Origin of the sequence: Phenylobacterium sp., from assembly GCF_035475775.1 — a bacterium.
Lineage (GTDB): Bacteria > Pseudomonadota > Alphaproteobacteria > Caulobacterales > Caulobacteraceae > Phenylobacterium.
Genome location: NZ_DATIMC010000090.1, coordinates 1 through 55,303 on the forward strand (window position 1 = coordinate 1; position 55,303 = coordinate 55,303).

General features: G+C 70.6%; 52 protein-coding genes and 1 pseudogene (1 of these 53 cut by a window edge). 31 read left to right on the forward strand and 22 right to left on the reverse strand.

Translation table 11 applies throughout. The annotated features are described in order from the left end of the window. Positions 1-114: 114 nt before the first annotated feature. The gene (locus VLI41_RS11155) at positions 115-1,320 is read right to left on the reverse strand and encodes an acetyl-CoA C-acyltransferase (RefSeq protein WP_325268149.1); all 1,206 of its coding nucleotides are present in this window, start codon (positions 1,318-1,320) and stop codon (positions 115-117) included. A 27-nt stretch (positions 1,321-1,347) separates the two neighbouring features. After that, complete coding sequence (locus VLI41_RS11160) at positions 1,348-3,444, reverse strand: 3-hydroxyacyl-CoA dehydrogenase NAD-binding domain-containing protein (RefSeq protein WP_325268150.1); 2,097 nt, start codon at positions 3,442-3,444, stop codon at positions 1,348-1,350. A 160-nt stretch (positions 3,445-3,604) separates the two neighbouring features. Here VLI41_RS11160 and VLI41_RS11165 point away from each other — a divergent pair, with 160 nt between their 5' ends. From VLI41_RS11165 to VLI41_RS11180, 4 genes are all read left to right on the forward strand, one after another. Further along, positions 3,605-4,399, forward strand: coding sequence for an SDR family oxidoreductase (locus VLI41_RS11165; RefSeq protein WP_325268151.1), 795 nt, complete (start codon positions 3,605-3,607; stop codon positions 4,397-4,399). A gap of 69 nt (positions 4,400-4,468) precedes the next feature. Continuing rightward, entirely contained in the window at positions 4,469-7,339 is a 2,871-nt protein-coding gene (locus VLI41_RS11170) for an intermembrane phospholipid transport protein YdbH family protein (protein WP_325268152.1), read from the forward strand. Positions 7,340-7,373: 34 nt separating this feature from the next. Continuing rightward, positions 7,374-7,568 (forward strand): YnbE family lipoprotein, encoded by a 195-nt coding sequence (locus VLI41_RS11175; protein ID WP_325268153.1) that lies wholly within the window; start codon positions 7,374-7,376, stop codon positions 7,566-7,568. A 9-nt stretch (positions 7,569-7,577) separates the two neighbouring features. Next, positions 7,578-7,934 (forward strand): YdbL family protein, encoded by a 357-nt coding sequence (locus tag VLI41_RS11180; RefSeq protein ID WP_325268154.1) that lies wholly within the window; start codon positions 7,578-7,580, stop codon positions 7,932-7,934. 150 nt (positions 7,935-8,084) lie between these two features. Here the strand turns inward: VLI41_RS11180 and aceB are convergent, their stop codons facing one another. The 3 genes from aceB to VLI41_RS11195 form a co-directional block, all read right to left on the reverse strand. After that, positions 8,085-9,686, reverse strand: coding sequence for a malate synthase A (gene aceB / locus VLI41_RS11185; protein WP_325268155.1), 1,602 nt, complete (start codon positions 9,684-9,686; stop codon positions 8,085-8,087). A gap of 102 nt (positions 9,687-9,788) precedes the next feature. After that, positions 9,789-9,998: a DUF4170 domain-containing protein gene (locus VLI41_RS11190; RefSeq protein ID WP_325268156.1), complete on the reverse strand. Its 210-nt coding sequence runs from the start codon at positions 9,996-9,998 to the stop codon at positions 9,789-9,791. A gap of 52 nt (positions 9,999-10,050) precedes the next feature. Then, positions 10,051-11,643: an isocitrate lyase gene (locus tag VLI41_RS11195; RefSeq protein WP_325268157.1), complete on the reverse strand. Its 1,593-nt coding sequence runs from the start codon at positions 11,641-11,643 to the stop codon at positions 10,051-10,053. A 160-nt stretch (positions 11,644-11,803) separates the two neighbouring features. Here VLI41_RS11195 and VLI41_RS11200 point away from each other — a divergent pair, with 160 nt between their 5' ends. Together VLI41_RS11200 and VLI41_RS11205 are read left to right on the forward strand one after the other, a co-directional pair. Next, the gene (locus tag VLI41_RS11200) at positions 11,804-13,243 is read left to right on the forward strand and encodes a helix-turn-helix domain-containing protein (RefSeq protein ID WP_325268158.1); all 1,440 of its coding nucleotides are present in this window, start codon (positions 11,804-11,806) and stop codon (positions 13,241-13,243) included. Between the two features lie 67 nt (positions 13,244-13,310). Further along, positions 13,311-14,537: a TetR/AcrR family transcriptional regulator gene (locus VLI41_RS11205; RefSeq protein ID WP_325268159.1), complete on the forward strand. Its 1,227-nt coding sequence runs from the start codon at positions 13,311-13,313 to the stop codon at positions 14,535-14,537. Here the strand turns inward: VLI41_RS11205 and VLI41_RS11210 are convergent. Beyond that, a complete protein-coding gene (locus VLI41_RS11210; protein ID WP_325268160.1) occupies positions 14,534-16,015 on the reverse strand; it encodes an MFS transporter in 1,482 nt (493 codons plus the stop codon). The two genes, VLI41_RS11205 and VLI41_RS11210, sit on opposite strands and share 4 nt — an antisense overlap. A gap of 204 nt (positions 16,016-16,219) precedes the next feature. On the opposite strand from VLI41_RS11210, the gene VLI41_RS11215 reads away from it, so the two are divergent. Both VLI41_RS11215 and VLI41_RS11220 read left to right on the forward strand, forming a co-directional pair. Continuing rightward, positions 16,220-17,083, forward strand: coding sequence for an SDR family oxidoreductase (locus VLI41_RS11215; protein ID WP_325268161.1), 864 nt, complete (start codon positions 16,220-16,222; stop codon positions 17,081-17,083). Between the two features lie 29 nt (positions 17,084-17,112). Further along, a complete protein-coding gene (locus VLI41_RS11220) occupies positions 17,113-18,420 on the forward strand; it encodes an LLM class flavin-dependent oxidoreductase (protein WP_325268162.1) in 1,308 nt (435 codons plus the stop codon). A gap of 77 nt (positions 18,421-18,497) precedes the next feature. Here the strand turns inward: VLI41_RS11220 and VLI41_RS11225 are convergent, their stop codons facing one another. Together VLI41_RS11225 and VLI41_RS11230 are read right to left on the reverse strand one after the other, a co-directional pair. Next, positions 18,498-19,052, reverse strand: coding sequence for an ActR/PrrA/RegA family redox response regulator transcription factor (locus VLI41_RS11225; RefSeq protein ID WP_325268163.1), 555 nt, complete (start codon positions 19,050-19,052; stop codon positions 18,498-18,500). An 87-nt stretch (positions 19,053-19,139) separates the two neighbouring features. Next, complete coding sequence (locus VLI41_RS11230; RefSeq protein ID WP_325268164.1) at positions 19,140-20,543, reverse strand: ActS/PrrB/RegB family redox-sensitive histidine kinase; 1,404 nt, start codon at positions 20,541-20,543, stop codon at positions 19,140-19,142. Between the two features lie 70 nt (positions 20,544-20,613). Here VLI41_RS11230 and VLI41_RS11235 point away from each other — a divergent pair, with 70 nt between their 5' ends. The 3 genes from VLI41_RS11235 to VLI41_RS11245 all read left to right on the forward strand — a co-directional run bounded on the left by VLI41_RS11235 (position 20,614) and on the right by VLI41_RS11245 (position 23,323). After that, a complete protein-coding gene (locus VLI41_RS11235) occupies positions 20,614-21,225 on the forward strand; it encodes an SCO family protein (RefSeq protein WP_325268165.1) in 612 nt (203 codons plus the stop codon). Positions 21,226-21,302: 77 nt separating this feature from the next. After that, on the forward strand, positions 21,303-22,568 hold the full coding sequence (locus VLI41_RS11240) for a polyhydroxyalkanoate depolymerase (RefSeq protein ID WP_325268166.1): 1,266 nt from the start codon (positions 21,303-21,305) through the stop codon (positions 22,566-22,568). A 17-nt stretch (positions 22,569-22,585) separates the two neighbouring features. Beyond that, complete coding sequence (locus VLI41_RS11245) at positions 22,586-23,323, forward strand: M48 family metallopeptidase (protein WP_325268167.1); 738 nt, start codon at positions 22,586-22,588, stop codon at positions 23,321-23,323. A 35-nt stretch (positions 23,324-23,358) separates the two neighbouring features. Here the strand turns inward: VLI41_RS11245 and VLI41_RS11250 are convergent, their stop codons facing one another. Then, positions 23,359-25,368: a penicillin-binding protein 1A gene (locus VLI41_RS11250; protein WP_325268168.1), complete on the reverse strand. Its 2,010-nt coding sequence runs from the start codon at positions 25,366-25,368 to the stop codon at positions 23,359-23,361. Positions 25,369-25,551: 183 nt separating this feature from the next. Between VLI41_RS11250 and VLI41_RS11255 the strand changes: the two genes are divergently transcribed. Then, a complete protein-coding gene (locus tag VLI41_RS11255) occupies positions 25,552-26,181 on the forward strand; it encodes a DsbA family protein (protein ID WP_325268169.1) in 630 nt (209 codons plus the stop codon). A gap of 138 nt (positions 26,182-26,319) precedes the next feature. After that, entirely contained in the window at positions 26,320-27,519 is a 1,200-nt protein-coding gene (locus VLI41_RS11260) for a cytochrome P450 (protein WP_325268170.1), read from the forward strand. Positions 27,520-27,569: 50 nt separating this feature from the next. Here the strand turns inward: VLI41_RS11260 and VLI41_RS11265 are convergent, their stop codons facing one another. Next, positions 27,570-28,106, reverse strand: a complete 537-nt coding sequence (locus VLI41_RS11265) for a disulfide bond formation protein B (RefSeq protein ID WP_325268171.1) — start codon at positions 28,104-28,106, stop codon at positions 27,570-27,572. A gap of 220 nt (positions 28,107-28,326) precedes the next feature. Here VLI41_RS11265 and VLI41_RS11270 point away from each other — a divergent pair, with 220 nt between their 5' ends. The 11 genes from VLI41_RS11270 to VLI41_RS11320 all read left to right on the forward strand — a co-directional run bounded on the left by VLI41_RS11270 (position 28,327) and on the right by VLI41_RS11320 (position 37,921). Further along, on the forward strand, positions 28,327-28,668 hold the full coding sequence (locus VLI41_RS11270; protein WP_325268172.1) for a CC_3452 family protein: 342 nt from the start codon (positions 28,327-28,329) through the stop codon (positions 28,666-28,668). Between the two features lie 329 nt (positions 28,669-28,997). Then, positions 28,998-29,552: a F0F1 ATP synthase subunit delta gene (locus VLI41_RS11275; RefSeq protein ID WP_325268173.1), complete on the forward strand. Its 555-nt coding sequence runs from the start codon at positions 28,998-29,000 to the stop codon at positions 29,550-29,552. A 4-nt stretch (positions 29,553-29,556) separates the two neighbouring features. Further along, positions 29,557-31,089 (forward strand): F0F1 ATP synthase subunit alpha, encoded by a 1,533-nt coding sequence (gene atpA / locus VLI41_RS11280; RefSeq protein ID WP_325268174.1) that lies wholly within the window; start codon positions 29,557-29,559, stop codon positions 31,087-31,089. Between the two features lie 32 nt (positions 31,090-31,121). After that, a complete protein-coding gene (locus tag VLI41_RS11285) occupies positions 31,122-31,994 on the forward strand; it encodes a F0F1 ATP synthase subunit gamma (RefSeq protein ID WP_325268175.1) in 873 nt (290 codons plus the stop codon). 13 nt (positions 31,995-32,007) lie between these two features. After that, a complete protein-coding gene (atpD, locus tag VLI41_RS11290) occupies positions 32,008-33,537 on the forward strand; it encodes a F0F1 ATP synthase subunit beta (protein ID WP_325268176.1) in 1,530 nt (509 codons plus the stop codon). Next, entirely contained in the window at positions 33,534-34,115 is a 582-nt protein-coding gene (locus VLI41_RS11295; RefSeq protein ID WP_325268177.1) for a hypothetical protein, read from the forward strand. The genes atpD and VLI41_RS11295 overlap by 4 nt, the downstream gene beginning before the upstream one ends. Position 34,116: 1 nt before the next feature. After that, positions 34,117-34,380: an ATP synthase F1 subunit epsilon gene (locus tag VLI41_RS11300; protein ID WP_325268178.1), complete on the forward strand. Its 264-nt coding sequence runs from the start codon at positions 34,117-34,119 to the stop codon at positions 34,378-34,380. Positions 34,381-34,540: 160 nt separating this feature from the next. Beyond that, positions 34,541-35,218, forward strand: a complete 678-nt coding sequence (locus VLI41_RS11305) for a hypothetical protein (RefSeq protein WP_325268179.1) — start codon at positions 34,541-34,543, stop codon at positions 35,216-35,218. A gap of 109 nt (positions 35,219-35,327) precedes the next feature. Then, a complete protein-coding gene (locus VLI41_RS11310; RefSeq protein WP_325268180.1) occupies positions 35,328-35,576 on the forward strand; it encodes a CBU_0592 family membrane protein in 249 nt (82 codons plus the stop codon). Between the two features lie 76 nt (positions 35,577-35,652). Next, positions 35,653-37,131 (forward strand): tannase/feruloyl esterase family alpha/beta hydrolase, encoded by a 1,479-nt coding sequence (locus tag VLI41_RS11315; RefSeq protein WP_325268181.1) that lies wholly within the window; start codon positions 35,653-35,655, stop codon positions 37,129-37,131. A gap of 31 nt (positions 37,132-37,162) precedes the next feature. Further along, positions 37,163-37,921, forward strand: a complete 759-nt coding sequence (locus VLI41_RS11320) for a sulfite exporter TauE/SafE family protein (protein WP_325268182.1) — start codon at positions 37,163-37,165, stop codon at positions 37,919-37,921. On the opposite strand, the gene VLI41_RS11325 is transcribed toward VLI41_RS11320, so the two are convergent. Beyond that, positions 37,899-38,816 (reverse strand): LysR family transcriptional regulator, encoded by a 918-nt coding sequence (locus VLI41_RS11325; protein WP_325268183.1) that lies wholly within the window; start codon positions 38,814-38,816, stop codon positions 37,899-37,901. The two genes, VLI41_RS11320 and VLI41_RS11325, sit on opposite strands and share 23 nt — an antisense overlap. A gap of 90 nt (positions 38,817-38,906) precedes the next feature. Between VLI41_RS11325 and VLI41_RS11330 the strand changes: the two genes are divergently transcribed. Together VLI41_RS11330 and VLI41_RS11335 are read left to right on the forward strand one after the other, a co-directional pair. Next, positions 38,907-39,164, forward strand: a complete 258-nt coding sequence (locus VLI41_RS11330; RefSeq protein ID WP_325268184.1) for a hypothetical protein — start codon at positions 38,907-38,909, stop codon at positions 39,162-39,164. After that, positions 39,161-39,913, forward strand: coding sequence for a sulfite exporter TauE/SafE family protein (locus VLI41_RS11335; RefSeq protein WP_325268185.1), 753 nt, complete (start codon positions 39,161-39,163; stop codon positions 39,911-39,913). Before VLI41_RS11330 ends, VLI41_RS11335 begins: the two co-directional genes overlap by 4 nt. 178 nt (positions 39,914-40,091) lie before the next feature. Here VLI41_RS11335 and VLI41_RS11340 read toward each other — a convergent pair whose 3' ends face one another. The 4 genes from VLI41_RS11340 to tadA form a co-directional block, all read right to left on the reverse strand. Beyond that, positions 40,092-40,991, reverse strand: coding sequence for an SDR family NAD(P)-dependent oxidoreductase (locus VLI41_RS11340; RefSeq protein WP_325268186.1), 900 nt, complete (start codon positions 40,989-40,991; stop codon positions 40,092-40,094). Between the two features lie 85 nt (positions 40,992-41,076). Next, a complete protein-coding gene (locus VLI41_RS11345) occupies positions 41,077-41,490 on the reverse strand; it encodes a type II toxin-antitoxin system VapC family toxin (RefSeq protein WP_325268187.1) in 414 nt (137 codons plus the stop codon). After that, positions 41,477-42,007, reverse strand: a complete 531-nt coding sequence (locus VLI41_RS11350) for a DUF7662 domain-containing protein (protein ID WP_325268188.1) — start codon at positions 42,005-42,007, stop codon at positions 41,477-41,479. The genes VLI41_RS11345 and VLI41_RS11350 overlap by 14 nt, the downstream gene beginning before the upstream one ends. A 60-nt stretch (positions 42,008-42,067) precedes the next feature. After that, positions 42,068-42,502: a tRNA adenosine(34) deaminase TadA gene (gene tadA / locus VLI41_RS11355; RefSeq protein ID WP_325268189.1), complete on the reverse strand. Its 435-nt coding sequence runs from the start codon at positions 42,500-42,502 to the stop codon at positions 42,068-42,070. A 12-nt stretch (positions 42,503-42,514) separates the two neighbouring features. On the opposite strand from tadA, the gene VLI41_RS11360 reads away from it, so the two are divergent. Next, positions 42,515-43,723, forward strand: a complete 1,209-nt coding sequence (locus VLI41_RS11360; RefSeq protein ID WP_325268190.1) for a pseudouridine synthase — start codon at positions 42,515-42,517, stop codon at positions 43,721-43,723. Here VLI41_RS11360 and VLI41_RS11365 read toward each other — a convergent pair. Beyond that, positions 43,680-44,378: pseudogene (locus VLI41_RS11365) on the reverse strand (enoyl-CoA hydratase/isomerase family protein); the annotation flags it as partial. The gene VLI41_RS11360 and the pseudogene VLI41_RS11365 overlap by 44 nt on opposite strands. A gap of 69 nt (positions 44,379-44,447) precedes the next feature. On the opposite strand from VLI41_RS11365, the gene rsmD reads away from it, so the two are divergent. Beyond that, positions 44,448-45,014 (forward strand): 16S rRNA (guanine(966)-N(2))-methyltransferase RsmD, encoded by a 567-nt coding sequence (gene rsmD, locus VLI41_RS11370; RefSeq protein WP_325268191.1) that lies wholly within the window; start codon positions 44,448-44,450, stop codon positions 45,012-45,014. Between the two features lie 4 nt (positions 45,015-45,018). Here the strand turns inward: rsmD and VLI41_RS11375 are convergent, their stop codons facing one another. Continuing rightward, the gene (locus VLI41_RS11375) at positions 45,019-45,294 is read right to left on the reverse strand and encodes a YjhX family toxin (RefSeq protein WP_325268192.1); all 276 of its coding nucleotides are present in this window, start codon (positions 45,292-45,294) and stop codon (positions 45,019-45,021) included. Positions 45,295-45,692: 398 nt separating this feature from the next. On the opposite strand from VLI41_RS11375, the gene VLI41_RS11380 reads away from it, so the two are divergent. Continuing rightward, positions 45,693-46,508, forward strand: a complete 816-nt coding sequence (locus VLI41_RS11380; protein WP_414692548.1) for a MerR family transcriptional regulator — start codon at positions 45,693-45,695, stop codon at positions 46,506-46,508. On the opposite strand, the gene VLI41_RS11385 is transcribed toward VLI41_RS11380, so the two are convergent. Then, a complete protein-coding gene (locus VLI41_RS11385) occupies positions 46,505-47,206 on the reverse strand; it encodes a helix-turn-helix transcriptional regulator (RefSeq protein ID WP_325268193.1) in 702 nt (233 codons plus the stop codon). The two genes, VLI41_RS11380 and VLI41_RS11385, sit on opposite strands and share 4 nt — an antisense overlap. Positions 47,207-47,316: 110 nt before the next feature. Next, positions 47,317-49,152, reverse strand: coding sequence for a DNA mismatch repair endonuclease MutL (mutL, locus tag VLI41_RS11390; protein WP_325268194.1), 1,836 nt, complete (start codon positions 49,150-49,152; stop codon positions 47,317-47,319). A 112-nt stretch (positions 49,153-49,264) separates the two neighbouring features. Between mutL and VLI41_RS11395 the strand changes: the two genes are divergently transcribed. Continuing rightward, positions 49,265-50,245 (forward strand): TraB/GumN family protein, encoded by a 981-nt coding sequence (locus VLI41_RS11395; RefSeq protein WP_325268195.1) that lies wholly within the window; start codon positions 49,265-49,267, stop codon positions 50,243-50,245. Positions 50,246-50,432: 187 nt separating this feature from the next. Here VLI41_RS11395 and VLI41_RS11400 read toward each other — a convergent pair whose 3' ends face one another. The 3 genes from VLI41_RS11400 to ileS all read right to left on the reverse strand — a co-directional run bounded on the left by VLI41_RS11400 (position 50,433) and on the right by ileS (position 54,467). Continuing rightward, positions 50,433-50,984, reverse strand: a complete 552-nt coding sequence (locus tag VLI41_RS11400) for a DUF3035 domain-containing protein (RefSeq protein WP_325268196.1) — start codon at positions 50,982-50,984, stop codon at positions 50,433-50,435. Between the two features lie 76 nt (positions 50,985-51,060). After that, positions 51,061-51,549, reverse strand: a complete 489-nt coding sequence (gene lspA, locus VLI41_RS11405) for a signal peptidase II (RefSeq protein ID WP_325268197.1) — start codon at positions 51,547-51,549, stop codon at positions 51,061-51,063. Then, positions 51,546-54,467, reverse strand: a complete 2,922-nt coding sequence (gene ileS, locus VLI41_RS11410; protein ID WP_325268198.1) for an isoleucine--tRNA ligase — start codon at positions 54,465-54,467, stop codon at positions 51,546-51,548. The genes lspA and ileS overlap by 4 nt, the downstream gene beginning before the upstream one ends. A gap of 270 nt (positions 54,468-54,737) precedes the next feature. On the opposite strand from ileS, the gene VLI41_RS11415 reads away from it, so the two are divergent. Continuing rightward, the coding region annotated (locus VLI41_RS11415) for an HAD family hydrolase (RefSeq protein WP_325268199.1) crosses the window boundary (this coding region is incomplete at its 3' end): on the forward strand, positions 54,738-55,303 show 566 of its 1,962 nt. 1,396 nt of the annotated region lie beyond the right edge of the window.

Here is a 55,303-nt window from a genome sequence, read left to right on the forward strand (position 1 = left end):
CTCACCTCATGCCTAGAACCACGAGGCATATATACCTAGCAGTTCCAGGTATGACAAGAGTCATGAAAAGGGCCGCCCTCGCGGACGGCCCTGATCGTTCCAGCCGGCGTCGGCCTAGAAGATTTCGAACAGGCCCGCCGCGCCCATGCCGCCCCCGACGCACATGGTGACGACGCCGTACTTCGCGCCGCGGCGCTTGCCCTCGTACATCAGGTGCGCGGTGCAGCGGGCGCCGGTCATGCCATAGGGATGGCCGATGGAGATCGAGCCGCCGGAGACGTTCAGCTTCTCGTTCGGGATGCCGAGCTTGTCGCGGCAGTAGAGCAGCTGGCTGGCGAAGGCCTCGTTGAGCTCCCACAGATCGATGTCGTCCATCTTCAGGCCGTTGCGCTCGAGGAGCTTCGGGATCGCGAACACCGGCCCGATGCCCATCTCCTCCGGCCCGCAGCCGGCCACCGCCATGCCGCGGTAGGCGCCGAGCGGCTGCAGCCCCCGGCGCTCGGCCTCCTTGGCCTCCATCATCAGCACCGCCGCGGCGCCGTCGGAGAGCTGCGAGGCGTTGCCCGCGGTGACGAACTTGCCTTCCTGCACATAGCGGCCGCCCTTGAACACCGGCTGCAGCTTCTTGAGGTCATCGAGCGTGGTCTGCGGCCGGTTGCCCTCGTCGCCCTTGACGGTGATCTGCTTGTCCTGGGTCTCGCCGGTCTCGCGGTTGACCACCACCTTCATCACCGTGCTGACCGGGACGATCTCCCGGTCGAAGCGGCCGTCCGCCTGGGCCTGGGCGGTGCGCTGCTGGGACTGCAGGGCGTACTCGTCCTGGTATTCGCGCGAGACGCCGTAGCGCTCGGCGACGATCTCGGCGGTCTCGATCATCGAGGTCTGCAGCTCGGGGACGTGCTCGCGCAGCCAGGGATCGCCGGCCATGAACCGGTTCATCTTGTCGTTCTGCACCAGGGAGATGGATTCCACGCCGCCGCCGATGGCGATCGGGGCGCCGTCGTGGATGATGTACTTGGCCGCCGTCGCCACCGCCATCAGGCCGGACGAGCACTGCCGGTCCATGGTCATGCCGGCGACGGTGTTCGGCAGGCCGGCCCTCAGCGCCGCCTGGCGGGCGATGTTGTTGCCCGTCGTGCCCTGCTCCAGCGCACAGCCCATGGCGACGTCGTCGATCTCGCCGGGATCGACCCCCGCCTGCTCCACGACGGCCGCGATCGGCGCCGCGGCGAGCGTCGCGCCATAGGTGTTGTTGAAGGCGCCGCGGTAGGCCTTGCCGATGGGCGTCCGCTTGGCGGCGACGATGACGGCTTCACGCATAGGGAAATCCTGTGGCGGGAGGTGGATTCAGGCGGGTTCGGGCTGGCGCTGCGGCTGCTTGAAATCCGCGAATTTCTTGCCCTCGGCGACCAGGCGCTCCAGCAGGGCGGCGGGCTTGAAGTCCTCGCCCATCTTCGCCTGGAACTCCTGCATTTTGGCCAGCACCTTGTCGGGGCCGAGCTGGTCGCCGTAGTACATCGGCCCGCCCCGGTAGACCGGCCAGCCGTAGCCGTTCACCCAGACGACATCGATGTCCGAGGCGCGGATCGCCTTGCCCTCGTCGAGGATCTTCGCGCCCTCGTTGATCATCGGATAGATGCAGCGCTCGAGGATCTCCTCGTCGGAGATCTTCCGCGGATTGCGGCCGGACTTCACGATGAAGTCGTTGATGATCTTCTCGGTGACCGGGCTGGGCTTGGCGTTGCGGTTCTCGTCGTAGTCGTAGTAGCCGGCGCCGGTCTTCTGGCCCCGGCGGTCCATCTCGCAGAGCACGTCGCGGATGGTGGCTCCGTTCGACTTCTCCTTCACCCAGCCGATGTCGAGGCCGGCGAGGTCGCTCATCGCGAACGGGCCCATGGGGAAGCCGAAGTCGTAGAGCACGCGGTCGACGTCCCAGGGCATGGCGCCTTCCAGCACCAGCTTCTGCGCCTCGCGCTGCCGCTGGCCGAGGATGCGGTTGCCGACGAAGCCGGGCGTCACCCCCACCAGCACCGCCACCTTGCCGATCTGCTTGGCGAGCTTCATCGAGGTGGCGATCACGTCCTTGGCGGTCTTGTCGGCGCGGACGATCTCCAGGAGCTTCATGACGTTGGCCGGCGAGAAGAAGTGCAGGCCGATGACGTCCTGCGGCCGCTTGGTCACCGAAGCGATCTCGTCGATGTTCAGGCCCGAGGTGTTGGTGGCCAGGATCGCGCCCGGCTTGCAGATCGCGTCGAGCTTGGTGAACACGTCCTTCTTGATGTCCATCCGCTCGAACACCGCCTCGATCACGAGGTCGCAGTCGGCGAAGGCGTTCATGTCGAGCGAGCCGGTGATCAGGCCCAGGCGCCTCTCGGTCTCCTCCGGCCTGGCGCCGCGGGAGCGCTCGTAGTTCCTGCGCATGGTGGCGAGACCGCGGTCGAGCGCGTCCTGCTTCACCTCCACGATCGTCACCGGAATTCCGACGTTGGCGAAGTTCATGGAGATGCCGCCGCCCATGGTGCCGGCGCCCAGCACGCCCACCTTCCGGATCGGCCGGGTGGGGGTGTCGTCCGGCACGTCGGGGATCTTCTGGGCCTGGCGCTCGGCGAAGAAGTAGTAGCGCTGGGCGGCCGACTGCGGGCCGGTGATCAGCTCGGCGAACAGCTTGCGCTCGGTCCTCAGGCCCTCCTCGAAGGGCTCGTTCACCGCCGCCTCGATGCAGCGGATGTTGTATTCCGGGGCGAGGAAGCCGCGGAACTTCCGCGCGTTCGCCTTGCGGAAGGATTCGAAGATCTCCGGATGGCCCTTGGCCGCGTCCACCTTGGCGTTGTTCTCGCGCACCTTGACCAGGGGCTTGTTCTCGGCGACCGCCTTGCGGGCGAAGGCGACCGCGCCCTGGCGGAGCTGGCCTTCCGGGACGATCTCGTCGACCAGGCCCATCTCCAGGCACTGCCCGGCCGGGACGTGCTGGCCGGAGGTCACCATCTCGAGCGCCTTCTCGACGCCTGCGATGCGGGGCAGGCGCTGGGTGCCGCCGGCGCCCGGAAGCAGGCCCAGGTTCACCTCCGGCAGGCCGCAGCGGGCCGAGGGCACCGCCACGCGGTAGTGGGCGCAGAGCGCGACCTCCAGGCCGCCGCCCAGCGCCGTGCCGTGGATCGCGGCGATCACCGGCTTGGGCGAGTTCTCCATCATGTCCTGGACGTCGAAGAGGCTCGGGCCTTGCGCGGCGCCGCCGAACTCGGTGATGTCGGCGCCGGCGATGAAGGTGCGGCCCTCGCAGATCAGCACGATGGCCTTGGCGTCGGAGGCGATCGCCTCCTTGAAGCCCTCGTGCAGGCCCTCGCGCACCCTGGCCGAGAGCGCGTTCACCGGCGGCGAATTGAGCGTGATGACGGCGACCTCGCCGTCCATCTCGAGCGTGGTCACCGAATTGATCTCGGCCATGGGAGCGTCCTCGAATATGCCAGGGTCGCGGCCGCGCTGGGGAGGCGGCGGCCGGAATTCAAACGCCTGTTATAGGCCTCGCCGGGCGCCCGCGAGTCAATTGTGCAGGCCCGGTCAAGGCGTCTAAGAACGAGGTTCAACAAGGAAGGGGAGGGGCCCGATGTCGGCGCTCGATCTGTTCTCGCTCGCAGGGCGCGTCGCGCTCGTCACCGGCGGCTCGCGCGGCATCGGCAAGATGATCGCCCGCGGCTTCATCGAGGCGGGTGCGGCGCGCGTCTACATCTCCTCGCGCAAGGGGGCCGATTGCGACGCCGCCGCCGAGGAGCTGGGCGAGCGCTGCGTCTCGCTTCCGCAGGACGTCTCGACCGTGGAAGGGTGCCAGGCGCTCGCCGAGCGGCTGCAGGCGCGCGAGCCCAAGCTCGACATCCTGGTCAACAACGCCGGCGCCGCCTGGGGCGCGCCGTTCGACGAGTTCCCGGAGAGCGGCTGGGACAAGGTGATGGACCTGAACCTCAAGTCGCCGTTCTTCCTGACCCAGGCGCTGCATGGCGCGCTGAAGAAGGCCGCCAGCGCGGACCGGCCCGCCAAGGTGATCAACGTCGCCTCGATCGACGGAATCTACCTCAACCCGCTGGAGACCTATTCCTATCACGCCTCCAAGTCGGGCCTCATCTACCTGACCCGCCGGATGGCCGCGACGCTGGTGAAGGACCAGATCCTGGTGACCGCCATCGCGCCCGGCGCCTTCGCCTCGAACATGAACCGGGCCGCCCGCGACCACGCCGACGTGGTCTCGAAGGCTATCCCGCAGGGCCGCATCGGCCGCGACGACGACATGGCCGCCGTCGCCATCTATCTGGCGAGCCGCGCGGGCGACTACGTGGTGGGGGCGACCATCCCGGTCGACGGCGGCGTGGCCCTGGCGAGCCTGCCGGCCGTGGGCGCGGCGGGCTGACGTCCTCGGAACGGCCACGGTTTCGCGACATTCCCTGCGCATGAGGGGCGTTGTGCGACACCGAGGGCCGTGACCGAAGCCGCCGCCGATCCTGTCCGCGCCCGGGCCGGGCGCGTGCTCGCCGCCATCGCGCTCGCGCTCGGCCTGGCCATGCTGATGCTCGCGCTCGGCCTCTACGCGGCGCGCCGGCAGATCGCACGGGACGCGGTGACCGGCTGGCTGCGCTCGAAGGGGATCGCGTCGGAAAGCTCGTTCCAGGAGCTCGGTCCCGGCCGGCTCGTGGGCCGTCTCCGCGTCGGCCCGGCGGACGCGCCCGACCTCACGGTCGAACGGGCCGAGGTCGACTATTCGCTCGCCGGCCTGATCGCCGGCCAAGGCGTGCAGGTGACCTCGATCCGGCTGCTCGGCCCGGTGCTGAAGGCGCGCTTCCGGCGCGGCCGGTTCAGCGCCGGCGCGCTCGATCCCCTGATCGACGAATTCCGCAAGCGTCCGCCCAGGCCGGGCGCGCCGAGCCCCAGGATCGAGATCGAGCACGGCCGGCTGGTGCTCGACACCGACTACGGCCTTCTTCGGGCGAACGCCGATGCGCTGATCGAAAACGCCAGGCTCGTCCGGCTGGCCGTCGTCACCCAGCCGATGCACGTTGCGGCGGCGGGCCTGCAGGCGGACCTCGGCTCGGCGACCCTGGAGGCGCAAGCCCGCGGCGACCGGCTCACGGCCAGCCTTGGCGCGCGGCTCGTCCACGCAAAGCTGAAGCAGGGGGCGGCGCTGCAGGATGGGACCCTGACGCTCGCGCTCGACGCGGCCTATCCGGACCTCAGCCGCGCCGCCATCACGAGCGGGACGGCGCGGGCCGCGCTCGGCGCGGCCACGATCCAGGCGATGGGCGCGAGCGGCAAGAGCCTGCGTCTGCAGGCGCGCTCAGGCTGGCGCTGGACGCGCGCGGCGGCGGCCCCGCTCACGGGAGACCTGAGTCTCAGCGCCACGGCCGGCGATGTGGCCGCCGCCGAGCTCCGGCTGGCCACGCTCGCGGCCGACCTCACCGGCGGCTATTCGACCGGCGCGCAGCCGTCGGTCCGCCTGACCGGCAGCGCCGATGCACGTGGCGGCTGGGGCGGGCTCGGGCCGCCGGCCAAGGGCGACTCCCTACAGATCGTGGCCCTCAAGCGGGCGCTGCGCGCCTTCCGCGCCTCGGTCCAGGGGCTGCAGATGGCGCTCGACCGATCGGGCGCGCAGGCGCGCCTTGCGGGCCCGGCGCGCCTGATCCCCGACGCCGGGGGCGAGCTCCGGCTCATGCCGCGGGGGGCGGGCTATCGGCTGACCGCCGCGGGCGGCGGCCTGCCGGCGCTCGCCGCCGACATCCATGCGGTCAGCGTGAGCCGCGGCGGCGTCGCCGCCACCGGTGCGGTCAAGGCCGCCCTCTCGATCGGCCCGCTGCAGGACGGCGTCTATGACGCGGCGGGCGAGCTCCGGATCGCAGGCGGCGAGGCCAGCTTCCTCGCCAGCCGCTGCGCCGAGCTGACGGCGGCCAGGCTGGACCTCGGGGCCAATTCGGTCGAGAGGCCCTCCGCGGCCTTCTGCCCGACGAACCGGCCGCTGCTGAGCGTCGGCCGCGGCGGCTGGAGCCTGGCCGCACGGGCCGAGCGCGCGGCCGGCGCCGTTCCCTCCCTGAAGGCGCGGCTCAGCGACGGCGCGGGCCTGGTCCGGCTCGCCGACCAGGGCGGCAGGCTCTCGGCTTCGCTCAAGGTTTCCGGCGCCCGGGTGCGGGACGCCGCGAAGGCCGAACGCTTCCGCCCCCTGGCGATCTCCGGCGCGGTGAAGCTCGCCAGGGATCTCTGGACCGGCGACCTCGACGTCCGGCTGCCGAAGGGCGCCCCGGTCGCGCACGCGGCGCTGCGCCAGGATGCGAGGAGCGGCGAGGGCGAGGTGCGGATCGAGACCGGCGCGCTCGACTTCCGCTCGGGCGGATTGCAGCCGACGGACATCACGCCCCTGGCGCAATCGCTCGGGAGCGCCGTGCAGGGGCGCGCCGAGTTTTCCGGCGGGTTCCACTGGACGCCCTCGGGCGGGACCAGCCGAGGCGAGCTCAAGCTGGCGCAGGTGGATTTCAAGAGCGCCATCGGGGCGGTGACCAACCTCTCCGGAGACATCCGCTTCACCAGCCTCGATCCGCTGACGGCCCCCGTGGGCCAGATGGTGCGCGCGGAACGGATCGCCGCCGCCCTGCCGTTGTCGGACGTCAGCGCGTCCCTGGCCCTCGACGGCGAGACCCTGCGCGTCGCGCGCGCCCGCGGCTCGGCAGGCGGCGGCGCGCTGATCGTCAGCGACCTCGACGTGCCGCTCGCGGCCGGCGAGCCGATCAGGGGCGCGCTGCTGTTCGAGGGCGTGCAGCTGCACGATCTGGTGGAAGCCTCCCCGTTCGGCGACCGCGTCGACCTCGACGCGAGGGTCTCGGGCCGCATCCCGTTCGAGGCGCAGGGCGGAAAGGTGCGCATCTCGGGCGGAGACCTGCACGCCGTCGCGCCGGGCCGGCTCTCCATCCAGCGCGCCGCGCTCACCGCGCTGACGGCCCAGGGCTCGGCCCAGGCGTCGTCCGCCGCCGCCCCCCCGGTCGCCGGCGCCGACACGTTCAGCGACTTCGCCTACCAGGCCCTGGAGAACCTCGCGTTCAGGTCGCTCGAGGCCCGCGTCGACACGCGTCCCGACGGGCGGCTGGGCGTCCTGTTCCATATCGTGGGCTACCACGATCCGCCGACGCACCAGGAGATCACGCTGTCGTGGTGGGACCTGGTGCGGCGCAGGTTCCTGGGCCGGAAGCTGCCCCTGCCGTCCGGCACCGGCGTCGACCTCACCCTCGACACGACGCTCAATCTGGACGACCTGTTGAGCGACTACGCCGAGTTCGAGCGGCTGAAGGGTTCAGGCCAGGTTCAGCGATGATGCGCTGCCATGGCCGCCGAGATGGAGCGAGCGCATGACCAGACGCCTCCGGTCGACCGCCGCCGTGGCGGGATACGCGGCGATCTTGCTGGCCGCTTACGGCTGCGCGCCGACCGTGCACGTGAAGGTGGATCCGATCACCATCTACGCCAAGCTGGACGCGGACGTCCGGCTGCGGCTGGACGAGGACGTGAAGGCCTTGATCCAGAAAAACCCCGATCTGTTCTGAGGTAGCGCCATGCAAGCCAGAGACATCCTCGGCCTCCTCGCCGGCTCCGCGGTCGTCCTGACCGGTGCGGCGGCTGTCGCCCAGAGCGACGCAAAAGCCCGGGTGGACGCGGCCAAGGCGGCCGGCGTCGTGGGCGAACAGGCGGACGGCTTCCTTGGGTTCGTGACCGGCGCGGCCGATCCGGCCCTGAAGGCGGCGGTGGCGGAGATCAACGCCGGCCGCGCCCAGGTCTACCGGGAGGCGGCGGCCAAGAACGGCGTCAGCCCCGAGGCCGCCGGGGCGTCCGCCTTCAACACGGTGGTCCGCGAGAAGCTGAAGCCCGGCGAGTACTACAAGCCCGCCGGCGGCGGCTGGATCAGGAAGTGAGGTCCCTCCCTTAACGGGGAGGGACAGCCGGAGCGACGCGACGGCAGGGTGGGGGATTCTGGTTCATCCCTCACGTCAGAGCTCGATCCACACTTCCCCACCCTGACCGCTTCGCGGTCTGTCCCTCCCCATTACGGGGAGGGAAGAGGGCTAACCCAGCGCGCGGTAGGCGGGGAGCGTCAGGAACTCCTCGAAGGCGTCCGACAGGCTCATGTCGGTGAAGATCCTCACCGCCTCGGCGAACCGCCCGCCCGAGAAGGCCTCGGCGGGAAGGGCCTGGCGCAGCGCCGCCATCTCCTCGTCGAGCAGGCTCCGGAACAGCTCGGCCGTCACCTCGCGACCATCGGCCAGCTTCGCCTTGTGGCGGATCCACTGCCAGATCTGGCCGCGGCTGATCTCGGCGGTCGCGGCGTCCTCCATCAGGTTGTAGAGCGGCACGGCGCCCCGGCCGCGCAGCCAGGCTTCGATATACTGCACGCCGACCCGGATGTTCTCGCGCAGGCCGGCCTCGGTCCGTTCGCCCACGTGGACGCGCAGCAGGTCCTCGCGCGCGACGCTCACGTCCTCGCGCAGCTTGTCGAGCTGGTTGGGACCGGGCATCAGCCGGTCGAACACCTCCATGGCGACCGGGACGAGATTGGGGTGCGCCACCCAGGTGCCGTCATGGCCGTTGCCCGCCTCCCGCTCCTTGTCGGCGCGGACCTTGGCGAAGGCGGCCTCGTTGGCGGCGGGATCGCCTTTCACCGGGATCTGCGCCGCCATGCCGCCCATGGCGAAGGCGCCCCGGCGATGGCAGGTCTGGATCAGCTTCAGCGAGTAGGCCGCCAGGAACGCCGAGCCCATGCCCATCAGGCCGCGATCGGGCGTCAGCGCGTCGGGGTGGGTCTTCAGCCGCTTGATGAACGAGAAGATGTAGTCCCAGCGGCCGCAGTTGAGGCCCGCCATGTGGTCGCGCAGCTCGTAGAGGATCTCGTCCATCTCGAAGGCGGCGGGCAGGGTCTCGATCAGCACCGTGACCTTGATCGTCCCGTTGGGGACGCCCAGCGCCTCCTGGGCGAAGACGAAGACATCGTTCCAGAGCCTCGCCTCCAGATGGCTCTCCATCTTCGGCAGGTAGAAGTAGGGCCCGGTCCCGGCGGCCAGCGTCGCCTTGGCGTTGTGGAAGAAATAGAGGCCGAAGTCGAACAGCGAGCCGGACATCTCCTCGCCGTCGACCAGCGCGTGCGCCTCCGGCAGGTGCCAGCCGCGGGGCCGCACGATCAGGGTGGCGACCCGGTCCTTCAGCGCATAGCTCTTGCCGCTCGCGCGATCTGTGAACCCGAGCTTGCCGGCCCAGCGGTCCTTCAGGTTGACCTGGCCCTCGACCATGTTGGCCCAGGTGGGCGAGGAGGCGTCCTCGAAGTCGGCCATGAACACCTTGGCCCCGGAGTTCAGGGCGTTGATGATCATCTTGCGGTCCACCGGGCCGGTGATCTCGACGCGGCGGTCCATGAGGTCGGCGGGGATCGGAGCGACCTTCCAGTCGCCCTCGCGAATCGCCCGGGTCTCGGCCAGGAAGTCGGGCGCCGCGCCCGCGTCATAGCGGGTCTGGCGCTCCTCGCGCAGCGCCAGGAGCTCGAGCCGGCGATCGTTGAACCGGCGGTGCAGCTCGGCCAGGAAGGCCAGCGCCTGCGGCGTCAGCACCTCCTCGCCGCGGGCGACCGGCGGCGCCTGCAGCTGGGCGGCGGGCCGGGATTCGAGCTCGACGGACATGGCGGAGACTCCCGCCCCCGCCTGCTCCCGCGGAGGCGGGAACCGTGCGGAGGCTCAGCTTTTGCCCCGGCTTGCGCGGGGCGGGCGGACCTAATCTAGCACTCAGTTCGGCAGCACGAGCTGCTCGGTGGCGATGGCGTACCTGGCGGTGGCGCAGCTGCGGGTCTCGTCGGAGATGCGCCGCCATGCGTCCTTGGCTTCGTCGCGCGTTTCGAACGGCCCCATCACCTCAGGGGCGCCGTTCTTCAGCGTCTTGAAGGCCAGGCAGCTGTACTCGCCTCCGACCACCCAGAACCGTTCCTTGGTCATCATCTGTCGAACGCGCCGCGGGCTTGGTTGGGCCCGCGGCGCCCCATCTGCACCGTCAGGCGAACTGGTTCATCGTGTTCTGCGCGCCGGAAGCCTTCAGGGCCGCCTCGCCCGCGAAGTACTCCTTGTGGTCGTCGCCGATGTCGGAGCCGGACATGTTCTGGTGCTTTACGCAGGCGATGCCCTGGCGGACCTCCTCGCGCTGCACCTTGAGCACGTAGCCCAGCATGCCCTGCTCGCCGAAGTACTCCTTCGACAGGTTGTCCGTGCTGAGCGCGGCGGTGTGGTAGGTCGGCAGGGTGATCAGGTGGTGGAATATCCCCGCCCGCTTGGCGGCGTCGGCCTGGAACGAGCGGATGCGGTTGTCCGCCTCGATTCCCAGCGGCGTCGCGTCGTAGTCGACGCTCATCAGCCGGTCGCGCTGGTAGGCCGAGACGTCCTTCCCCTCCTTGGCCCACAGGTCGTAGACCTTCTCGCGGAACTTCAGCGTCCAGTTGAACGACGGGGAGTTGTTGTAGGCGAGCTTGGCGTTGGGGATCACCGCGCGGATGCGGTCGACCATGCCGGCGATCTGTTCCACGTCGGGCCTTTCGGTCTCGATCCACAGGATGTCGGCGCCGTTCTGCAGCGAGGTGATGCAGTCCAGCACCACGCGGTCCTCGCCGGAGCCCGGCTTGAACTGGAACAGGTTGGAGGGCAGCCGCTTGGGGCGCAGCAGCTTGCCGCCGCGGCCGATCACCACGTCGCCGGCCCTGAGCTGGCCGGGCGAAACTTCCTCGCAGTCCAGGAAGGCGTTGTACTGGTCGCCCAGGTCGCCGGGCTCCTGCGAGTAGGCGATCTGCTTGGTGAGGCCCGCGCCCAGGCTGTCGGTGCGCGCCACGATGATCCCGTTGTCGACGCCGAGCTCGAGGAAGGCGTAGCGGACCGCCCGCAGCTTCTGGATGAAGTCCTCGTGCGGCACCGTCACCTTGCCGTCCTGGTGGCCGCACTGCTTCTCGTCGGAGACCTGGTTCTCGATCTGGATGGCGCAGGCCCCGGCCTCGATCATCTTCTTGGCCAGCAGATAGGTCGCCTCGGCGTTGCCGAAGCCGGCGTCGATGTCGGCGATGATCGGCACGACGTGGGTTTCATAGTTGTCGATCGTCTCGACGAGCTCGGCTTCCCTGGCGGCGTCGCCGGCCTTGCGGGCCGCGTCGAGATCGCGGAACAGCAGGCCGAGCTCGCGGGCGTCGGCCTGCTTGAGGAAGGTGTAGATCTCCTCGATCAGGGCGGGCACCGAGGTCTTCTCGTGCATCGACTGGTCCGGCAGCGGCCCGAACTCGGAACGCAGCGCCGCGACCATCCAGCCGGAGAGATAGATGTAGCGGCCCCTGGTCGAGCCGAAGTGGTTCTTGATGGAGATCAGCTGCTGCTGGGCGATGAAGCCGTGCCAGCAGCCGAGCGACTGGGTGTAGTCGGACGGGTCGGCGTCATAGGCCGCCATGTCCTTGCGCATGATGTCGGCGGTGAACTTGGCGATCTCCAGGCCGGTCTTGAAGCGGTTCTGCAGGCGCATGCGCGCCACGGCCTCGGGGGTGACGCCGTCCCAGGTTCCGTTCTTGCTCTTGATGAGCTGGCTCATCTCGATGATGTGGTCTTGGTAGGACATCTGTCTCTTCCACTCGCCCATGACGCGGCTGGCCTTTGACAAGCCGCGCTTTCCTCTAACGCTTGATATTGCGGGTGCGAAGCCGTCGAGTCGTGAGAAGAGGCGAATGTGTCACAGCTGAACCTTGTGTGTCATGTAAATCTGTGACAACTTGACAGCCATGGCCGCCGTGACCGCCGATCGCAAGCTGTTCCTGGGCGCCCGGCTCAAGCGCCTGCGCCGCGAGCTGGGACTCACCCAGACGCGCATGGCCGAGGACCTGGGGGTTTCGCCCAGCTATCTGAACCTGCTGGAGCGCAACCAGCGGCCGGTCACCGCCCAGGTGCTGCTCAGGCTGGCCGAGGCCTACGACCTCGACCTGAAGAGCCTGTCCGGCGACCCGGAGGCGGGCGCCGCGACCGACCTCGCCGAGATCCTCTCCGACCAGATGTTCCGCGACCTGGCGGTGCCGCGCCACGAGATCGCCGAGGTCGCCGACAGCGCCCCGGGGTTTTCGGAAGCGGTCGTCCGGCTCTACCGCGCCTACCTGGACCAGCGGCGGCTGAGCGAGCTCGGCGCCGTGGGGCGGCCCGAGGAGGGGACCTACCAGGCGCCGGTGGTGACGCCGTCGGACTGGGTGCGCGACTTCATCCAGGCCCAGAAGAACCACTTCGCCGAGCTGGAGGAAGCGGCCGACGCCCTCTCCTCGGAGCTCAAGGCGGAGCCGCAGGACTTCCAGGCCGCCGCCCGCGAGCGCCTCGCCCGCCGGCACGGCATCCAGGTCCGCGTCGTGCCGGTCGACGTGCTGCCCGAAAGCGTGCGCCGCTTCGACCACCACCGGCGGCGGCTGTTCCTGTCGGAGGTGCTGACCGGCGCCGGGCGGTCATTCTCGCTCGCCTACCAACTGGCGCTGCTGGAGCACGGCGAGCTCCTCGACGGCCTGGCCGAGCGCGGCGCGCCGCCCGACCGGCCGACCCGCAATCTGCTCAAGGTCTCGCTCGGCAACTACCTCGCCGCGGGGGTGCTGATGCCCTACGGCGCCTTCTACGAGGCGGCCGAGCGCACGGCCTACGACATCGAGCTGCTGCGCGCCCGGTTCGGCGTCTCCTTCGAGCAGGCCTGCCACCGGCTCACCACCCTCGCCCGGACCGGCGCGCGGGGCGTGCCGTTCTTCATGGTGCGGGTGGATTCGGCGGGGAACATCTCGAAGCGGTTCGCCGGCTCGACCTTTCCCTTCTCGCGTTTCGGCGGGGCCTGTCCCCGCTGGAACATCCACTCCAGCTTCCGCACGCCCGGCCGCATCGTCACCCAGGTGATCGAGACTCCCGACGGCCAGCGCTACTTCACCCTCGCGCGCACCGTGGCGCGGGTCGCCACGCCCTACGCCGGCGACGATTCCGAGCTCGCCGTCGGCATGGGCTGCGAGCTCAAGCACGCCGAGCGGCTGGTCTATTCCCGGGGCCTCGACCTGAAGGAGCCGGTCGCCACGCCCATCGGTCCGGCCTGCCGGCTCTGCGAGCGGCCCGCCTGCCCGCAGCGCGCGGCCGAGCCGATCAGCCGCACCCTGATGGTCGACGACTTCTCGAAGTCGATCTCGCCCTATCCGTTCGCCTCGACCTGAAGCTGCAACCTCTGGCGTCGCTCGGGCGTGCATGCGCAAATGCGACTTGGGGAGGGGCGCCGGACCCATGCAGCGCACCGTGGTTCGCTCGACCGATCGCTTCGAGCGGAAGCGCGAGGCGATCCTTGACGCCGCCACCGCGCTTCTCAACCAGCGCGGCGTGAAGGGCCTCACGCTGGCCGATGCGGCGGCCGCGGTCGACCTCTCGACCACCAGCGTGACCTACTACTTCAAGCGCAAGGACGATCTCGCCGCCGCCTGCATGCTGCGCGGCATCGAGGCCATGCAGCGGATGCTCGACCAGGCGCTCGCTGAGCCCACTCCGGAGGGGCGCCTGCGCAGTCTGCTCAACCTCTATCTCGAGCGGGTGCGCGCCGCCGTGGTCGGGGCGGCGCCGCCGCTGCCGGTGCTCGCCGACCTGCGGGCCCTCAACCCGCCGGCCCTGGGGTTCGTCTTCGAGGCGTTCATGAAGCTGTTCCGCAGGCTGCGGCAGCTCTTCGAGGCGCCCGAGTTGGAGTGGCTGACACGCGGCCGGCGGACGGCGCGCACGCACATGCTTCTCGAGCAGCTGTTCTGGGGCGCGGCCTGGCTGCCGAAGTACGACGCCGAGGATTACCCGCGCATCGGCGAGCGGATGCACGCCATCCTGGCCGGCGGGCTGGCGTCGGAGGGCGCGGTCTGGGCGCCGCGGTCCATTCCGCTGGCCGAGCTGCAGCCGCGCGACGTCCACGAGATGGGCCGCGAGACCTTCCTGCTCGCCGCCACCAAGCTCATCAACGTCCGAGGCTACCGCGGCGCCTCGGTGGACAAGATCTCCGCCGCGCTCAACGTCACCAAAGGCAGCTTCTATCATCACATCGAGGCCAAGGACGACCTGGTGGTCGCCTGCTTCGAGCGCACGTTCGAGGTCATGCGGCGCGTCCAGCGCCTGGCCCTGGAGCTGCCCGGCGACCAATGGATGAAGCTGAGCAGCGCGGCGGCCACCCTGGCGGAATATCAGCTCTCCGACAGCGGCCCGTTGCTCAGGACCTCGGCGCTCGCCGCCTTGCCGGAGCCGATCCGCAAGCAGATGGTCCAGCAACTGGACCGCGTGTCCGATCGGTTCGCCGCGATGATCTCCGGTGGAATCGCCGAGGGTTCGCTCCGGCCGGTCGATCCGGCCATCGCGGCGCAGATGCTGAATGCGACGCTCAACGCCGGCGCCGAGCTCCGCTTCTGGGTGCCCGGCGTGAAGCAGAAGGCCGCCCCCGCCGTCTTCGTCCGTCCGCTGCTGATGGGCCTCTTCGCGCGCTAGACGGCCTCGGGCTCGGCAGACGCCGGCTCGCCCTCGACCGACAGATCGGCGGCCGCGGCAAGCTTGCGCAGGGTGTCTTCGTGGCTCCGACGGCTGATCCGGTAGCCGATCAGCAGCAGCACCGTCGTTCCGTAGAGCGCCACCTGCACCGGCACGTAGGTCATCCCGAGCGCCCGGATGACCCCGGCCGGCACCGCGCCGGGCCGCACCGCGTGCGGGAAGTGGATCGCGCTGATGATCATGCCGGAGGTGAAGATGCCCATCCCGGAGACGGCCTTGTTGATGAACGCGACCGCCGCGAAGAACAGCCCCTCCTGCCGCCGTCCGGTGGCGAGCTCCGAGTTCTCGACCACGTCGGCGATCATCGATGAGAACAGGATCGAGCCCGCGATGCCGAGGCCCGTGGCGAACACGTTGATGATCCAGATGGTCGGATAGAGCGCCGGCGATCCGTTCGGCAGGAACACGCCGAGCAAGCGAAGCACGATCGGGCCGACGCCGATCGCCAGCCCCAGCGGGATCAGGACCATGGCCGCGGGCTTCTTGTCGAACCGCTTGGCGATCTGCGGGGCGACGGCGAACGCGAAGATCGCCGCCAGCAGGCTCGAGAAGGTGAACATGCCGATCTGGAAGGAGGAGAATTCCCAGAAGTAGGTCGTGAAATAGAGGTTGATCGAGAACCCCAGGCCGATGCCCATCGCATAGAAGAAGCTCGAGGCGAGGATCATCAGGAACGAGCGGTTCGCCAGGGTCCCGAACATCTCCCGCGCCAGGCGGCTCAGCGCGATGTGGGCATGCGGCGGGGGCCGCAGATTGGGGATCTCGCGGTGGGTGCCGATCGAGGTGACCAGGATTGCGAAGATCATCAGCGCGCCTGCGAACAGGCCGTAGTGGGCGTAGCCCTCCGGATTGAGCTGCCCCACGGCGTGCGTCGCGTCCGGCTTGAAGAACACCAGGAGCGCCAGGCCGTACATCAGCAGCCCGCCCACCCAGCCGAACAGGAAGCGGTAGGACAACAGCCGCGTGCGCTCGTCGTATTCCGTGGTCAGCTCCGCCGCCAGGGCCGCCGAGGGGATCTCGTAGCAGGAGATGAAGGTGCGGATCAGCACCGAGGTGAAGAACAGGTAGGCCAGCAGCGCGCCCTGCTCCCAGCCCTTCGGCGGATTCCACAGGAAGATGTAGGAGACCGCGACCGGCACGGCCGAGAGATACATGAAGGGGTGCCGGCGCCCCCATTTGCTCCGCGTGTTGTCGGAGATCTGGCCGATGATCGGGTCGATGAACGCGTCGAGGATCAGGGCGAACATGATCGCCAGCCCCACCGTCGCCGCCGGCAGGCCCATCACCTGGGCGTAGAAGAACTGCAGGAAGTAGGAAAAGCCGTTGTCCTTCACGCCGAAGGCGATCGAGCCGAAGCCGTAGAAGATCCGAGTCGGGAGGCCGAGACGCCGCGCGCTGGCCAGGGAGTTGGTGGTCAAGGCCTTGTCTCCCGCGTCTCCGTCGGTGGCCGCAAGCTGCGGGAGGGCTTCGCGGGCGTCAACCTGCTTTGAGAAAGCGGTATGGCGGCGTCGGTCGGCGGCGGCGCCCGCGACGATTGAACTTGCGGTTTGCTAGCGACCGCTCCCCGGCGCTAATCATCGATAACCCAGGGCCGCGCGACGGCCCGGCGGAGGACGGCCCTGATGGATCGGCTCGGGGGCAAGATTGCGGTGATCACCGGCGGCGCGTCGGGCATCGGGCTGGGCGCGGTGGAGCGCTTCGCCTCGGAAGGCGCGCGCGTCCTGGTGGGCGACATCGACGAGACCGCGGGCCGGGCGCTGGCGGCGCGCTACGGCGGCGAGGTCGCGTTCCGGCGGTGCGACGTCACGGAAGAGGGCGATATCGCCGCCCTGATGGACGAGGCGGCCGCCCGGTTCGGCGGTCTCGACGTGGTGTTCAACAACGCCGGCGCCGGCGGGGCGCGCGAGACGCTGGCCGACATGACCGGCGAGGCGTGGGACCGCACCCACGCCCTGCTGCTGCGCTCGGTGGCGCTCGGCATGCGCTACGCCATTCCGCACCTGAAGCGCCGCGGCGGCGGCTCGATCATCAACACCGCCTCGATCGCCGGCATGCAGGCCGGCGCCGGCCCGATCGCCTATTCGACGATGAAAGCCGCCGTGATCCACCTGACGCGCCTGGCCGCGGCCGAGCTGGGCCGCGACCGCATCCGGGTGAACGCCATCTGTCCGGGGCTGATCCTGACCAACATCTTCACGCCGGGCGTGCCGGCCGGATTCGCCGACATGATCAAGGCCGAGATGCGCCAGAGCGCGCCGGAAGCGCAGCCGATTCCGAAGTCCGGCGAGCCCGCCGACATCGCCGCGGCCGCCCTGTTCTTCGCTTCCGACGAGTCCGAGTTCGTGACCGGCGTGCACATGCTGGTGGACGGCGGCATGTTCACCGGCCCGCGCCAGGCTTGGGATCCGGAGCTGCGGGGACAGCGTCAGCGCGAGCGCGAAGAGCGCCTCGCCGCCTGGCGGGTCGAGCATCCGGAGCCGATTTGAGGAACGATTTCAAGGCGAGGATTTGAGCCATGCGTTTCGGGATCTTCTACGAGCACCAGCTGCCGCGGCCCTGGACCGAGGGGCTCGAGCTCAAGCTGTTCCAGGACGCGCTCGATCAGGTCGAGCTCGCCGACCGGCTGGGCCTCGACAACGTCTGGGAGGTCGAGCACCACTTCCTGGAGGAATATTCCCACTCCTCCGCGCCGGAGGTGTTCCTGGCCGCCTGCTCGCAGCGGACCAAGACGATCCGGCTGGGCCACGGCATCACGCTGATGCCGCCCAACTACAACCACCCCGCCCGCGTCGCCGAGCGGATCGCCACCCTCGACCTGGTCTCGAACGGTCGCGTGGAATGGGGCACCGGCGAGAGTTCCGCCGCCCTCGAGCTCGGCGGTTACCGGGTGCCGGTCGGCGAGAAGCGCGACCAGTGGCGCGAGGCGGTCGAGCAGGCCGCCAACATGCTGGCCATGGACCCCTATCCGGGCTTCGAGGGGAAGTACTTCTCCATGCCCTGCCGCAACATCGTGCCCAAGCCGGTGCAGAAGCCGCACCCGCCGCTTTGGGTGGCCTGCTCCAACCGCGAAACCATCAAGCTCGCCGCACGGCTCGGCATCGGCGCCCTGACCTTCGCCTTCGTCGATCCGGCGGAGGCCAAGCAGTGGGTGGACGACTACTACCGCATCCTCAAGGAGGAGTGCGTGCCGATCGGCCACGCGGTGAACGCCAACATCTGCATGGTCTCCTCCTTCGGGGTGCACGCCGACGCCGAGGAGGCCAGGCGACGCTTCCGCGAGGGCTTCCGCTTCTTCGCCTTCGCGCTCGGCTGGCACTACGGGTTCGGCGAGCAGGTCCCCGGCCGCACCAACATCTGGGAGAAATTCCAGACGGCGCTGGCCAACATGCCCCAGGGCCAGGCGGACGAGGGCGGCATCGGCACGCCCGAGACGCTGCGCGCGCACCTGCGCAAGTTCTCCGAGGTGGGCGTCGACCAGGTGGCGTTCATCCAGCAGGGCGGCCGCAACAGACACGAGCACATCTGCGAGGCGCTGGAGCTCTTCGCCGGCGAGGTGATGCCCGAGTTCCACCTCGGCGAGGCCGAACGCGAGGCCCGCAAGGCGGCGGAGCTCGCGCCCTACATCGAGGCGGCCTTCAAGCGGAAACAGGGCATGCAGCCGCTCCGCGACGAGGAGATCCCGCCCGTGCTCGCGCTCGGCCGGCAGGTCGCCGAACAGGCGCGCGCCTCGGGCCAGCCGCTGGCCCCCGCCAACGCCGCCCGCCAGCAGGCGCAGGCGCAATGGGCGGAGGCGCTCAAGAGAGCCGAGAAGGCGGAGGGGTGAGGGCTTTCCCCCTCAGGGGGAAGAGGCCCATGATCACGTCCCCCATGCCGACATTTCCCCCAAAGGGGGAACCGCGGTCAGCGTGGGGCCCGCTTGGCGAGGATCCGCTGCAGGGTCCGGCGGTGCATGTTGAGCCGCCGGGCGGTCTCCGACACGTTGTGGTTGCACAACTCGTAGACCCGCTGGATGTGCTCCCAGCGGACCCGGTCGGCGCTCATCGGATTTTCCGGCGGCGCCGGGACGTCGCCCTTCGAGAGCAGGGCGCGGGCCACGTCGTCGGCGTCGGCGGGCTTGGACAGGTAGTCGACGGCGCCCGCCTTCACCGCCTGCACGGCGGTGGCGATGTTGCCGTAGCCGGTCAGCATGATGATCTTCGCGTCCGGCCGCGCGTCGCGCACCGCTTCCACCACCTTGAGCCCTGAGCCGTCCTCCAGCCGCATGTCGAGGACGGCGTAGGCGGGAGGCTTCTGCTTCACCGCCGCGATCGCCTCCGAAACGCTCGCCACCAGGACGGGTTCGAAGCCACGCTGCTCGAGCGCGCGGCCGAGGCGGGTGCGCAACGGGGCGTCGTCATCCAGCAGCAGGAGCGACTTGTCCGTCAGGGCGGAGACTTCCGTGGAAAGGTCGGTCATGCCGTCACCCCGCGACGGGGCTCCCTAAACGCAACCATCGCGGCATCCTGTCGCACGAACTCATCTATCCGCAAGCCCCGGTCTTGATCACGCCTCACCGACTTCAACGCGCGAGCGCGGCCAGCGAGCCGAAATCACCGCGCCGCGCGGCCTTCCGTTCTGAAAGGTGACGACCGCCCCGGTCCTTTCCAACAGGGTCTTGGCGATGAAGAAACCGAGCCCCATGCCGATGTGGCCGGTGCGCGAGCCCTCGGCGCCCGGCCGGGTGGTCACGTAAGGCTCGCCGAGCTTGGCGAGGATCTCGGGTGCGAAGCCGGGCCCGTCGTCGCGCACCTCCACCGAGACCGTCTCCGCATCGAAACGGGCGGTGACCAGCACCTCGGCGGCGGCGAAATCGACGGCGTTCTCCACGAAGGAGGCCAGGGCGTGGACGATCTCCGGCATCCGCCGCATGTCGGGTGAGCGCACGCCAGGCGCGCCGGTGACGATCGCCTCGACGCGGACGTCCTTCACCTCGGCGTGCGGCTCGATCACCTCCTGCACGAGCTGGCGCAGGCTCATGCGTTCGTGGACCTCGTCGGAGGCCTTGTCGGGAGTCTCGGTCAGCCTGCGCAGGATCTCGCGGCACCGCTCCGCCTGGGCCATGAGCAGCTCGGCGTCGTCCTTGACCGAGGGCGTCGGCGCTTCGCGGGCCAGCTCCTTGGCGACGATGGAGATGGTGGCGAGCGGCGTGCCGAGCTCATGGGCCGCCGCGGCGGCGAGCGCGCCCAAGGCCGAGAGCTGCTGTTCGCGCGACAGGACGGTCTGGGTGACGTCGAGCGCCAGGGCCATGCGCGCCGCCTCCACCGCGCTCTGCCGCACGAACCCGCCGATCAGCGCCAGGCCGGCGATGTTGGCGATCGCCGCGCCCACCCGATAGTCCGGCGAGATCACCAGGCTGGTTCCGACCGTTTCCGGCAGCGGCAGCGAGACGTAGGCCAGCAAAAGCGAAGCCGCCGCAGCCAGTCCCACCAGGACCAGGAGGTGACGGCGCGGCAGGCTGGCCGCCGCCAGGGTCACCGGGGCGATCAGCAGCACCATGAAAGGGTTGGCCGTGCCGCCGGTCAGGAACATCAGCACCGCGATCTGGGCGATGTCGACGCCGAGCTGGGCGGCCGCCTCGACGTCGCCAAGCACCCTCTGGCCCGGCGAGGCCACGCCGGTCAGCAGGTTGACCCAGCCGCCCGCCGCCACCACGCCGAAGCAGAGTGGATACGGCGCGCGGAACCCGAGCACGAAATAGGCGACCAGCAGCAGCAGGGCCTCGCCGCCGATGATCAGCCAGCGCTGGGTGACCAGCGAACGGACGCGAAGGCGGCCCCGGTGGATCGCCCCTTCGCCCCAATCGGTCTCGCCCGGCGTCGCGCTGGCTTGCGCGGCGCCGGAGCCCACTTTATCGAAACGCCCAGCGGGCGTCGGAGAAGGCGTGGCGGGGGTCCGCACGTCAGCCATGGCCCTGTCAGGATCGCGCGCTCGGCGGTCCCTGACGAGGCCAAATGCGGAAAAGGAGCCCGAACGCGTCATGAGCCGGGGTTTCCTGGTCGTCCTCGCCGGGCTGGCCCTGGCCTTCGCGGTGCTGACGGGTCTGGCCGTCGAGCGGGGGATCCTGCGCCCGCAGCAGCAAACCGCCGCCATAGGCGGGCCGTTCCACCTCACCAGCACGTCCGGCCGGTCGGTCGACCAGAGCGTGCTGAAGGGCAAGTGGAGCGCCGTCTTCTTCGGCTACAGCTTCTGTCCGGACGCCTGCCCGACGACGCTGTTCGCGCTCGGCCAGGCCGAGAAGGCGCTGGGGCCGAAGGCGGCCGATTTCCAGACCGTCTTCATCTCGGTCGATCCGGCGCGCGACACGCCCAAGGTCCTGGGCGCCTATCTGCACACCCCGGCCTTTCCGCAGCACGTGGTCGGCCTCACGGGCTCCCCTGCTCAGGTGGCCGAGGCCGCGCATGCCTACAAGGTCTTCTATCAGGCCGCCGGCGCGGGGCCCGACTACACCGTCAATCACTCGAGCTTCACCTATCTGATGAACCCGAAGGGGCGCTTCGCCTGCGTGATCCCCTACGATACGCCTCCCCAGGCGATCGCCGCGCGCGTGGAGAAGGCGATGTCACAGGGCGCGGCGGCGACGAGCTGCTGAGCGCGCGCGCCGCGCCGGATTGTTCGGCCGATTAACGATTCGCATGTTAATGCCGCAACGCACAATGGCGAGGCGGCATGCTCTATTCGCTCTACGAGGCGGGCTACTACGCGGCGACGCCGCTGCGCATGGCGGCTCTGATGTCGCGGGAATTCTGGTCCTCTCCGCTGAACCCGGCCCGCGAGACCGAGCTTGGACGGAGCCTTTACGCCGCCTCCGATCTCTACGCGAACCTCACCCGTCGCTATGGCAAGCCGGCCTGGGGCCTCGATGAGGTGTCCGTGGAGGGCCGGCCGGTTCGGGTTACGGCCGAGACGGCCTGGTCCTCGCCGTGGGTGAACCTGCTGCACTTCCGGCGCGATCCCGCAGGCCTGGCCGCCGCCGGACGCGCCGCGCCGGAGCCGAAGGTGCTGATCGTGGCGCCGCTGTCGGGCCACCACGCCACGCTGCTGCGCGGCACGGTCCGCGCCTTCCTGGCCGACCACGAGGTCTATGTCACCGACTGGGCCAACGCCCGCGACGTGCCGCTCGGCGACGGCCCGTTCGATTTCCACGACTACATCGACCGCGTCTGCGACATGCTGGGCGAGATCGGGCCGCGGGCCCACGTGGTGGCGGTCTGCCAGCCCGGCCCCGCCGTCCTGGCGGCGGCCGCCCTGATGTCCGAGGACCGCGACCGGAACCGGCCCGCCTCGATCACCCTGATGGGATCGCCCATCGACGCCCGGCTCTCGCCGACGGTGACCAACCGGCTCGCCGAGGCGCGGCCGTTCGCCTGGTTCCAGTCAAACATGATCTATGCCGTGCCGGCCCCGCACCCCGGCGCAGGCCGGCGTGTCTATCCCGGCTTCATCCAGCTCGCGGCCTTCCTGTCGATGAACCTCGAGCGGCACCAGGCGGCGCACCTGCAATACCTGCAGCAGCTGATGGCCGGCGATGGCGATTCCGCCGAGAAGCACCTGGAATTCTACGACGAATATCTGTCGGTGCTCGACCTCACCGAGGAGTTCTACCTCCAGACGGTGGACGAGGTGTTCCAGCGCTATCTCCTGCCCAAGGGCGAGCTCGTCCATCGCGGCCGCCAGGTGCGCCCCGAGCGGATCGCCGACATCGGCCTGCTCACCGTCGAGGGCGAGAACGACGACATCTCCGGCATTGGCCAGACGCGCGCGGCGCACGAGCTCTGCCGCGGGCTGCCCCCGGAGCTCAAGGAAGACTACGTGCAGCCCGGCGTCGGCCACTACGGCGTCTTCAACGGCCGCCGCTTCGAGGCCGAGATCTACCCCAGGATCCGCGCGTTCATCCGCCGCACGGACCCGGGCTTCGACACGACTCGCGCCTGACCCTACAGTCGCGGTCCATGGCGCCCTTCGGCAGGTCTCTCACCGATGGCGACCGGCTGGAGGTTGCCGGCGCGGTCGTGACGCTCAAGGTCAACCGTCGCGCCCGCCGCGTGTCGCTCCGGCTCGACCGGACGCGCCGCCAGATCGTCGCCACGGCGCCGTCTCCCCGGCGGCTGGCGGAAGCCGCCGCCTTCGCCCGCGAGCGCGCCCACTGGATCGCCGCGCGGCTCGCCGAGTTGCCCGCGGCCGAGCCGATCCATCCGGGCCTGGTGCTGCAGGTGTTCGGCGAGGACGTGTGGCTGGAGGCGGGATCCGGCCGCGCCCGCTGGCACGACGCCGCCGACGGCCAGCCCCACCGCATCGCCGCCATGGGCGAGGGCGAGGGCTACGCGCGCGCCGTCATGCTGATGATCAGGAAGCGCGCGCTCGCGGTGCTCGGCGAGCGCACGGCGGCGCACGCCGCGCGGCTGGGCGCGCCGATGCCGAAGGTCGCGATCATGGACGCCAAGGCCCGCTGGGGCTCATGCCGTCCGGGACGGCGCGGCGGCGCGGGCTCGATCCGCTATTCGTGGCGGCTGGCCCTCGCGCCTTTCGAGGTCGCCGACTACGTGGCGGCCCACGAATGCGCGCACCTCCTGGAGCTCAACCACGGGCCGCGCTTCTGGGCCCACGTGAAGGCGCTGATCGGCGACGAGCGGCCGCACCGCGCCTGGCTGCGCGCCGAGGGCGCCAGGCTGCACGCCTTCGGAACCTGAGGACCAATCCCTCTCCCCGCCGCGATCGTAGCTACTCAGTACGGCGGCAGGTTGGGGTCGGACTGCGGCTGCTCCGGATAGGGCTGCGGCGGCGGCCCCTGATTGCTCGGCCGGATCGCCTGCTGGGCGCCGTTCAACAGGTCGCCGATCAGATCCGACGGCTGCGGCTGCGGCGCCTCTCCGCCGGGGATGGGCGCGACCTTCAGCCGGGGCAGCGCCTGGGCCATGTAATCGTGCCAGATCCCGGCGGGCACAGTGCCTCCGGTCACCTTGCGCATCGGCGTGTTGTCGTCGCGGCCGACCCACACCGCCGTCGTGAAGCCGCCGGTGTAGCCGATGAACCAGGCGTCGCGGTAGTCGCTGGTGGTGCCGGTCTTGCCGGCCAGGTCGAAGCCGGGCACGGCGGCGCGGGTTCCGGTGCCGGAGCCGATCACCGCGCGCATCATGCGGATCATGTAGGCGAGCGCCGGCTGGCCGATCACGGCGCGCCGATCGGCGCCCCCCATGCCCTGATCGTAGAGCACGCGCCCGGAGGCGGTGCGGATCCGCTCGATGGCGTGAGCCTTGACGAAGAAGCCGCCGTTGGAGAAGGCGTCGTAGGCCTGGGCCATCTCGAGCGGGCTCACCTCCACCGCGCCCAGGGCCATGGAGGGGTCGAGCTGGATCGGCGAGGTGATGCCCAGCCGCTTGGCGGTCATCGCCACATTGGCGGTGCCGACCTCGTTGGCGAGCCGCGCGGCCACGGTGTTGATCGATTCCTTCAGGGCGATCTCCAGCGTGATCGGACCCAGGTAGCGGCCGGTGTAGTTGCGCGGCTGCCAGTTGCCGATGGTGATCGGCTCGTCCACCACCGGCGTATCGGGCGTGCGGCCGGCGTCCATGGCGGTGAGGTAGACGAACGGCTTGAAGGCCGAGCCGGCCTGGCGCCTGGCCTGGCTCACCCGATCGAACTGGCTCTGCAGGTAGTTGATCCCGCCCACATAGGCGCGCACGCGGCCTTCGCCGTCGATGCTGATCAGCGCTCCCTGCTGGACCCCCTGGCTCGCCGCCGCGGCCACGTCGCGTTGCAGCGCCTGCTCCGCGGAGGTCTGCAGCGGCAGGTCGAGCGTGGTCTCCACCACCAGGTCCTCGGTCGGTTCGCCCACCAGTTGGCGGACCTGATCGTCCAGCCAGTCGGTGAAGTACTGCGCCCGCTGGTTGGCGAGCACCGGGTTGACCCGGATCGGCCCGCCGTTGATGGCCGCTTCCTCCTGCTGGCGCGTGATGGCGTGCATGCGCACCATCTCGTCCAGCACCATGGTGGCGCGGCGCGCGGCGCGGTCGGTCGCCGCCACCGGCGAGTAGCGCGACGGACCCTTCATCATGCCGGCCAGCAGCGCCGCCTCGGAGAGCGTGAGCTGCGAAGCAGGCTGGCCGAAGTAGCGCTCCGAGGCCGCCTCGATGCCGTAGGCGCCGGCGCCGAAATAGACTCGGTTCAGGTAGAGCTCGAGGATCTGCTTCTTGGAGAACTTGGCCTCCAGCCAGACGGCCAGGATCAGCTCCTGGATCTTCCGCCGGTAGGTCTGGCTGGGCGTCAGGAACAGGTTGCGCGCGAGCTGCTGGGTGATGGTCGAGCCGCCGCGCAGCGGGCCGCCGCGATGGGTGGCGTTGTAGAACAGGCTGCGGGCGATGCCCCAGGGATTGAACCCGAAGTGCCAGTAGAACCAGCGGTCCTCGATGGCGATGAACGCCTTCGGCACGTAGGGCGGCAGCTTGTCCAGGTCGACGGGCGGCGCGTACTGGCTGCCGCGCACCGAGATCAGCGCGCCCGAGCGGTCCAGGTAGGAGACCGAGGGCTGGCGCTTCACCTGGTAGAGCTTGGAGGTGTCCGGCAGGTCGACCGAGAAGACGGCGAAGAAGGCGACCAGGAAAATCAGCGCCCAGACGCCCATCACCATGGTCCAATAGATGAACGCCTGCAGCCGCGTGCGCCTGGGGCGGGGTGGGCGGGGACCGCGCCTGTCGGGTCCGCGACCGCCGGGTCCGGGCGATTGCGCGTCAGCCATTCTCGTTGGTCGTCCTACTGTGGGCCGCCCCGACCCGGCCCGACCCTTACCTCAGCGGACGATTGCGCGCGACAAGATTGACGAGGTGTGAACGGCCCGCGGCCGCGCCTTCCTTTGCGGCCCGGCTTGGGCCACATTCCGCGCCGCGCCGCGACCCTGGGCGCCGTCTTGAGGGATGAGGAGATGCCGAGAATCAAGCTCGCCGTGGCCGTCCTGCTGAGCGCCCTGGCGCTGGCCGCCTGCAGCCAGAACAAGGGCGGCGGAGGCGGCGGCTCGGCGACGGCCCTGCCCGACGACATGAGCCTCGGCAACCCGAAGGCCAAGGTGACGGTGGTCGAGTACGCCTCGGTCGGCTGCCCGGTCTGCGACAAGTGGCAGCTCGAGGTCTGGCCGGCGTTCCGCGCCAAGTACGTCGACACCGGGCGCGTGCACTACGTGTTCCGCGAGATGCTGGTCGGCGGCGGCCCCGAGGTGACGGTGGCCGCGTCCGGCTTCCTGCTCGCCCGCTGCGCCGGGCGGGACAAGTACTTCCCGGTCATCGACGCCATCTTCAAGAACCAGCAGGAGGCCTTCGCCGACCCGCGTGGGACGCTGGAGACGATCGCCAAGTCGATGGGCATGAGCGAGGCCCAGTTCAACCAATGCGTCGGGGACGACAAGGCGATTCAGGCGCTCAACGACCGCACCGAGAAGAACGCCAAGGACAACCACGTCGATTCCACGCCCACCTTCGTGGTCAACGGCAAGATGCTGACCCCCGGCTACCACAGCCTGCCCGAGCTCGACGCCGCGATCGCGGAGGCGGGCGGCTAGGAACCGCGGAAGACGCGGAACAGATTCGCCGGCCCTCCGCGCCCAGAGCACTGGGCGCGGGCGGACGGGTCAAGTCGTCCGCCGTTGCGATCGGATGGCGCTGGTCCATACTCGCGGCTGCCGACACGGAGGGCTGGATTGAGCGCGCTTCCGCCCGCCTTGGATGTCGATCCGTTCTCCGACAGCTTCCTGGCGGATCCCTATCCCGAGCATGAGAGATTGCGAGCGGCCGGGCCGGTCGTCTGGCTGGAGACGTACGGGGTCTACGCCTCCGCACGCCATGAGGAGGTCCGGCAGGCGCTGCAGGAATGGGCCGTCTTCTCCTCGGCCGCCGGCGTCGGGCTGGCGAACATCCAGAAGGAAGCCCCGTTCTTTTCACCGCCCAGCATCCTGCTCGAGGCGGATCCGCCGCTGCACGGGCGCACCCGGCCGGTGCTGGCGCGCGCCCTGTCGCCTTCGGCCCTGCGCGACCTGCGCCCCGGATTCGAGGCCGAGGCGCATGCCCTCGCCGATCGCCTGGCGTCGCGCGGGACGTTCGATGGCGTGACCGAGCTGGCGGAGGTCTATCCGATCCGGGTGTTCGCCGACGCCCTCGGGGTTGGCGAGGATGGCCGCGAGCACCTGCTCCGCTACGCAGCCTTCCTGTTCAACGCCTTCGGCCCGCGCAACGCGCGGTTCGAAGCAACGCTTCGCGAGGGCGAGGCGGGGCGCGCGTGGGTGCTGCGACAGTGCAACCGCGGCGCCCTGCGGCCCGGGAGCCTGGGCGCCCGCGTGTTCGAGGGCGCCGACCAGGGCGAAGTTTCAGAGGAAGAGGCGGCGCTCCTCGTCAGGACGCTGCTCTCGGCCGGCCTGGACACCACGGTCCACGGGCTGGGGAATGCATTGTTCGCGCTGGCGACCCACCCCGAGGCGTGGGCGCAGCTGCATGCGCAGCCGGAGCTGGCCCGCTCTGCGTTCGAAGAGGCGCTTCGCTTCGAATCCCCGGTGCAGACCTTCTTCCGCACCACCACGGTCGAGACCGAGCTGGGGGGCATGAGGCTGCCGGTCGGGGCGAAGGTCCTGCTGTTCCTGGGGGCCGCCAATCGCGACCCGCGCCGATGGGACGATCCCGATCGCTTCGACATCGCCCGCAAGACCTCCGGTCACGTCGCCTTCGGCTACGGCATCCATAGCTGCGTCGGCCAGGCCGTCGCGCGCCTGGAAGGGGAGATCGTCCTGAAGGCTCTGGCTGAACGCATCGCGCGGCTGGACCTCGCGGCGCCGCCCGTGCCGCGGTTGAACAACACCCTTCGCGGCCTCGCGAGCCTGCCCCTCAGGGTCACACCGGGACGAGACTGACGATCGCGCGCGGCGCCGGGTCGGCAGGACCCGCGGGAGGCTCTTCAGGGTCAGGAGTCGAGGCGCCGGAACGCGCGCCGCTGGGAGCGGAAGCTGCGCCGGGCGGCCGCGGCGCTGAGGAGGGCGAGGACGGCGAAGGCGACGGCGTCCCATCCGGCCATGGAGAGGCCGAGGACGCGCCAGGGCGCCTCGTCACAGCGCGGCGCCTTGGTCATGTTTCCCTGCATGGCGCGGGCGATGTCGGCGGCGGTGACGGTGGTCGCGCCGGAGCAGCTTTCGGGGGCCGACCAGAACCTCCATTCCGCCCCGGCCTGCTGGACCGCAATCACCGCGCCGGCCAGGAAGATCACGGCGAGCAGGGCCTCGATCCACGGCGTGAGCCGCCAGCCGGGCGCGAAGCGCGCGCTCAGCAGGCCGATCAGCGCGACCAGAGCGGCCGACCAGTAGGCGTCCCTCTGTTCGAGGCAGAGGTGGCAGGGCTCGAGTTTCCCGAACAGCTCGAAGGCGTGGGCGATGGCGAGCAGGATCAGGCTGGCCGCCAGCGCAATGGCGGGCCAGCGGCGCAGGATCGGATCGATCGTCGGCATGGCCAGGCTCTTACCCGCCTGCGGCGGCTTCGGCGAGCCTGTGCATCGGCGTATCGCCGGTGTTCGAAAAAATCGCTTGGCGCCGATCTTAACACCGTTATCTTAGCAGTGCTCAGTTCCTGTGCGTCACCGGAGGGGATAACCGGCGGCGGAACTCCGCAGGCCGCTGGGCCGCCTCCCCACCGGGGCGGCGCCTCCCCCAAACGACTGGAGGGCTTTCATGAAGCTCCATACCCTTGCGGCCGCCTGCGCCGCGCTCCTCTCCCTCTCCGCCACAGCCGCTTTCGCGAGCGACCCGGTCACGGCCAAGCTGGCCCAGCCGCTCGCCCAGCCGGTGAAGTTCATCGCCGGCGGCGCCATCTTCGTCTGCGAGGCCGACGCCTGCGTGGCCCGGGCGGCCACCTCGAACACCTACTCCGTCGACACCTGCAAGACGGTGGCGGCCAAGGTGGGCCCGATCGCCGCCTTCAGCGACACGCGGACCTTCACCGCCGAGCGGCTCACCGCCTGCAACGCCTCCGCCGTGGCCAAGGCCAAGGCCGGCGAAGTCGCCCAGAAGTAACGATCTCCCCAGAAGCTCCGTCAACGAGCTCTGCCCCTGGAGGGCGCCGGATCACCGGCGCCCTCTTTTTTCATGCTCAGCGGAAGCTCACGCCGCCGGCGGCCCGATCGCCCGGAGCCTGCTCACGAAGACTGTGAGCATTCCGCCGCGGCGCCTCGTCCCCCTTCTGTTGCGGCGCGAAAGGGCGCGTGCTATCAGGCGCGCGGCTTAGGGCAGGGGGTCATATCGGACCTCAAGCCCGGTGTGCTTTTCCCAAGCGCTTTCAGGCCTTTGAGCTGCAGCGGCGACGTCGCGGCGGCTTATCCATACCGACCGGGCGGAAGAGATAGGTGGCGGACCAATCCAACGCGTCGATGGTGGCGGGCCGATATGGCCGGGCGCTGTTCGACCTTGCGAGCGAGCAGAACAGCGTGGCGGCGGTCGAGGCCGACCTCAGGTCGCTGAAGACGGCGCTGGCCGAGAGCCGGGATCTGCGCGCGCTGGTGGGCTCCCCGGCGTTCGGGGCGGCGGACAAGGCCAAGGGTCTGGCGGCCATCGCCGAAAAGGCGCAGCTCCATCCCACGACCCGCAAGTTCCTCGGGCTGCTCGCCGCCAACGGCCGGGCCTCGGCGCTGAGCGAGGTCATCCGCGCCTTCGAGGCGCTCGCCGCCCAGGCGCGCGGCGCGGTCTCCGCCGAGGTCACCACCGCCGTACCGCTGTCGGCCGCCCAGGCCAAGGGCGTCGCCGCGGCGCTTCGCCAGGCGCTCGGCAAGGAGCCCGAGATCGCCACCCGCGTTGATCCCGCCATCCTGGGCGGCATCCGCGTGAAGGTCGGCTCCCGCCTGTTCGACGCTTCGCTCCGCTCGAAGCTCGATTCACTGAAATTCGCCCTCAAGAGAGCGTAAGCCCATGGATATCCGCGCCGCCGAGATCTCGGCCATCCTCAAGTCGCAGATCGCCAACTTCGGCGAGGAGGCCGACGTCTCCGACGTGGGCCAGGTGCTCTCGGTCGGCGACGGCATCGCCCGCATCTTCGGCCTCGACAACGTCCAGGCCGGCGAGATGGTGGAGTTCCCCTCGGCCGGGGTGAAGGGCATGGCCCTCAACCTCGAGCGCGACAACGTGGGCGTGGTGATCTTCGGCGAGGACCGCGCCATCGCCGAGGGCGACGAGGTCCGCCGCCTCTCCGAGATCGTCGACGTGCCGGTCGGCAAGGGCCTCCTGGGCCGGGTGGTCAATCCGCTCGGCGAGCCGATCGACGGCAAGGGCCCGATCACCGACGTGGCGGAGCGCCGCCGGGTCGACGTCAAGGCCCCCGGCATCATCCCGCGCAAGTCCGTGCACGAGCCGGTGCAGACCGGATTGAAGGCGATCGACACCCTGATCCCGATCGGCCGCGGCCAGCGCGAGCTGATCATCGGCGACCGCCAGACCGGCAAGACCGCGGTCGCCCTCGACACCATCCTCAACCAGCGCAGCATCAACGCCAGCGGCGACGAGAGCCAGAAGCTCTATTGCATCTACGTCGCCATCGGCCAGAAGCGCTCGACCGTCGCCCAGATCGTCAAGACCCTCGAGGAGCGCGGCGCGCTCGACTACACCATCGTGGTCTCCGCCACCGCCTCCGAGCCCGCCCCGCTGCAGTTCCTGGCGCCCTTCTCCGGCTGCGCCATGGGCGAGTGGTTCCGCGACAACGGCATGCACGCCGTCATCATCTACGACGACCTCTCCAAGCAGGCGGTGGCCTACCGGCAGATGTCGCTGCTGCTGCGCCGGCCGCCCGGCCGCGAGGCCTATCCGGGCGACGTCTTCTACCTGCATTCGCGCCTCCTGGAGCGCGCGGCGAAGCTCAACGAGGACAACGGCTCGGGCTCGCTGACCGCGCTGCCGGTCATCGAGACCCAGGCCAACGACGTCTCGGCCTACATTCCCACCAATGTGATCTCGATCACCGACGGCCAGATCTTCCTGGAGACCGACCTGTTCTTCCAGGGCATCCGCCCGGCGGTGAACGTCGGCATCTCGGTCAGCCGGGTGGGCTCCTCGGCGCAGATCAAGGCGATGAAGGCCGCCTCCGGGCCGATCAAGGGCGAGCTCGCCCAGTACCGCGAGATGGCCGCCTTTGCGAAGTTCGGCTCCGACCTCGACGTCGCCACCCAGCGCATGCTGGCCCGCGGCGAGCGGCTGACCGAGCTGCTGAAGCAGCCGCAGTACGCGCCGCTCTCGGTCGAGGAGCAGGTGGCGGTGATCTACGCCGGCACCCGCGGCTACCTGGACAAGGTGGCCACCGCCGACGTCAGCCGCTGGGAGCGCGAGCTGCTCTCGTCGCTGCACGCCAGGCACCAGGACGTGCTGGACGAGATCCGCACCAAGAAGGACCTCGCGCCCGTCGAAGACCGGCTGAAGGCCGCGCTCGCGTCCTTCTCCGAGACCTTCGCTTGACGCCCGGCGTCCGCAGGAGCTGAGCAGCCGCGATGGCCAGCCTCAAGGACATGCGCAATCGGATCGGAAGCGTGAAGGCCACGCAGAAGATCACCAAGGCGATGCAGATGGTCGCGGCCGCCAAGCTGCGCCGCGCGCAGGACGCCGCCCAGAGCGCGCGGCCCTACGCCAGCCGCATGGCCGCGGTGATCGCCAACCTGGCGGCCGGCGTCTCCGGGCCCGGCGCGCCCAGGCTGCTGGTCGGCACGGGCGCCGATCGGCGGCACCTGATCGTCGTGGCGACCGCCGACCGGGGCCTGGCGGGCGGCTTCAACTCCGGCATCGTGCGGTTCGCGCGCGAACGGATCGCGAGCCTGATCTCCGAGGGCAAGGACGTGCGCATCGTCGCGGTCGGCCGCAAGGCGCGCGACCAGCTGCGCCGCCTGTACGGCGATCGCATCGCCGCCGTCTTCGAGGCCGGCGGCAGCCCGTCCCTGGTCCGGGCCGAGGAGGTCGCGGCCAAGGTCCGCGAGATCTTCGAGGCCGGCGAAACCGACGTGGTGACGCTCGTCTATTCGCGGTTCCGCTCGGTGGTGAGCCAGACGCCCATCGCCCGCCAGCTGATCCCCGCCGAAGTCGCCGCGGGCGGCACGCCGCTCGACCTCAAGGGCGCCTCCTATGAGTACGAGCCGGACGAGGAGACCATCCTCGAGGCGCTGCTGCCGCGCAACATCACCACCCAGATCTTCGCCGCCATGCTGGAGAACCAGGCCGGCTTCTTCGCCGCCCAGATGACGGCGATGGACAACGCCACCCGCAACGCCGGCGACATGATCGCCAGCCTCACCTTGCAGTACAACCGCACCCGCCAGGCGCAGATCACCAAGGAGCTGATCGAGATCATCTCCGGCGCCGAGGCGCTCTAGGAAGCAGAAGCCCATGTCAGAAGCCGCCGTGAAACAAACCCGCGCCCGCCGCGCGCCCGCCAAGAAGGCCGAGGCGCAGGTTCCCTCCGGCAGGGCGGTCGCGACCGGGCGCATCGTCCAGGTCATCGGCGCCGTCGTCGACGTGGAGTTCGAAGGCCACCTGCCGGCCATCCAGAACGCGCTGGAGACCACCAACACCGACCAGCGGACCGGCGCGCCCTTCCGCCTGGTGCTCGAGGTCGCCCAGCACCTCGGCGAGAACACCGTGCGCACCATCGCCATGGATACCACCGAGGGCCTGACCCGCGGCCAGGCGGTCGCCGACACCGGCGGCCCGATCACCGTGCCGGTGGGCCCGGCGACGCTGGGGCGGATCATGAACGTGATCGGCGATCCGATCGACGAGGCCGGCCCGATCGTCAGCGAGCACATGAGCACCATCCACCGCGAGGCGCCGTCGTTCGCCGACCAGTCGACCTCCCGGGAGATCCTGGTCACCGGCATCAAGGTGATCGACCTGCTCTGCCCCTACACGCGCGGCGGCAAGATCGGCCTGTTCGGCGGGGCCGGCGTCGGCAAGACCGTGACCATGCAGGAGCTGATCAACAACATCGCCAAGGCCTACGGCGGCTATTCGGTGCTGGCGGGCGTCGGCGAGCGGACCCGCGAGGGCAACGACCTCTACCACGAGATGATCGAGTCCAACGTCAACGTCGACCCGCGCAAGACCGGCTCGGCGGAAGGCTCGAAGTGCACCCTGGTCTACGGCCAGATGAACGAGCCGCCGGGCGCCAGGGCGCGGGTGGCGCTGACCGGTCTCGCCCAGGCGGAGTACTTCCGCGACCAGGAGGGCAAGGACGTCCTGTTGTTCATCGACAACATCTTCCGCTTCACCCAGGCGGGCTCGGAGGTCTCGGCGCTGCTGGGCCGCATCCCCTCGGCCGTGGGCTACCAGCCGACGCTGGCCACCGAGATGGGCAACCTGCAGGAGCGGATCACCTCCACCAACAAGGGCTCGATCACCTCGGTGCAGGCCATCTACGTGCCGGCCGACGACCTGACCGACCCGGCGCCGGCCACCTCCTTCGCCCACCTGGACGCCATGACCGTGCTGTCGCGCGACATCGCCGCCCAGGGCATCTTCCCGGCCGTCGACCCGCTGGATTCCACCTCGCGGATCCTCGATCCGCTGGTGATCGGCGAGGAGCACTACACGGTCGCGCGGCGCGTGCAGGAGGTGCTTCAGCAGTACAAGGCGCTGAAGGACATCATCGCCATCCTGGGCATGGACGAGCTCTCGGAGGACGACAAGCTGGTGGTGGCCCGGGCCCGCAAGATCACCCGCTTCCTGTCGCAGCCCTTCCACGTCGCCGAAGCCTTCACCAACACGCCGGGCAAGTTCGTGGAGCTGAAGGACACCATCCGCTCGTTCAAGGCGGTGGTGGACGGCGAGGTCGACCATCTGCCCGAGCCCGCCTTCTACATGGTGGGCGCCATCGAGGAGGCGATCGAGAAGGCCGAGCAGCTGGCGTCGGAAGCGTGACGCGGACAGCCTTCCTCGGCGTCTTCCTCTGCCTGGCGGTCCCGGCGGCGGCGCAGGCCGGGCCTGGATTCGCCAGCTCCGCGGAGGCCTTCAAGGCCGGCGTCGGGGCCTGCCAGCGCAGCTTCGAGGGCCTGAAGACGCAAAAGCCGTTCGGCTCCGAGCTTCCCGCCACCGCCGGCTTCGCCGAAACCGCCGAGCCCGCCGATGCGGCCGGCCTGGAGAGCGTCGACGCCGACATCGATCATCGCGTGATCGCCAAGGCCGCCCTGCCGCCCGGCGATGCGGCGGTCTATGTGGTCGCCGGGGCCTGGCGTGGGAACCTGCCGGCCTGCCGTGTGGTCGCCGTGCGCGCCCCAGGCGCCGCGGCGCTCGCCAAGGCGATGTTCGAGGACAAGGCTTCCGGCTGGACGGTCAAGGAGCCGCAGGCGCGGGACGCCGAGCTCGGCATGCTCTCGACCACCTACGGCCGCCCGTTCCTGGACGAGATCGGCGTCGGCGCCACCCTCTCCTATGCGGACGGCGCGCCGAAGGGCTCGATCACGGCGCTGTCGTCCTTCACCCTCGCCAGGGATCGCTGACATGGCCGACAAGCTCAACTTCTCGCTGGTCTCGCCGGAGCGCGAGCTGTTCGCCGGCCCGGTCGATCAGGTGGACGCGCCGGGATCGGAAGGCGACTTCGGGGTGCTCTACGGCCACGCGCCGTTCATGACCGCGCTCAAGGAGGGCCAGGTGCGGGTGCATGACGGCGGCAAGATCCGGGTCTTCGACGTGCGCGGCGGCTTCGCCGACGTGACGCCCGAGGGGCTGACGGTCCTGGCCGAGCACGCGGTCGAGGCCACCTGAGGAAGCCGCGGCCGGCCCGTCGCCGTTCGGCCGGCCTCGCGCGTTGGAGTTCCGGTGACGGCGAGCTTGGCCGTTTGCCGCATTACAGTCGTAGTCGGGCCTTGCGTCCGACGTTCGGCTTAAGTTTAGTGCCGGGCCGAGAAGTCAGGGGTCACAAGTCATGCGCAGCGCGTTCATCAGCCTGATCCTCGCCGCGGGTCTGGCCGCACCGGCCTTGGCCCAGGCGCCTGCCGCCACGGCGCCGAGCGCCCCGCCGCCCGCGCCGCCGACGACCGCGCCGCCGTCCCAGACGCCGCCCGCCGCGCCCGTCGCCGCGCCCGCCACCCCCCCGCCGCCTGTGGCCGAGGCGGCGCCGACCTTGCCCACCACCGGCGACGAGGCGACGATCCTGCGCGTGCTCGACAACATCTGCGTTCCGCTGGTGCGCGGCGGCAACCTCGACCAGCTCGCCCAGGCGCAGGGCATGCGCAAGAACCGTCGCGACGGAACCTGGTCCATGCCGCTCGGATCGGGCCGCGACTACACCATCGCCGTCCAGCCGCAGGGCGTGAACAAGGACGTCTGCCAGGCCGAGGTGCACTTCGCCATCGGCCAGGACGCGCCGATCTTCAAGGCGATCAACGTCTGGGCCTTCCTGCACAAGCCGGAGCTGCAGCCCACCGCCAACTATGTCGCCGTCGACGCCGACGGCATCAAGCGCGTGCGCCGCTCGTGGGAGAACCAGGCCTCCAACGGCTCGACCGCGGTGAACTTCACGACCTGGCGCAAGCCGAACGACGCGCCTTTGAACCGCAACTACGACACCGGCATGCTGTTCTATCAGGAACGCCACTTCTGATGGCGCCGCGCGCCGTCAGGCGAAGTGGGCGCGGGTTCGCCGTCCGGACGGCGCGCAATGTGAAAGCGGGAACGTCATTCGGGCGCAAAAGCGGAGGCCACCTTTGCCGATGACGTTCACGGACGCCGCGGGGCTCGCGGGCGTTCTCCTGATCCTGATCGCCTATGGCCTGGCGACCACCGGTCGGCTCGACCCCAGGCGCGCCGCCTCGCTGGCCGCCAACTTCGTCGGCGCGAGCCTGATCCTGGTTTCGCTGACCCGCGCCTTCAACCTCTCGGCGGCCGCCATGGAGGCCGCCTGGGCGCTGGTCGCGCTCGGCGGGCTGGTCCGGATCGGACTCCGGCGGCTGCGCCGCTGATCGCGCCGACGAAGCGGCTTCGCCACAGGCCAAGGCTGTGCTGAAATCCCACCCACATGACCAGGGGAGGGATTCGATGAAACGGCTGATGATCGCGGCGGGCGCGGCTGTGGCGCTGGGCGCGCCGGGGCTGGCGCACGCCGAGACGAGCTGCGCCGATCTGGCCAAGACCCGCCTGCCGCACGCCGAGATCACCGCGGCCACGGTGGAGAAGGCCGGGCCGGCCGACGCCTGCCGCATCGCCGTGACCAGCCGCCCGACCAAGGACTCCGACATCCGCATCGAGGTCTGGATCCCGCTGGGCGAGGCCTGGAACGGCAAGTTCGTGCAGCTCGGCAACGGCGGCTTCGCGGGCCAGGTCCCGTCCGGCCAGCTGCGCGTCATGGCGGGTCGCGGCTACGCGGCCGCGGCCACCGACGACGGGCACCAGACCCGGGCCGGCACCGACGCCTCCTGGGCGCTCGGCCATCCCGAGAAGATCGTCGACTTCGGCTGGCGCGCGCTGAAGGAGACGACGGAAATCGGCAAGGCGCTGGTCGCCGAGCAGAAGGGGCTGAAGCCGAAGCGCGCCTACTTCTACGGCTGCTCCGACGGCGGGCGTGAGGCGCTGATGGAGGCCCAGCGCTTCCCGGGCGACTTCGACGGCATCGTGGCCGGCGCCCCGGCGAACTACATGAGCCAGCTGTTCGGCATCTCGGCCGCGCAGCAGCAGGCCCTGGCTGCGCCCGGCGGCTATCTCGGGGTCGAGCAGCGCGCGCTCCTGCAGAAGGCGGCGCTCGCGCAATGCGCCGACGGCGGCCCCTTCATCCGCGATCCGATGAGCTGCCACTTCGATCCCGGCAAGCTGCAGTGCAAGGCCGGCCAGGCGGCGGGCTGCCTCACCGCCGTCCAGGTGCATTCGGCGCGGGTGATGTACGAGGGCCGGCGCGATCCCCGCACCGGCAAGATCGCCTTCCCGGGGTTCTCGCCCGGCGCGGAGGGCGCGCCCAACAGCTGGTCGGCCTGGATCACCGGCCAGTCCGAGGCCGACCACAGCCGCGCCATGGGCCTGAACTTCTCGTCCAACGCCTTCAAGTACTTCGCCTTCGGCGACCCCAGCTTCGACTTCCTGAAGATGGACCTGGGCGCCCAGTTCGATCGGGCGCACGCCAGGATGGCGATGATCGACAGCGAGAGCCCGAACCTCGCGGCCTTCAAGGCCCAAGGCGGCAAGCTGATCCAGTACCACGGCTGGAACGACCCCGCGATTCCGGCGCGCTCCTCGATCCGCTACTACGAGGACGTCCGCAGGACGATGGGCGACACCTCGGCCTTCTACCGGCTCTATCTCGTCCCCGGCATGCTCCACTGCGGCGGCGGCGCGGCTCCCACCCAGGTCGACTGGCTGGGCGAGCTCGACGGCTGGGTGACGCAGAACAAGGCGCCCGGCCCGGTGACGGCCAAGGGGGCGGGCGGCGCGAGCCAGCTCCTCTGCCCCTATCCGGCGGTGGCCCGCAAGGCCGGCGAGGGCTGGGCGTGTCCGACGCGGAAAGCCGCGGCCAAGACGCGCGCGTGAGCCTCGCCCGCCCGCCGAGCGGCGGGACCGAATGGGCGCTCTGACCGTCGTCTATGTGCTGGCGGCGGTGCTGGTGACCGCCGGGATCTCAGGCACGCTCGGCATGGCCGGCGGGCTGATCCTGATGGGGGCGCTCGCCTTCGTCATGCCGGCCGCCGCGGCGCTCGCCCTGCACGGGCTCGTCCAGCTCGGCTCCAACGGCTGGCGGGCGCTGATCCACCGCCGCCACATCCGCTGGCCGGTCGTCGGCGTCTATGCGGTGGGCGCCTTGCTCGCCATGGGCCTCTTCAGCCTGGTCGCCTTCACGCCCTCCAAGCTCGCGATCTACCTGGCGCTGGGCCTGCTCCCGGTCCTGGTGTGGCTGCCGGAGCGGTGGCTGAACCTCGACGCGTCCCGGCCACCCCAGGCCTTTGCGGCCGGCGTCGCCTCGACGGCGCTCAGCCTGACCGCCGGGGTCTCCGGGCCGTTCAACGACCTGTTCTTCGTGCGCACCCCCATGACCCGGCACGAGGTGGTCTCGACGAAAGCCTGCGTGCAGGTCTTCGGTCACTTGGCGAAGGTGGTGTTCTATGGCGCCGCCCTGGTGAAGCTCTCCGGGCCCGGCGCGCCGCCGCTGTGGCTGGCCGTGGCCGCCCTGCCGCTCTCGATGCTCGGGGCCATGCTGGGCGCGCTCGTGCTGGAGAAGATGAGCGATGCGGGTTTCCGGACGCTGAGGCGCTGGCTGGTGACCGCCGTGGGGCTCGTCTACCTGGCCCAGGCCGTGAGCCTCATGCTGCCGCGTTCGCCTTGACGGCCGCCGCCTTCGCCTCGCGCCGGAAGGCTTCGACGAGCGTCGAGCGGTCGCGCCGGCGGGTGGCGAGCAGCAACGGCGCGACCAGCCCCTTGGCGCCCTTCAGGCGGACGAACTCCACGCCCTCGACGTTCACCCGCTGCATGGAGGCGGGCGTCAGCGTCACGCCCAGGCCGGAGGCCACCAGGCTCAAGGTGGAGGAGAGCCGCGGCGCCTCCTGGCCCACGGCGGGCGAGAACCCGGCCGCCAGGCACGCGGCCATGATCGCGTCGTAGAGCCCGGGGCCCGTGGGCCGCCGATAGAACACGAAGGTCTCCTCGGCGAGTTCTGCGAGCGTCAGCTTGGCTTGCCGCGCCAGGCGGTGTCCGGCCGGCAGGGCGGCGACCATCTTCTCTTCCAGCAAGGGCTCGATCGCGAGGCCGGCGACATCGGTGGAGGTCGAGCGGATGAAGGCGGCGTCCAGCCGCTCGTCCCTGAGCGCCTTGACCAGCTCGGGCGTGCCGTCCTCGGCGAGCTCCAGCAGGACGCCGGGGCGCGCCTTGCGGAAGGCGCGGATCTGCTGGGTCACGAAGGGATGGAAGGCCGCCGAGGAGGTGTAGCCGATGGCGAGGCGCCCCTGCTCGCCGCGGGCGGCGCGGCCTGCGATCTCCTTCAGCCGCTCGGCCCGGGCGATCACGTCACGGGCGGCCTCGACCACCACGCGGCCCGCTTCGGTCGGCCGCACGCCGCGCGGCAGCCGCTCGAACAGCGTGACGCCGAGCTCCTCCTCCAGCAGCCGGATCTGGCGCGTGAGCGGCGGCTGGGCGATGCCGAGCCGCTCGGCCGCCCGGGTGATGTGGCCTTCGTCGGCGACCGCCACGAGGTATCGAAGACGGCGCAGCTCGATCAACGGCATACCTGCAAGGTATTCAAATCGACGCGGCTATATATTGGACGCGTCAGGCCAATCGGTCCATCCCTTGCGCCTCGACCTGGGAGCTCCGCCATGGACGCGTCCGACCACATCGATGGCCACGCCCGCGACGGCCTGATCCGGCAGCTCGCGGAATGGGCGGCCGAGCGGCCGCGCACCTACGCCGAGGCGATGGAGACCTGGGGCTCCCAGTGTCCGGCGCTGGCGATCTGGGAGGACGCGCTCGCCGAGCGGCTGATCGCGGTGCGCCCGGTCGCAGGCGCGGGCCGAGACGGCGGCGAGGTCCGCCTGACGCCTTCGGGACGGGCGCTCATCGACCGGGCCGAATGAGCCTCGCCGCCGCCGGCTTCCTTGTCGCCGCGGCCTTCGTCACGGCGGCGATCTCCGGGGTGTTCGGCATGGCCGGGGGGCTGATGCTGAAGGGCGCGATCGCGCTCGTGCTGCCGGTCTCGGCGACCTTCGTCACCCATGGCCTCCTGCAGCTCTCGGCGAACGGCTGGCGCGCGGCGCTGCACCGGCGCCATCTCGCCTGGCGGATCGTCGGCATCCACGCGCTGGGCTCGGGGGTGGCGGCGGCGCTGATGGCGCTGGTCGTCTACGAGCCCACCAAGGCCACGCTCTACCTGCTGATGGGCGTGGTGCCCGCGCTGCTGTGGATTCCGCGCAGCTGGCTGGAGCTGGACGCCTCCAGGCCGCTGCACGGCTTCGTCTGCGGGCTCTCGGTGACCGGCCTGAACCTGACCGCCGGCGTGGCGGGGCCGTTGCTGGACATCTTCTTCGTGCGCACGGCGCTCACCCGCCACCAGATTGTCGCCACCAAGGCCGCGACCCAGGTGTTCGCGCACCTCGCCAAGGTCGTGGTCTATGGCGCGCCGCTGATCGCCCTGCATGGCCGGGGCCTGCCGCCCTGGTGGGTGTTCGCGCTCGCCATCCCGCTCTCCTTCGCGGGCACCGCCGTGGGCGGGCTGGTCCTGGAGCGGATGGACGACGCCAATTTCAAGCGCCTCTCGCGCCTGATCGTGAGCGTCACGGGACTGGTCTACCTCGCCTGGGCCGCACGGCTGTACCTGAGCCGGTAGCGGCAAAAAAACAGCCGGGTCTTGGAAGACCCGGCTGAAGTTCATTAGGGAGGAAACGCCCAGGAAGGGCACGGCCACAGATATGCGCAGGCCGGCGCGGTGCAAGGGCTACGCCGTAAAATATTGTAACCGCCGGTTTCGGCGGCCCGGGCGCAGGCCGGGGTCGGGCGTCCTCGCCCTAAGCCGGGACGCGCTGCGGCGGGGCGGCCTGGCCGAGGCGGTGGACGTTCTCCGGCTCCTTGAAGAACACCTTGTCGGCGTTCTCGGCCACCTCCTGGGCGGTGTAGGGGCGTCCGGGCATGAAGCCCTCGGTCTCCAGCATCTTGATCTCGCGCACGCCGCGCGAGGAGACGCCGAGGATCTTGCCGGACTGCTCGGCCGCCAGGTCGCTCACCATGTAGAGCACGCCGGGCGCGACGTTCTCGGGCAGCGACAGCGGATCGGGCTCGCGGTCCTTGCGGCCGGGCAGGTCGGCGGTCATGCGGGTGTAGGCGCCAGGCGCCAGGCCCATCACCCGGATGTTGTACTTCCGACCCTCGATCGACATCACCCGGACCATGCCGTAAATGCCGGCCTTGGCCGCGCCGTAGTTGGTCTGGCCGAAATTGCCGTAGAGGCCCGAGGTGGACGAGGTCAGCACCATCGAGCCGCCGCCGTGCTCCTTCATGTACTTCCAGACCGGCAGGGCCACGCAGTAGGTGCCCTTCAGGTGCACCTTGATCACCGCGTCCCAGTCGGCCTCGGAGGTGTTGGCGAAGGTCTTGTCGCGCAGGATGCCGGCGTTGCAGACCAGGACGTCGACCTTGCCGAAGTTGTCGAGCGCGGTCTGCAGGATGTTCTCGCCGCCCTGGATGGTCGAGACGTCGTCGCCGTTGGCGACCGCCCGGCCGCCCGCCGCCTTGATCGCGTCGACCACCTTCTGGGCCGCGGAGCGATCCGCGCCGGTGCCGTCGCGTGCGCCGCCCAGGTCGTTGACCACGACCGCTGCGCCCTCCTTGGCGAACAGCTTGGCGTAGGCCTCGCCCAATCCGCCGCCCGCGCCCGTGATGATGGCGACCTTTCCGTCGAGCAGTCCCATGGCGTCCTCCGAAATCTGTTTTGGCTGAATGGCCGAACCTTCGCGCCGCCGGGTGGCCCAGGCAAGAGCCTGCGAGCGCAGCTGCCTACAGGAGCTCGACCAGATCTCGGAGTCCGGCGGCCTCGGCCCGCGTGCACAGCCGCCGATCCGCGGTGAGCACGCTGCAGTCGCGTTCGCGCGCGAGCGCAAGATAGGCCGCGTCGTAGGCGGAGAAGCCGTGCGTGGCGGCAAGTCGGAATGCACTCCGCGCAAGCGCCTCGCTCGCAACGGTCTCCACCACCAGCGAGCGCAAGGCGGACATCACGGCCTCGCCGGCCGAGCGCTCAATCAAGCCCCGGCGCACAGCCGTCACGGCGACACTGGCGACCTCCAGATAGATCAGGTCGGGCGCGATCCAGTGCGGGTGCGCGGCCACGGTGCGACGGGCCGCCTCCGATCCGGTCTCGTCGATCAGGCACTTCACCACGACGGAGGCGTCGAGGACCCTAATGCCCGTCACGGTCAGCCCGGATGATCGCCGTGCTGTCGAACCCGGGGGGGACGCTGGCGACGGGCAAGCTCTCGAATAGGCGACGCCGGCGTTCGAGAGCGCAAGCATCGAGGATCGCGGCGATCGCCTGAGTGCGGTCGACGTTCAGCTGCTCGGCGGCGTCGTCGATCATCCTAACGGCGGTTCTGGACAGCGCACCCTCGGTGAGCACGATGGTCTCGTCCTGCCGCCTCCACGCCGCCCCGGTCTCGGCTACGCCATCCTGGGGGAAGAGATCGCGCACGAAGGTCACCTTCTCGGAAGCCAGGTCCACGCGCGCCGTTCTCCAGCCCGCGCGTCGCCAAGCCGCGGCGTTCACATGCGAGCCGACATTGTTCGACCACCACGGGCGATGCGTCCGCGCCGAATCCGGCAATTCGAATCCCAGGACCGTCTCGATCTCCTTGAAGGTCATGGGCAACTCCCGAACAGCCTGCTGGGCGAGGTAGCGCTGCAAGGGTTCGTACTTCGACATGTCGCTGACCATAAGTTCCTATTCGATACATGTGAACTTAATGGAACTTGTTCCAATATGCAAATTGCGGTTTCACCGCCGCGAGCGGAAGAAGCTTCGAAGCAGTTCGGCGCTTTCCGCCGCCAGCACGCCGCCCGTCACCTCCGGCTTCCAATGGCAGGTCGGCTGGTCGAAGAAGCGCGGGCCGTGGATCACCGCGCCTCCCTTTTCGTCCTCGGCGCCGAACACCAGGCGGCCGATGCGGGCGTGGCTGATGGCGCCTGCGCACATGGCGCAGGGCTCGAGCGTGACCGCGAGCGCCAGGCCGGTGAGGCGGTAGTTGCCGAGCCTCTTCGCGGCCTCGCGGATCGCGACGATCTCGGCATGCGCCGTGGGATCGTGCGCCCCGATCGGGCCGTTGGCCCCCACCGCGATCACCTCGCCCGTGGCGGGATCGAAGATCACCGCGCCGACCGGGGTCTCGCCGGCCTCGCCGGCGGCTTGCGCGGCTTCCAGCGCGATGCGCATTGTCCGGATGTCATGGTCCACGATCCGCACCGAAACGGGCCGGCCGCGCCCGGTCAAGTCGCTGCGTCCGCGGCGGGGGGCGAGCGGGTCGCCAAGGCGCTGGCGCGGGCCGGCGTGGCGTCGCGGCGGGAGGTGGAGCGGCTGATCGCCGCCGGCCGCGTGGCCCTGAACGGGCAGCTGCTGACCACGCCGGCGGTGAAGGTCGACGCGGGCGACGTGCTGACGGTGGACGGCCGGGTCGTGAACGAGCCCGAGCCGGCGCGCCTGTTCCGCTACCACAAGCCGCCGGGGCTGGTGACCACCCACAAGGATCCGCAGGGCCGCCCGACGGTGTTCGAGACCCTGCCCAAGGACCTGCCCCGGCTGATCTCGGTGGGCCGCCTGGACCTCAATTCCGAGGGCCTGCTGCTGCTCACCAACGACGGCGGCCTGGCGCGGGCGCTGGAGCTGCCCGCGACGGGGCTGGTGCGTCGCTACCGGGCCCGGGCGCGCGGCCGGATCAGCCAGGCGCGGCTCGATCGACTGAAGGACGGGATCACCGTCGAGGGCGTCCATTACGGGCCGATCGAGGCCAGCCTCGACAAGGCCAGGGAGGGCCCCCAGGGCGCCAACCTCTGGATCACGCTGACCCTGGCGGAAGGCAAGAACCGCGAGGTGCGCCGCGTGCTGGAGGCCCTGGGGCTGAGGGTCAACCGGCTGATCCGCCTCGCCTATGGCCCGTTCGCGTTGGGCGCGCTGGCGGCCGGCGACATCGAGGAGGTCGGGCCCCGCGTGATCCGCGAGCAGCTCGCGGAGTTCATCGCGCCGCAGAATCTGCCGAAGGGGGAGCGGGCGCAGTGGCGTCAAAAGCCCCTTCTCCCTTCGCGGGAGAAGGCGCCGGCGGAGCCGACGGATGAGGGGTCGCGCAGACAACCGGCGAAACAGTCCATCGACCGAAGTCGCAGGCGCGAAGCGGAAAGGCCGGTGAAATCCCTCATCCGGCCCGCTTCGCAGGCCACCTTCTCCCGCAAGGGGAGACGGGATGAAGAGGCCGAGACCAAACCGAAGAAGGCCTATAAGGCCGGCTGGGCGAAGCCGAAGCCTAAGCGTTCTGGATCTCGGCCGGGGGGCGGGCCGAGCGCAGGCCCTCGCGGGCCGAGGCCGTCCGCATCACCTCCGCGAAGCTCCGGCGCTCGTCCGCCAGGCCCTCGTCCAGGGGGCGGGAGAGGGCGGCGCGGATGAGCCGTTTGGCGAAGGCGATGCCCTCGGCGCCGCGCCCGTCCCACTCGGCGGCCATCTCCAGGGCGCGGCCCAGCGGATCGTCGGCGAGCTCGTGCACCAGGCCGATGCGGAGCGCCTCCTCGGCCTCGACGACCAGCCCGCGCAGGATGATCTCCAGCGTCTTGGCCTCGCCGATCACGCGCGGCAGCCGCTGCGTGCCGCCGCCGCCCGGGAAGATGCCGACCCGGGTCTCCGGCAGGCCGATCTGCACGCCCTGGCGGCTCGCGATCCGCAGGTCGCAGGCGAGGCTCATCTCGAAGCCGCCGCCCATGCACAGCCCGTTGATCGCCGCGACCACCGGCTTCGGCGCCTCGGCCAGCAGGTCGCAGAGCGCCAGGAAGCCGCGTTCGGGCTTCGCGCCGCCCGGCGGGGGTGGCGGGGGGGCATCCTTCGCCGCATCGCTGGCGGTGGAGAGCTCGCCCACGTCGTAGTGGCGCACGAAGATGCCCGGCACGCCGCCGGTCAGGATGATCGAGCGCACCGCCGGGTCGGCCGCGAGCGGGCGCACCTTGTCCAGCATCTCCTGGGCCCCGGCGGCGGTCATGGTGCCGATCGGCGGATTGGCGTAGGTCACCACCGCGGCCCCGCCGCGGCGATCGACGGTCACGAAGCTCATGGCTCACCTCCCTGCTCGGGCGGAGCTTGGGCCGCGGCCAGCGGGCGGGCAAGCCTCAGGGGGAGGAGTTTGCGGATCACGTCGGGCGAGTTCCGGGGCAAGGCGATCAGGGCGCCGCCCGGCGCGGCCACCCGGCCCACCTCCGACCGGGCGCGGCAGGCGATCTTCAACATCCTCGAGCACGCGCCGTGGTCGCGGGGCGTCAGGGAGGCGCGCGTCATCGACCTGTTCGCCGGCTCCGGCGCGCTAGGTCTGGAGGCGCTGTCCCGCGGCGCGGCCTTCTGCCTGTTCGTGGAGACCGGCGAGGCGGCCCGCGGCGCGATCCGCGAGAACATCGAGGCCATGGGCCTGTTCGGCCGCACCCGCGTGCATCGGCGCGATGCGACCGGGCTCGGCCTCCGCCCGGGCGCCGACGGCCCGGCCTTCCACCTCGCCTTCCTCGATCCGCCCTACGACAGCGGCCTGGGCGAGGTGGCGCTCGCCCGCCTGGCCGACGGCGGTTGGCTCGCCCCGGGCGCGATGGTGGTCTTCGAGCGAGGCGCGGACGAGAAGGCCTTCAACATCGACGGATATGAGGAGCTGGACGCGCGCAGCTATGGCGCGGCGCGCGTCCACTTCCTGCGCTACGGCGGCTGAGGCCTCACCACGCCTTGCCGCCCACCCGGTTGTCGAGCTGGCCCCTCAGGTTGGCGAGACCGTCGCGGTTGATGCGGTAGGGGCCGCCGCCGTGGCTGGCGATCAGGCGCTTGCGCTTGAGGGAGCGGAACACCTCGACCGTGCAGTCGGAGAGCGTCCAGCCGTCGCGGGAGAGGCACTGGACGGCCGTGATGTCGCCCTTGTGGTCGCGTTCGAGAACGATGCGCCCGCCCTGGGCGAGCGCGTGCAGCGTGCGCTGCTGCGGCTTGGGAAGGTTCAAGGAGATGTCCGGATCGGGGCGTGAGCACGGGCGCGCCCGCGCGGGCGGGCGTGCTGGGGCGAAGGGCCTGATCGGAGCCGTTGGCGTAGGAGGCGGCCGGCGCGGCTCTGTTAGGCCCGGGCCTCGCGAACAATCTCAGACATGAAGCGCTCGAGTTCGGATGGGGCGGGACAATCGCGAAATTCGGGGCTGGCGTCTACCTCCCCCGCGAAGCGGCGGGAGGGGGACCGCACGCCGAGGATCGCGCAAGCGAACCGAAGAGCGGGTGGTGGAGGGGGCGAACCACAGGCAATGCGCGCCGCTCGCCGCCTCCACCATCCGGTGTTCGCTACGCTCCCCGTATGGTCCCCCTCCCGCCGATGCTGCCGCATCGGGGGAGGTATTGACCCTCACGCCACGTGAGAGACGATCACTGCGTCCATCGGCAAGGGATCGATCGGGTGCGCGGTTATACGGTCAAGCAGGTGGCGAAGCTGTCGGGCGTCTCCGTCCGCACGCTGCACCACTACCACGAGGTGGGGCTCCTAAAGCCGGCCTCGGTCGGCGCGAACGGCTACCGCTACTATGGGCAGGACGAGCTCCTGCGCCTGCAGCAAATCCTCTTTCATCGCGAGCTCGGCTTCGCGCTGGAGGAGATCGGCAAGGTGCTGGACTCCCCCGGCTTCGACCGCGCGGCGGCGCTTCGGGCCCACAAGGCCAATCTCGCCGCCGAGACGAAGCGCTACCGCCGTCTGATGCGGACCATCGACGACACGCTCGCCGCCCTCGAAGGAGAGACCAAGATGGACGGCAAGGCATACTACAAGGGATTCGATCCGGACCGGGCGGCCGCGCGCGAGGCCTGGATCGTCGAGCATTATGGCGAGGGCGCCCGCCGGGGGATTGAACTCCGAAACCAGGCGATGAGCCGCTGGACGCAGGCCGACTACGACGGCTCCCAGGCCGAGATCGGCCAGATCACCAGGGATCTGGTGAAAGCGCTGCAGGAGGGCGCGCCGGCGCATTCCGAGCACGTGCAGGCCATCGCTCGGCGACTGCACACCTGGGCCTCCCGCTCGTGGGTGCAGCCGATCAGCCGCACCGGTTTCCTCGGCATGGCCCGGTTCTATTCGGAGGTGCCGCACTATCGCGAGATGTTCGAGGGCTGGGCCGCGGGCCTCACCGACTACATGACCGAGGCCATGCGCGCCTTCGCCGGGAAGGAGCTCGCCTAAGCCGCCGCGGCAGGCGCGAGCTCCAGGCCGAAGGTCTCGCGCAGGCCCTGGGCGCCGGCGGGCGTCAGGACCGCGGCGCGGCCCTCGGCGCCGCGGGCGATCCAGCCGAGCTCGAAGAGGCGGTCGAGCAGGCGCGCGGCGACGGCGCCGGCGAGGTGGCGCCTGCGCTCCGTCCAGTCGATGCAGGGACGGAGGGGCGCGCGGCGGACCTTGTCCAGCCCTGAGAGGTCGACGCCGAGACCCGAGAGCCGCGCCTCGCCTTGCGACGTCAGCCGGTAGCGCTCGGGCCCGTCGGCCTCGAACAGGCCCTGTCGCTCGCAGGCGTCGGCGAGCGCCACGCCCAGCCGGCCGGCCAGGTGGTCGTAGCAGGTCCGGGCCTCGCGCAACCGCCGCGCCTTGGGCGAGAGAGGCGGCTCGAGCGGGTGGGCGAGCGGCGTGAGATGGGTCAACGCCTCCAGGGCCTCGGCGACTTGCGGGCCGGCGAGGCGATAGTAGCGGTGGCGCCCCTGGGCCGTGACCGCGAGCAGGCCGCCGTCGGTTAGCTTGCCCAGATGGTTGCTGGCCGCCTGCGGCGTGACCCCCGCGGCGCAGGCGAGGGCGGCGGCCGGCAGGGCGCGACCATCCATCAACGCCTGCAGCATGGCCGCGCGCACGGGATCGCCGATCAGGGCGGCGGGGCTGGCGATGTTGGCGTCCATCGGGGGAGGATAGCGCCTGGCTCGCACCAATGCTTCAGCGATCGGTGAAGCGAACCTGAGACCATCCCCTGCAGGGGAAATGTCGGCGACGCGGGGAAGATGCGCGCCCGCTACCGCCGCCCGAACAGGCGCTCGATGTCGGCGAGCTTGAGCTCGACGTAGGTCGGCCGGCCGTGGTTGCACTGGCCGGAGTGGGGCGTGGCCTCCATCTGGCGCAGCAGGGCGTTCATCTCGGCCGCGGTGAGCCTGCGGCCGGCGCGCACCGAGCCGTGGCAGGCCATCGTCGAGCAGACCGCCTCCAGCCGCTCCTTCAGCGCCAGCGCCGCCCCGTTCTCGGCGAGGTCGTCGGCGATGTCGCGCACCAGCCCTTGCGCATCCGTCTCGCCGAGCAGGGCCGGCACCTCGCGGACCAGGATCGCGCCCGGGCCGAACGCCTCGACGGCCAAGCCGAGCGCCGCCAGCTCCTCGGCGCGCGCGGCCACGCGCTCGGCCTCGGCGGGGTCGAGCTCTACCACCTCGGGCAGGAGCAGCGCCTGGCGGGCGACGCCGCCGCCCGCCATCTCCGCCTTCATCCGCTCATAGACCAGCCGTTCGTGGGCGGCGTGCTGGTCGACGATGACGACGCCGTCGCGGGTCTGGGCGACGATGTAGGTCTCGTGCACCTGGGCGCGCGCGGCGCCGAGCGGGAAGTCGACGGGATCGACCACCGGCGCGGGGCCGGCCTCCTCCGCCAGTCCCGGCGCCCAGTCGGGCTCGGCGCGGGCCGAGACCTCGGCCAGGCCCGGCAAGCTCGCGGCGAGCGCGGCGGCGGCCGGTCGCCAGCCCCCGGCGCTCCAGGCCGAGAACCCCTGCGCGCGCGGCGGCGGCGGCCAACCGCCCGGCCGGAAGCCGCCCAGCGCGGCGGTGGCCACGGTGGTCGAGGCGCGGTGGCCGGCGGCCGCCAGCGCATGGCGAAGCGCGCCGATGATCAGCCCGCGCACGAGGCCCGGATCGCGGAACCGCACCTCCGCCTTGGCCGGATGGACGTTGACGTCGACCAGCGCCGGATCCAGCTCGAGGAACAGCGCCGCCAGCGGATGCCGGTCGCGCGCCAGGAAGTCGGCGTAGGCCGCCCGAAGCGCCCCATGCAGCAGCCGGTCGCGCACCGGCCGGCCATTGACGAACAGGTACTGATGCGCGGCGTTGCCGCGGTTGAAGGTCGGCAGACCCGCGAAGCCGGTCAGCCGCACGCCCTCGCGGTCCTGGTCCAGCTCCAGCGCGTTGTCGGCGAACTCGCGCCCCATGACGGCCGACAGGCGGGCCAGGCGCCCAGCGGGCCCGGTCGTCTCGGCCGACAGCCGCAGCGTGCGTCGCCCGTCGAGGTCCAGGCCGAAGGCGACCGCCTCGTGCGCCATGGCCTGGCGCTTCACCTCCTCGGCGATGGCCAGCGCCTCGGCGCGCTCCGACTTCATGAACTTCAGCCGCGCCGGCGTGGCGTAGAACAGGTCGCGCACCTCGACGCGCGCGCCGTGCGGCCCGGGGAAGGCGGACGGCTGGACGGGCCCGACCGCTCCGCCCTCGACGTAGATCGCGTTGGCCTCGGCCTGCCCCCTGGCCCGCGAGGCGATGGTGAGCCGGGCGACCGAGCCGATCGAGGGCAGGGCCTCGCCGCGGAAGCCGAGCGTGGAGATGCGCAGCAGGTCATAGCCGCCGTCATCTGCGGGGCTGAGCTTGGAGGTGGCGTGCCGCTCGATCGCGAGCGGCAGCTCGTCGGGCGGGAGTCCGAAGCCGTCGTCGGCGACCAGGATGCGCGTCAGCCCGCCGCCGTCCGCCTGCACCTCGATCGAGGAAGCGCCGGCGTCGAGGGCGTTTTCGACCAGTTCCTTGACCGCGCTGGCGGGGCGCTCCACCACCTCGCCGGCGGCGATGCGGTTGACGAGCTCGGGCGGCAGGCGGCGGATCGGCATGAAATGGCCTGGTCACCTCTGGTGCGCAGCCGGCCGCAAAAGCGCTACACACTTTTGCTGGCTGTCGCATTGACCCTGCCACTATAGGCCGATTCCGGAGCCTCCGATCAGCGTGCGACATCGCCTCGCCAGCCTTCTCCTCGCGCTTGTCCTGGCCGCGCCCGCAGCGGCCCAGGCGCCCACGCCCGGCTCCGTCCCGATCACGCCGGCCCGGCCCGATCCGCGCGATCCCGACGCGGTCATCCTCGAGGAGCTGGTGGTCACCGCCCGTGACCGCGGTCCGGCCTGGTGGACCGTCTCGAACGGAACCTCGACCGTCTGGGTGCTGGGCGTGCCCACGCTTGCGCCCAAGCACATGCAGTGGGACCGCGCGGCGTTCGAGCGGCGGCTGGCCGGCGCCTCGGCGGTGATCCTTCCCTACCAGGACGTCCGGGTGCGGTTTGCAACCTCGCTGGGCGCGGCCTGGAATTACCTGCGCCTGCGCTCGTCGATGCCCTTCGAGGCGACGCTCGATCCCGCAGCCCGCGCCCGCTTCGCCGCCGCGCGCGCGCGGCTCGGTCAGCCCGCCAGGCGCTACGGAACCCGCAATCCGCTGGCCGCCGGCCTGTTGCTGCTCACCGACTACCGCGACCGCAACGGGCTCACCAACACCGATCCCATCAAGCTGATCAAGATCCTCACCCGCCAGGCGCGCGTGCCGATCCGGCAGGAGAGCTACGACATCGCCCCGCAACTGGGGGCGATCATCCGCACGCCGGCCGCCGACGGACGGGCCTGCCTCGACGAGGTCATCGCCCAGGTGGAGGCGGGCCCGGGAGTGACGCTGCAGGCCGCCAAGGCCTGGGCTGACGGCGATGTGCGCGGCGCGCTGGGCAACGAGCGGACCTACGAGCGCTGCATCGCCCTGGTGCCTGGCGCCGCCGCCTTCGACGAGCGCACCAAGGCCGACGAGGTCGCCGAGATCGAAGCTGCGCTGAAGGCGCCCGGCCATGCCATCGCGGTCGTGCGGCTGCGGCCGCTGCTCAGCCAGGGCGGCGTGCTCGACCGTCTGCGCACCGCCGGCTTCACCGTCAAGACGCCCGGCGAGGATTAGACAGCATCATGCCTTCTCCCCTGCGGGAGAAGGCGTCAGCCGAACGCTGACGGTTGAGGGGTCGAAGACCGCGTGAACATTCGAGCGGCGTTGCCGACGCGAGCAGCGGCGTCGAGAAACCCCTCATCCGGCCCGCTCCGCAGGCCACCTTCTCCCGCAAGGGGAGAAGCGTCGACTCATCCCGCGATCAGAGCCCCGGGAGCTTGATCTTGCGCGGGCCCTCGCGGGCGATGACCACTTGCTTGCCGCCGGTGAGCTTGGCGATCCGCTCGGCCTCCTGGGCGGCGTCGACGGGGGCCGGCGTTTCGGCCGCCTTCTGCGCGGCCGTGGTCTTGTCGCCGCCGCGCCAGAACATGACCCGGTCGGCGAAGCTCTTCTCCTTGTGGGCGATATCGCCGAACTCGTCGTCGACGACGTAGCGGATCAGGGGATCGGCCTTGTCGGCGCCCGCCTTGGCGACGAGCAGCTTCTCGCCTTCCGAGCGCTGCTCGGCCTCCCGCTGGCCCAGGAGCGCGAGTCGGGCGGCGCTCTCCGGCTGCAGTTCCTGCGGCCGCGGCTTGCCGGGCGCCGGCGGTCGCAGCGAATAGTCCGGCGGCACCACCAGGGGCGCCTTGGTGACGACGCGAAACTCGTCGGGAGTCACCTTCGCCATGCCGAGCGCCTGGGCGGTGGACTGGCAGCCGGCCAACCCGAAGGCTGCGAACAGCGCCGAGGCGGCGATCACTTTGCTGACGCTCATGAACTTCCAACCATTCCTAGGCCGCCCCCGGCCGCCGGTTCGTGGATAAACCAAAGCGGCATCGACGCCAACGTCTTCAGGTGGCGTGTTCTCGCCGCAGGCTGTCGAGCAGCAGCGCGATCACGCCCACGGTGATGGCGCTGTCGGCCACATTGAACACCCACGGGAAGAAGCCGATGCGCTGCACGTCGATGAAGTCGACCACCGCCCCGAAGCGGGCGCGATCGATGGCGTTGCCGATCGCTCCTCCGGCGATCAGGCCATAGCCGATCGCCTGCGGCGCCCGGTGCGCGCGCCTCGCCCACCAGACGATCAGCGCCGCGACGATGACCGAGAAGGCCACCAGGCCCCAGCGCGCGAGATCCTGGTCGGCGCGCAGGAAGCCGAACGAGACGCCGGGATTGGCGACCAGGGTCAGGTGCAGGGGCCCGAGCACCGGCCGCGTCTCGCCCGGCTGCAGGGCGAGCCCGGTCAGGATCCAGTACTTCACGGCCTGGTCGACGACGATGACCGCGCAGGCCAGCGCGTAGGCGGCCCAGCCGGACCTTGTCACGCTGCGGCTCATGCGGTGACGCGGGCTTCTGGATTCGCCGCATCGAACGCGTCCACGGCGTCTTCGCAGCGGACGCAAAGGAACCTGGGCGCGGCCACCTCCGGCAGCACCCGCCAGCAGCGGGCGCACTTGCAGCCCGGCGCGAGCTGCGGCTCCACCGCGACGCCCGTCACCTCCGGCAGGCGGACGGCGCCGGCGGGGCCATCGCCCGCGGCCAGGCTGGCCCCGCTGGTGCGGAACACCTCCGCAGGATCCAGCCCGTCGAAGGCCGCCAGCAAGGCCGGCGCGGCGATGCTGACGCGCGGCGCGGCCTCCAGGGAGGCGCGGATGCGCTTCTCGCGCCGCTCGATCTCGAGTGCGCCGTTCACCACCGCGGTCACCTTCTGCACCTTGGCCCAGCGCTCGCCTTCCGCATCGTTGCGCCATCCGGCCGGGGTCTCGGGAAACACCCGCAGGCAGTTGGAGCCGGCGTCCGGGAAGCGCGTGGTCCAGGCCTCCTCCATGGTGAAGGGCAGCAAGGGGCTGAGCCAGACGGTCAGCCGCTCGAACACTGCGTCAATCACCGTGCGCACCGCGCGCCGGCGGAGGCTGTCGGGCCGGTCGCAGTAGAGCGCGTCGCGCCGGACGTCGAAGAACAGCGCCGAGAGCTCGTCCTGGCAGAAGGCCAGCAGCGCGTGGCTGACGTCCTGGAAGGCGTAGGTCTCGTAGGCCCGGCGCACCTGGCCGTCGAGCTCCCACAGGCGATGCAGGATGAACCGCTCCAAGGACGGCATGTGCTCGATCCCCAGCCGCTCGGCCTCGGCGAATCCGCCCAGCGCGCCCAGCAGATAGCGGATCGTGTTGCGCAGCTTGCGGTAGGCGTCGGCGGTGGTCTGCAGGATGGTCTTCCCGATCTTCTGGTCCTCGGTGTAGTCGACCAGCGCCGCCCAGAGCCTGAGGATTTCGGCGCCGCTCTGCTTGATCACCTCCATCGGCTCGACGGCGTTGCCGAGCGACTTCGACATCTTCTCGCCCGCCTCGGTGACGGTGAAGCCGTGGGTCAGGACCGCCTCGTAGGGCGCGCGGCCGCGCGTGCCGGAGCTTTCCAACAGCGAGGACTGGAACCAGCCGCGGTGCTGGTCGGAGCCTTCCAGGTAGAGGTCGGCCGGCCAGCGGGTGTTCGCCCGGCCTTCCAGCACAAAGGTGTGCGTGGCGCCGGAATCGAACCAGACGTCGAGGATGTCCTCGACCTTCTCGTATCGGGCGGGATCGCGATTTCCGAGGAACGCCGAGGGCGCGCGGGTGAACCAGGCGTCGGCGCCCTCCGTCTCGATCGCCTCGACGATCCGCCGGTTGACGTCGGGATCGTTGAGCGGCTGGCCCGTCTCCTTGTCGACGAACATGGCGAGCGGCGAGCCCCAGGCGCGCTGGCGGCTGACCAGCCAGTCGGGACGGCCTCCGACCATGGCGCGGATGCGGTTGCGGCCGGCTTCCGGGAAGAAGGCGGTGGCGTCGATGGATTCCAGCGCCGTCTCGCGCAGGGTGCGGCCCTTGTGGACCGCATCGTCCAGCGGCTCGTCGATGCGGATGAACCACTGCGGGGTGTTGCGGAAGATCACCGGCGCCTTGGAGCGCCAGGAGTGCGGATAGGTGTGCTCGATGCGGCCGCGGGCCAGGAGCTTGCCGGCCTCGACCAGCTTGCCGATCACCGCGTCGTTGGCGGCGCCGAACCGGCCCGCCTTCTTGCCCTCGGTCTCCAGCACCTTCAGGCCCGCGAACAGCGCCACGTGGGGATAATAGGCGCCGTCCGGATCGACCGTGTCGGGGATCTCGCGGTGGCCGTGCGCCAGCCAGACCGCGTAGTCGTCCGCACCGTGGCCGGGGGCGGTGTGGACGAAGCCGGTGCCGGCGTCCTCGGTCACGTGCTCGCCGGCGAGCAGCGGGACGGGGAAGCCGTAGTGGCGGTCGAGGCCGGCGAACGGATGGGCGCAGACCATGCCTTCGCAGTCGATCGCCTCGAGGCGGCGATACTGCGCGACCTTGGCCGCGGCCATGACGTCGGGCGCCAGCCGCTCGGCCAGGATCAGCCGGTCGCCGCGCCTGGCCCAGGGCTCGAAGGCGAGCCCGGCCTCCATCGCCTCGACTTCGTAGACCGCATAGGCGATGTCGGGATTATAGGAAATCGCCCGGTTGGCGGGGAGGGTCCAGGGCGTCGTGGTCCAGATCACCACCGAGGCGTTGCGCGCGGCGCTGGAGCCTTCCACCACCGGGAACTTGACCCAGATCGTCGGCGAGACGTGGTCGTGGTACTCGACCTCGGCGTCGGCCAGGGCCGTGCGCTCCACCGGGCTCCACATCACCGGCTTCGAGCCGCGGTAGAGCTGGCCGGAGGCCACGAACTTGTGGAACTCGGCGACGATCGCGGCCTCGCTCGCGTAGTCCATCGTCGAGTAGCGGTGCTCCCAGTCGCCGATCACGCCGAGCCGCTTGAAGCCTTCCATCTGCACGCCGATCCAGTGCTCGGCGTACGCGCGGCAGCGGGCGCGGAACTCGGCCTTGGAGACCTCGTCCTTGCGGCGGCCCTTGGCGCGCAGCTCCTCCTCGACCTTCCACTCGATCGGCAGCCCGTGGCAGTCCCAGCCGGGCAGGTAGTCGACATCGTAGCCGAGCGCGAAACGCGAGCGGACCACGAAATCCTTCAGCGTCTTCTGCAGCGAATGGCCGATGTGGATCGCGCCGTTGGCGTAGGGCGGTCCGTCGTGCAGCACGAACAGCGGGCGCCCGTCGGCCTGCCGCGCTCGGCGCATGGCGTGGTAGAGGTCCATCTCCGCCCAGCGCTGAAGGATCTGCGGCTCCTTCTGCGGCAGGCCCGCGCGCATCGGGAACGGCGTGTCTGGAAGGAAGATGGTGGCGCGGTAGTCGCGCGAGGGTTTTTCGGCGTCGTCGGCCATGGGTGGTTCCAGTTGGTCCGGAGCTGGGGGCGGGATGAACCCGGCGCGCGCTGGAACGGTCTCGTCCGGCGGCGTCACGCCGGGCGGATAATTCGCCTGCTCGTCCGAACCGAAGTCATGGGCGATGCCTCTAACAGAGCCCGCGGCCGAACCCAAGAGCCGCGCGTCGCCGCGGCCGCGCGCCGCCGCGCGCGCAACCTCCGATTAACCATGGGTTAGCCGTTCAAACCCACTCTCCGGTCGGAGACGTTTCTCGCGCGCGGAGGGGCCATGGACCTGTCGATCAAGCCCTCCGACCTGCCGCAGGCCCTGGTGCTCGCGCCGCAGGCCGAGGTCCTGTCGCTCGACTGCTTCGACACGCTGATCTGGCGCAACACCCACAAGCCCACTGACGTCTTCGCCGAGCTGGAGGCGCACGGCTGCAGCCCCATCCAGCGGATGATCGCCGAGGCGGCGGCGCGCCGCCGCGCCAAGCGCCAGGGCCGCGAGGAGGTGGGCATCGCCGAGATCTACGCCTGCGCCGCGCCGGGCGATGCGGCCACGCAGGCGCGGCTGATCCAGGCGGAGCTCGACGCCGAGGCGCGCCACGCCTTCGCCTTCCGGCCCACCGTCGAGCTGATGCGCCGCGCCAGGGCCGCGGGCCTCCAGGTGATGATCGTCAGCGACACCTACCTGGACGAGTCCATGCTGCGCGAGCTGATCGCGCGGGCCGCGGGCGAAGACGTCGCGGGCCTGATCGACCGCGTCTTCTGCTCGTCCCAGTACGGGCGTCCGAAGGCCGGGGGGCTGTTTGAGGACGTGTTGAAGGCGCTGGGCCTCGCGCCCGACCGCATCCT

Excerpts from the sequence above, each read along its gene's own strand:
- VLI41_RS11155 (WP_325268149.1), bottom strand. The coding sequence starts at position 1,320 with ATGCGTGAAGCCGTCATCGTCGCCGCCAAGCGGACGCCCATCGGCAAG.
- VLI41_RS11160 (WP_325268150.1), bottom strand. The coding sequence starts at position 3,444 with ATGGCCGAGATCAATTCGGTGACCACGCTCGAGATGGACGGCGAGGTC.
- VLI41_RS11165 (WP_325268151.1), top strand. The coding sequence starts at position 3,605 with ATGTCGGCGCTCGATCTGTTCTCGCTCGCAGGGCGCGTCGCGCTCGTC.
- VLI41_RS11175 (WP_325268153.1), top strand. The coding sequence starts at position 7,374 with ATGACCAGACGCCTCCGGTCGACCGCCGCCGTGGCGGGATACGCGGCG.
- VLI41_RS11180 (WP_325268154.1), top strand. The coding sequence starts at position 7,578 with ATGCAAGCCAGAGACATCCTCGGCCTCCTCGCCGGCTCCGCGGTCGTC.
- aceB (WP_325268155.1), bottom strand. The coding sequence starts at position 9,686 with ATGTCCGTCGAGCTCGAATCCCGGCCCGCCGCCCAGCTGCAGGCGCCG.
- VLI41_RS11190 (WP_325268156.1), bottom strand. The coding sequence starts at position 9,998 with ATGATGACCAAGGAACGGTTCTGGGTGGTCGGAGGCGAGTACAGCTGC.
- VLI41_RS11195 (WP_325268157.1), bottom strand. The coding sequence starts at position 11,643 with ATGTCCTACCAAGACCACATCATCGAGATGAGCCAGCTCATCAAGAGC.
- VLI41_RS11200 (WP_325268158.1), top strand. The coding sequence starts at position 11,804 with ATGGCCGCCGTGACCGCCGATCGCAAGCTGTTCCTGGGCGCCCGGCTC.
- VLI41_RS11205 (WP_325268159.1), top strand. The coding sequence starts at position 13,311 with ATGCAGCGCACCGTGGTTCGCTCGACCGATCGCTTCGAGCGGAAGCGC.
- VLI41_RS11215 (WP_325268161.1), top strand. The coding sequence starts at position 16,220 with ATGGATCGGCTCGGGGGCAAGATTGCGGTGATCACCGGCGGCGCGTCG.
- VLI41_RS11220 (WP_325268162.1), top strand. The coding sequence starts at position 17,113 with ATGCGTTTCGGGATCTTCTACGAGCACCAGCTGCCGCGGCCCTGGACC.
- VLI41_RS11225 (WP_325268163.1), bottom strand. The coding sequence starts at position 19,052 with ATGACCGACCTTTCCACGGAAGTCTCCGCCCTGACGGACAAGTCGCTC.
- VLI41_RS11230 (WP_325268164.1), bottom strand. The coding sequence starts at position 20,543 with ATGGCTGACGTGCGGACCCCCGCCACGCCTTCTCCGACGCCCGCTGGG.
- VLI41_RS11235 (WP_325268165.1), top strand. The coding sequence starts at position 20,614 with ATGAGCCGGGGTTTCCTGGTCGTCCTCGCCGGGCTGGCCCTGGCCTTC.
- VLI41_RS11240 (WP_325268166.1), top strand. The coding sequence starts at position 21,303 with ATGCTCTATTCGCTCTACGAGGCGGGCTACTACGCGGCGACGCCGCTG.
- VLI41_RS11245 (WP_325268167.1), top strand. The coding sequence starts at position 22,586 with ATGGCGCCCTTCGGCAGGTCTCTCACCGATGGCGACCGGCTGGAGGTT.
- VLI41_RS11250 (WP_325268168.1), bottom strand. The coding sequence starts at position 25,368 with ATGGCTGACGCGCAATCGCCCGGACCCGGCGGTCGCGGACCCGACAGG.
- VLI41_RS11255 (WP_325268169.1), top strand. The coding sequence starts at position 25,552 with ATGCCGAGAATCAAGCTCGCCGTGGCCGTCCTGCTGAGCGCCCTGGCG.
- VLI41_RS11265 (WP_325268171.1), bottom strand. The coding sequence starts at position 28,106 with ATGCCGACGATCGATCCGATCCTGCGCCGCTGGCCCGCCATTGCGCTG.
- VLI41_RS11270 (WP_325268172.1), top strand. The coding sequence starts at position 28,327 with ATGAAGCTCCATACCCTTGCGGCCGCCTGCGCCGCGCTCCTCTCCCTC.
- atpA (WP_325268174.1), top strand. The coding sequence starts at position 29,557 with ATGGATATCCGCGCCGCCGAGATCTCGGCCATCCTCAAGTCGCAGATC.
- VLI41_RS11285 (WP_325268175.1), top strand. The coding sequence starts at position 31,122 with ATGGCCAGCCTCAAGGACATGCGCAATCGGATCGGAAGCGTGAAGGCC.
- atpD (WP_325268176.1), top strand. The coding sequence starts at position 32,008 with ATGTCAGAAGCCGCCGTGAAACAAACCCGCGCCCGCCGCGCGCCCGCC.
- VLI41_RS11300 (WP_325268178.1), top strand. The coding sequence starts at position 34,117 with ATGGCCGACAAGCTCAACTTCTCGCTGGTCTCGCCGGAGCGCGAGCTG.
- VLI41_RS11305 (WP_325268179.1), top strand. The coding sequence starts at position 34,541 with ATGCGCAGCGCGTTCATCAGCCTGATCCTCGCCGCGGGTCTGGCCGCA.
- VLI41_RS11310 (WP_325268180.1), top strand. The coding sequence starts at position 35,328 with ATGACGTTCACGGACGCCGCGGGGCTCGCGGGCGTTCTCCTGATCCTG.
- VLI41_RS11315 (WP_325268181.1), top strand. The coding sequence starts at position 35,653 with ATGAAACGGCTGATGATCGCGGCGGGCGCGGCTGTGGCGCTGGGCGCG.
- VLI41_RS11320 (WP_325268182.1), top strand. The coding sequence starts at position 37,163 with ATGGGCGCTCTGACCGTCGTCTATGTGCTGGCGGCGGTGCTGGTGACC.
- VLI41_RS11325 (WP_325268183.1), bottom strand. The coding sequence starts at position 38,816 with ATGCCGTTGATCGAGCTGCGCCGTCTTCGATACCTCGTGGCGGTCGCC.
- VLI41_RS11330 (WP_325268184.1), top strand. The coding sequence starts at position 38,907 with ATGGACGCGTCCGACCACATCGATGGCCACGCCCGCGACGGCCTGATC.
- VLI41_RS11335 (WP_325268185.1), top strand. The coding sequence starts at position 39,161 with ATGAGCCTCGCCGCCGCCGGCTTCCTTGTCGCCGCGGCCTTCGTCACG.
- VLI41_RS11340 (WP_325268186.1), bottom strand. The coding sequence starts at position 40,991 with ATGGGACTGCTCGACGGAAAGGTCGCCATCATCACGGGCGCGGGCGGC.
- VLI41_RS11350 (WP_325268188.1), bottom strand. The coding sequence starts at position 42,007 with ATGGTCAGCGACATGTCGAAGTACGAACCCTTGCAGCGCTACCTCGCC.
- tadA (WP_325268189.1), bottom strand. The coding sequence starts at position 42,502 with ATGCGCATCGCGCTGGAAGCCGCGCAAGCCGCCGGCGAGGCCGGCGAG.
- VLI41_RS11360 (WP_325268190.1), top strand. The coding sequence starts at position 42,515 with ATGGTCCACGATCCGCACCGAAACGGGCCGGCCGCGCCCGGTCAAGTC.
- VLI41_RS11385 (WP_325268193.1), bottom strand. The coding sequence starts at position 47,206 with ATGGACGCCAACATCGCCAGCCCCGCCGCCCTGATCGGCGATCCCGTG.
- mutL (WP_325268194.1), bottom strand. The coding sequence starts at position 49,152 with ATGCCGATCCGCCGCCTGCCGCCCGAGCTCGTCAACCGCATCGCCGCC.
- VLI41_RS11400 (WP_325268196.1), bottom strand. The coding sequence starts at position 50,984 with ATGAGCGTCAGCAAAGTGATCGCCGCCTCGGCGCTGTTCGCAGCCTTC.
- lspA (WP_325268197.1), bottom strand. The coding sequence starts at position 51,549 with ATGAGCCGCAGCGTGACAAGGTCCGGCTGGGCCGCCTACGCGCTGGCC.
- ileS (WP_325268198.1), bottom strand. The coding sequence starts at position 54,467 with ATGGCCGACGACGCCGAAAAACCCTCGCGCGACTACCGCGCCACCATC.